This window comes from Lutimonas halocynthiae (assembly GCF_030409835.1).
GTDB lineage: Bacteria > Bacteroidota > Bacteroidia > Flavobacteriales > Flavobacteriaceae > Lutimonas > Lutimonas halocynthiae.
Genome location: NZ_JAUFQO010000012.1, coordinates 1 through 57671 on the forward strand (window position 1 = coordinate 1; position 57671 = coordinate 57671).

The 57671-nt window shown below is 33.8% G+C and carries 37 protein-coding genes (1 of these 37 running past the window's edge); 30 read left to right on the forward strand and 7 right to left on the reverse strand.

All coding sequences use genetic code 11. The features are described 5' to 3' along the window. From QWY87_RS11705 to QWY87_RS11835, 27 genes are all read left to right on the forward strand, one after another. The coding region (locus QWY87_RS11705; RefSeq protein ID WP_290291355.1) for a T9SS type A sorting domain-containing protein at positions 1–3043 on the forward strand (3043 nt) is incomplete at its 5' end. 227 nt (positions 3044–3270) lie between these two features. After that, positions 3271–6465 (forward strand): T9SS type A sorting domain-containing protein, encoded by a 3195-nt coding sequence (locus tag QWY87_RS11710; protein ID WP_290291358.1) that lies wholly within the window; start codon positions 3271–3273, stop codon positions 6463–6465. A 491-nt stretch (positions 6466–6956) separates the two neighbouring features. After that, entirely contained in the window at positions 6957–7940 is a 984-nt protein-coding gene (locus tag QWY87_RS11715) for a Gfo/Idh/MocA family protein (protein WP_290291359.1), read from the forward strand. Between the two features lie 26 nt (positions 7941–7966). After that, positions 7967–8752 carry a glucose-1-phosphate cytidylyltransferase gene (rfbF, locus tag QWY87_RS11720; RefSeq protein ID WP_290291361.1) on the forward strand — a complete coding sequence of 262 codons (786 nt, stop codon included), beginning with the start codon at positions 7967–7969 and terminating at the stop codon, positions 8750–8752. A gap of 10 nt (positions 8753–8762) precedes the next feature. Then, positions 8763–9863: a CDP-glucose 4,6-dehydratase gene (gene rfbG / locus QWY87_RS11725; protein WP_290291363.1), complete on the forward strand. Its 1101-nt coding sequence runs from the start codon at positions 8763–8765 to the stop codon at positions 9861–9863. A gap of 3 nt (positions 9864–9866) precedes the next feature. Next, positions 9867–10394: a dTDP-4-dehydrorhamnose 3,5-epimerase gene (gene rfbC, locus QWY87_RS11730; protein ID WP_290291365.1), complete on the forward strand. Its 528-nt coding sequence runs from the start codon at positions 9867–9869 to the stop codon at positions 10392–10394. 14 nt (positions 10395–10408) lie between these two features. Then, positions 10409–11698: an NAD(P)H-dependent oxidoreductase gene (locus QWY87_RS11735; protein ID WP_290291368.1), complete on the forward strand. Its 1290-nt coding sequence runs from the start codon at positions 10409–10411 to the stop codon at positions 11696–11698. Positions 11699–11731: 33 nt separating this feature from the next. After that, positions 11732–13207, forward strand: a complete 1476-nt coding sequence (locus QWY87_RS11740; protein WP_290291371.1) for an oligosaccharide flippase family protein — start codon at positions 11732–11734, stop codon at positions 13205–13207. A 6-nt stretch (positions 13208–13213) separates the two neighbouring features. Then, a complete protein-coding gene (locus tag QWY87_RS11745; protein WP_290291376.1) occupies positions 13214–14584 on the forward strand; it encodes an O-antigen ligase family protein in 1371 nt (456 codons plus the stop codon). Between the two features lie 4 nt (positions 14585–14588). Beyond that, positions 14589–15545 carry a glycosyltransferase family 2 protein gene (locus QWY87_RS11750; protein ID WP_290291378.1) on the forward strand — a complete coding sequence of 319 codons (957 nt, stop codon included), beginning with the start codon at positions 14589–14591 and terminating at the stop codon, positions 15543–15545. Positions 15546–15700: 155 nt separating this feature from the next. Next, positions 15701–16576: a glycosyltransferase family 2 protein gene (locus QWY87_RS11755; protein WP_290291379.1), complete on the forward strand. Its 876-nt coding sequence runs from the start codon at positions 15701–15703 to the stop codon at positions 16574–16576. A 10-nt stretch (positions 16577–16586) separates the two neighbouring features. Next, entirely contained in the window at positions 16587–17987 is a 1401-nt protein-coding gene (locus QWY87_RS11760) for an MBOAT family O-acyltransferase (protein ID WP_290291381.1), read from the forward strand. An 11-nt stretch (positions 17988–17998) separates the two neighbouring features. After that, positions 17999–18934, forward strand: a complete 936-nt coding sequence (locus QWY87_RS11765) for a hypothetical protein (RefSeq protein WP_290291383.1) — start codon at positions 17999–18001, stop codon at positions 18932–18934. A 143-nt stretch (positions 18935–19077) separates the two neighbouring features. Beyond that, positions 19078–19623 (forward strand): sulfotransferase, encoded by a 546-nt coding sequence (locus tag QWY87_RS11770; RefSeq protein WP_290291384.1) that lies wholly within the window; start codon positions 19078–19080, stop codon positions 19621–19623. 44 nt (positions 19624–19667) lie between these two features. Then, positions 19668–20831, forward strand: a complete 1164-nt coding sequence (locus tag QWY87_RS11775; protein WP_290291386.1) for a glycosyltransferase — start codon at positions 19668–19670, stop codon at positions 20829–20831. 11 nt (positions 20832–20842) lie between these two features. After that, positions 20843–22666 carry an asparagine synthase (glutamine-hydrolyzing) gene (gene asnB / locus QWY87_RS11780; RefSeq protein ID WP_290291389.1) on the forward strand — a complete coding sequence of 608 codons (1824 nt, stop codon included), beginning with the start codon at positions 20843–20845 and terminating at the stop codon, positions 22664–22666. Between the two features lie 32 nt (positions 22667–22698). Next, the gene (locus QWY87_RS11785) at positions 22699–24147 is read left to right on the forward strand and encodes an MBOAT family O-acyltransferase (protein WP_290291390.1); all 1449 of its coding nucleotides are present in this window, start codon (positions 22699–22701) and stop codon (positions 24145–24147) included. Between the two features lie 50 nt (positions 24148–24197). Beyond that, positions 24198–25136 carry a hypothetical protein gene (locus QWY87_RS11790; protein ID WP_290291392.1) on the forward strand — a complete coding sequence of 313 codons (939 nt, stop codon included), beginning with the start codon at positions 24198–24200 and terminating at the stop codon, positions 25134–25136. A gap of 47 nt (positions 25137–25183) precedes the next feature. Continuing rightward, on the forward strand, positions 25184–26518 hold the full coding sequence (locus QWY87_RS11795; protein WP_290291395.1) for a phenylacetate--CoA ligase family protein: 1335 nt from the start codon (positions 25184–25186) through the stop codon (positions 26516–26518). A 274-nt stretch (positions 26519–26792) separates the two neighbouring features. Continuing rightward, on the forward strand, positions 26793–29963 hold the full coding sequence (locus QWY87_RS11800; protein ID WP_290291397.1) for a DUF8693 domain-containing protein: 3171 nt from the start codon (positions 26793–26795) through the stop codon (positions 29961–29963). 63 nt (positions 29964–30026) lie between these two features. Next, complete coding sequence (locus QWY87_RS11805) at positions 30027–31103, forward strand: DUF354 domain-containing protein (protein ID WP_290291398.1); 1077 nt, start codon at positions 30027–30029, stop codon at positions 31101–31103. 36 nt (positions 31104–31139) lie between these two features. Continuing rightward, positions 31140–31895, forward strand: a complete 756-nt coding sequence (locus QWY87_RS11810) for a hypothetical protein (protein ID WP_290291400.1) — start codon at positions 31140–31142, stop codon at positions 31893–31895. Between the two features lie 305 nt (positions 31896–32200). Next, positions 32201–33703, forward strand: coding sequence for a sugar transferase (locus tag QWY87_RS11815; protein ID WP_290291401.1), 1503 nt, complete (start codon positions 32201–32203; stop codon positions 33701–33703). A gap of 240 nt (positions 33704–33943) precedes the next feature. Further along, positions 33944–36325 carry a GumC family protein gene (locus tag QWY87_RS11820; protein ID WP_290291404.1) on the forward strand — a complete coding sequence of 794 codons (2382 nt, stop codon included), beginning with the start codon at positions 33944–33946 and terminating at the stop codon, positions 36323–36325. Between the two features lie 254 nt (positions 36326–36579). Beyond that, on the forward strand, positions 36580–43647 hold the full coding sequence (locus QWY87_RS11825) for a beta strand repeat-containing protein (RefSeq protein WP_290291406.1): 7068 nt from the start codon (positions 36580–36582) through the stop codon (positions 43645–43647). A 186-nt stretch (positions 43648–43833) separates the two neighbouring features. Further along, positions 43834–44937 (forward strand): nickel-binding protein, encoded by a 1104-nt coding sequence (locus QWY87_RS11830; RefSeq protein ID WP_290291409.1) that lies wholly within the window; start codon positions 43834–43836, stop codon positions 44935–44937. A gap of 140 nt (positions 44938–45077) precedes the next feature. After that, positions 45078–45554 carry a cupin domain-containing protein gene (locus QWY87_RS11835; RefSeq protein ID WP_290291412.1) on the forward strand — a complete coding sequence of 159 codons (477 nt, stop codon included), beginning with the start codon at positions 45078–45080 and terminating at the stop codon, positions 45552–45554. Positions 45555–45561: 7 nt separating this feature from the next. On the opposite strand, the gene QWY87_RS11840 is transcribed toward QWY87_RS11835, so the two are convergent. Beyond that, positions 45562–46257, reverse strand: a complete 696-nt coding sequence (locus QWY87_RS11840) for a hypothetical protein (protein ID WP_290291414.1) — start codon at positions 46255–46257, stop codon at positions 45562–45564. Positions 46258–46390: 133 nt separating this feature from the next. Continuing rightward, entirely contained in the window at positions 46391–47086 is a 696-nt protein-coding gene (locus QWY87_RS11845) for a hypothetical protein (RefSeq protein WP_290291415.1), read from the reverse strand. A 526-nt stretch (positions 47087–47612) separates the two neighbouring features. Here QWY87_RS11845 and QWY87_RS11850 point away from each other — a divergent pair. Then, positions 47613–48116, forward strand: coding sequence for a YybH family protein (locus QWY87_RS11850; protein ID WP_290291417.1), 504 nt, complete (start codon positions 47613–47615; stop codon positions 48114–48116). Positions 48117–48191: 75 nt separating this feature from the next. Here QWY87_RS11850 and QWY87_RS11855 read toward each other — a convergent pair whose 3' ends face one another. Both QWY87_RS11855 and dnaN read right to left on the reverse strand, forming a co-directional pair. After that, complete coding sequence (locus QWY87_RS11855; protein WP_290291419.1) at positions 48192–49301, reverse strand: hypothetical protein; 1110 nt, start codon at positions 49299–49301, stop codon at positions 48192–48194. 302 nt (positions 49302–49603) lie between these two features. After that, positions 49604–50722 carry a DNA polymerase III subunit beta gene (dnaN, locus tag QWY87_RS11860; RefSeq protein WP_290291423.1) on the reverse strand — a complete coding sequence of 373 codons (1119 nt, stop codon included), beginning with the start codon at positions 50720–50722 and terminating at the stop codon, positions 49604–49606. Positions 50723–51086: 364 nt separating this feature from the next. Between dnaN and QWY87_RS11865 the strand changes: the two genes are divergently transcribed. Further along, entirely contained in the window at positions 51087–53603 is a 2517-nt protein-coding gene (locus QWY87_RS11865; RefSeq protein ID WP_290291424.1) for a PIG-L family deacetylase, read from the forward strand. Between the two features lie 120 nt (positions 53604–53723). Continuing rightward, the gene (locus QWY87_RS11870) at positions 53724–55397 is read left to right on the forward strand and encodes a sodium:solute symporter family protein (protein ID WP_290291426.1); all 1674 of its coding nucleotides are present in this window, start codon (positions 53724–53726) and stop codon (positions 55395–55397) included. Positions 55398–55451: 54 nt separating this feature from the next. Here QWY87_RS11870 and QWY87_RS11875 read toward each other — a convergent pair whose 3' ends face one another. From QWY87_RS11875 to gldG, 3 genes are all read right to left on the reverse strand, one after another. Further along, on the reverse strand, positions 55452–55943 hold the full coding sequence (locus QWY87_RS11875; RefSeq protein WP_290291428.1) for a DUF2911 domain-containing protein: 492 nt from the start codon (positions 55941–55943) through the stop codon (positions 55452–55454). Positions 55944–55952: 9 nt separating this feature from the next. Continuing rightward, entirely contained in the window at positions 55953–56795 is an 843-nt protein-coding gene (locus QWY87_RS11880; RefSeq protein ID WP_290291430.1) for a DUF2911 domain-containing protein, read from the reverse strand. 120 nt (positions 56796–56915) lie between these two features. Then, on the reverse strand, positions 56916–57671 hold the final stretch of the coding sequence (gene gldG, locus QWY87_RS11885) for a gliding motility-associated ABC transporter substrate-binding protein GldG (protein ID WP_290291431.1). The gene runs 897 nt beyond the window's last position; only the last 756 of its 1653 coding nucleotides appear in the window; the start codon falls outside the window, past its right edge — the gene reads right to left on this strand; it ends in the stop codon at positions 56916–56918.

A 57671-nucleotide genomic window follows, 5' to 3' on the forward strand; every position in this document is an offset into this window, starting at 1 on the left:
TGAGAATGTGAAGCTTACTGCTTCTGGAGCAGATGGATATTCATGGAGCACTGGTGACAGTACTTCTGAGATCACAGTTAATCCTGATAAGACCACGACTTATACGGTTTCAGTAACAGATGGTATCACAACAGATGAGGCTAAGGTAACGGTAACAGTTAATGAGGTAAATGCCGATGCAGGAAAAGATGTAACGATTACCGAGGGTGAAGAGGTTACCCTTACTGCATCCGGAGGAGATAGTTACTTGTGGACCAATGGCGAGACTACAGAAAGCATTACTGTTAGTCCTTCAGAATCAACAGTATTTGAGGTTACAGTAAGCTCAAACGGTTGTGAGGATACAGATCAGGTTAAAGTAAACGTTAAGCCAAACATACCACCAGTAGTACCAGGAATAAGTGAGAATCTAAGTATTTGTAAAGGTGAGAATGTGAAGCTTACTGCTTCTGGAGCAGATGGATATTCATGGAGCACTGGTGACAGTACTTCTGAGATCACAGTTAATCCTGATAAGACCACGACTTATACGGTTTCAGTAACAGATGGTATCACAACAGATGAGGCTAAGGTAACGGTAACCGTTAATGAAGTAATCGCTAATGCTGGAAAAGATGTAACGATTGCCGAGGGTGAAGAGGTTATCCTTACAGCATCAGGAGGAGACACTTACCTCTGGAATACGGGAGAAACGAGTTCTAGTATTACAGTGAGTCCGAAGGAGTCCAAAACATATAGCGTAACGGTTAGTTCAAATGGTTGCGAGGATACTGACCAAGTTAGCGTACGTGTAGAAACTAATGATCCTGAAATCATACCAGTAATAGCAGAATTAAGCAAAGATATTAGTATCTGTTCAGGAGAATCTGCAGTACTAACTGCAAATGGAGGGTCTACCTATTCTTGGAATACAGGAGCTAGTACATCAGAAATTACAGTAAGTCCAACAAAGACGACAATTTATACTGTTTCCGTAACAGATGGTATCACAACAGATGAGGCTGAAGTAACGGTAACGGTTAATGAGGTAAATGCCAATGCGGGTAAAGATGTGACAATCACCGAGGGTGAAGAGGTTATCCTTACAGCATCAGGAGGAGATACTTATCTATGGACTACGGGAGAAACAACATCTAGCATCACCGTGAGTCCGAAGGAATCAGAAACATATGACGTAACAGTTAGTTCAAATGGTTGCGAGGATACAGACCAAGTTAGCGTACGTGTAAAGACTAATGATCCTGAAATCATACCAGTAATAGCAGAATTAAGCAAAGATATGAGCATCTGTTCAGGAGAATCTGCAGTACTAACTGCAAATGGAGGGTCTACCTATTCTTGGAATACAGGAGCTAGTACATCAGAGATTACAGTAAGTCCAACAAAGACGACTACTTATACTGTTTCAGTAACAGATGGCATCACAACTGATGAGGCTGAAGTAACGATAACAGTAAATGAGGTAAATGCCTATGCAGGAAAAGATGTAACGATCAGAGAGGGTGAAGAGGTTATCCTTACAGCATCAGGAGGAGACACTTACCTCTGGAATACGGGAGAAACAACATCTAGCATCACTGTGAGTCCGAAGGAATCAGAAACATATGACGTAACGGTTAGTTCAAATGGTTGCGAGGATACGGACCAAGTTAGCGTACGTGTAGAGACTAATGATCCTGAAATCATACCAGTAATAGCAGAATTAAGCAAAGATATTAGTATCTGTTCAGGAGAATCTGCAGTATTAACTGCAAATGGAGGGTCTACCTATTCTTGGAATACAGGAGCTAGTACATCAGAAATTACAGTAAGTCCAACAAAGACGACTACTTATACTGTTTCAGTAACAGATGGTATCACAACAGATGAGGCTAAGGTAACAGTAACAGTTAATGAGGTAAATGCCGATGCAGGAAAAGATGTAACGATCAGAGAGGGTGAAAGCACAAAGTTAACTGCAAACGGAGGAAATTCTTACCAATGGAGTACTGGTGAGAATGCAAAAAGTATAATAGTAACGCCACATCAAACAACAGAGTATGAAGTTGAAGTTAAAAAAAACGGATGCATTTCATTTGACACTGTAAGAGTTAATGTAATACCTCTTGAGAATTCAAGCTTTACTGTTTCGGCTGGTAATGATATTAGTATTTGTCCAGGGGAAAATGTTAGTCTTTCAGCATCAGGAGGATCGATTTTTAAATGGAATACAGGAGCTTCAAGTAAGTCAATAAATGTTAGTCCTAAAACAACGACAACTTATGCTGTGGAGGTTTCAGATGGCAAGAATAAGGCTACTGCAGAGGTAACTGTAGAAATTCATAACGTTGATGCTACTATCGGAGAGAATAGAACAATTGATAGAGGTGATCCAGTCACTTTAACAGCGGGTGGAGGCGAACAATATGAATGGAGCAATGGTTCAACATCAAAATCAATAACTATAAGCCCTCTAGAGACTAAAATATATTCTGTAACAGTTTTTAAAAATGGATGTCAGGATACGGCGAACGTACAAGTTACTGTCAATAAAGAAAATGATAATTTAGATTTTACGCCACCGGTTGCTGATGCGGGATCTGATGTTACAATTTGCTTAGGAGAAAGTACGGTTTTAGAGGTAAAGGGAGCCGGTTCTTTTCTTTGGAGTACAGGTGACAAAACTACATCTGTTAAGGTGAGCCCTAAAAGAACGACTACTTATGAGGTTCAGGCTCAAAACGGAGATGTTACGGTTACGGATACAATTGTTGTATATGTTGAATCTTGCCCTGAAACGAACGATGAAGTAGCTGATTTAAAACTGGTTGTTTATCCAAATCCATCAAATGGATTAGTCACTATAGATATTAAAGGAGCTGAAAAATCACTTGAGTTGGAACTCTTCGATATGAATGGAAGGTTGATCCATAAGGAAAAAATTGACGCAAGGTATCAGCAGATAAATAAAGAAGTAGATCTTTCAAGATTACCCAAAGGAATGTATCTCCTTCGTTTATATAATATCGAGCAAAATGTTGTAAGTAAAATATTACTCGTTTAAAATCGCTTTAAATTATTTAAAATGCCATCATTTTTGATGGCATTTTTTTTTGTTTATAAATAAGCCATGTTGAGTTTTACAATATAATCTAAAATCCTTCGTTTTATTATGCACTGAACATCGAAACCCTTTGAATTTTGGTGTAAGTCTCCCTGAATTTAGCAATAAAAAATAATGCATAGAAATTATGCTATGGAATATTATTGTCATTAATGGAAAGTAACACTATGAAGATTAAACTTATTATACTCTATCTGTTTTTATATTCCTTTGGGGCTTATGCACAGGAAACTCCTCCGGTTTTATCTAATTTCCGAATTGAGAATGATCAGCGAAACAGGGTGTATTTTGATAGCGGTCAGCCAATCAAAGGATCCAACGTTGTTGGGTTTAAAATTTCTGGGAATTCATTAATTGGTATAAATATTAATTCTGGTCAAACTACAGGCCATTATTTTTCTGTCTCGAAACCTTTTACTTTTTGGGATAATAATACGATTCGTTATGAAGGAGGAAGCAATTTATCAGATGTTAATTCTAACCTTCTTAACAATTTCACTTTAAAATATATTTCAAATAACATTAATGAGCCGATAGGGAATGGGAAAATATTTTATGTTTCTGTTAATGGTCTCGATTCAAATAGTGGTTTAGAGTTATCGCAAGCTTGGAGGACTATCAGGAAAGCCGCAGAGAAGGCCAGAGAAGGAGATGTTGTCTATATTGAAGCCGGAGATTATGGAAATGAATATGTAATTATAAAAAATAGTGGAACAAATAAAAATCCAATTAAATTTATTGGATTTGAAAATACGCCAGGCGATCGCCCCATATTGAATCGGTCACAAACCACATCTTTTTCCCCTAATAAAATGCCTTATATCCACTCCATAAGTTTGGATGGAAACGGTATTAACTTATCTGGAAGAAAAAATATCATTATCAAGAATATCCAGGTTGAAGGTTATAATGATGGCATTGTTTTGAGATCAGATGCGAGTTATAATGTTCTCGACAATGTCTATGCTAAAGGTGCTAAAAGAATGGCTATTAACGGTTTTTCAAAAGGGTCTATTAGTAATACATACCGATCTGTCTATCTTGCTAACACATCTGCTGTAGGAATAAGAATCTCTGGAGAAAGGCATTTAATTGAGGATTTTTATGTTTCTTCTAATGGTGTGAAAAGTATGGATTATTATATTTCTTTATATGGTGGACATACAGGTACAGGGAACATCGTTCGAAATAGTTCAGTTGTACGGGATCCTAGAGATTCTCATACCGGACATGGTATTTCTGTTAAAGCAGAAGGTTATCCACTAGAACATACATTAATTGAAAATTGTCAAATACAAGATGTAGGACAAGGAATAGAGTTAAGACATCATCAAGTAAAATATACTATTGTCAGGAATGTTACAGCAACTGGAAATAGAAATTCAACTTCAAATTTAATTACATTTCGGGATGACACTAGTGATAATGTAGTAGAAAATTGTACTGCTAAAGGTGTTTATGAAGGTATTCGTTTTCTCATGAATAAAGGAGAAGATTTAGGAATCCAGGGAGGTGGTCACCGCAATAAAATTATCAATTCAATTTTTGATAATTGTCGATACAATATCACAGTGAATGGTTTAGGAGGGACCCCACTTGAAAGTACTTTTAATGAGTTTCTAAATTGCACATTTTATAACTCGGATTATATGTTTGCGCTGCCTATTTCATATGGGAAGACAAATAAATTCATCAATTGCATTATAGATAAGGTTAAAAAGAATGTCTATGGAAATGGTAAATTATCCGCTGAATTTAATTACTCTAATTTTTATCAAAGCTTTTCAAAACCAGCCGGGTTAAGTAATATGTCAAAAAATCCAAATTTTGAAAATTCTGAAAAAAGCAATTTTAGATTAAAGGAGAACAGTGAGTTAATCGATAAGGGTTTAAAATTGAAGGAAGTAAAAGTTGATTATGACGGGAATCATCGACCGCAGGGAAATGGCTTAGATATAGGTGCATTTGAGTACAATGACTCTTCCACTTCTTATATCGACCCTAACGCAGGACCTGATCAGTCGATTTGTAGAGGAGAACAAGTTACTTTAGTCGCAAGTGGCGGAAGCAGTTATAAATGGAGTACTGGGCAAACAACTAAACAGATTGAGGTAAGTCCTGAGTCTACAACTATTTACACAGTAGTTGTAAATAGCGGAAATGCTAGCGGTTCTGATGAGGTTACGATAAATGTAGTTGATATTCAGGCTGATGCTGGTCAGGATAGAAATATCACTAAAGGAGATGAAATTACCTTGACAGCAAGTGGCGCAAAAAATTATATATGGAGTAATGGAATGACAGGTAGTAGAATTTCTGTTAGCCCGGATGAAACAACTGTTTATACTGTTACTGCAAGCGAGGGTGATTGTCAATCTACTGATGAAATTACCGTAACGGTTAGTGATAAAGTTCAGGTTGACACACCGACTGTGGTTGCCAATGCCGGACTAGACCGTACTATTTGTAATGGCGAAACTGTAGTTTTATCTGCAAGTGGAGGTTCCTCATATTTATGGAGTACAGGAGCACGTACAAAAAGTATCGAAGTTAGCCCGAATGAATCTAATAAGTATGTTGTCACGGTATCAGAGGGTTCAGTTACTGATACTGATGAAGTTTTGGTAGAGGTAATTTCAGTTAAGGCCAATGCAGGAAATGATGTAAGTATCAATCAAGGTGAGTCTGTAAAACTTTCGGCATCTGGGGGTACTGACTATTTGTGGAGTAATGGAGCCAGAACAAGTAGTATTGTCGTGCAACCTTCAAATACTCAGATTTATTCTGTTCAAGTAAGCAATGGAAATTGTTCAGATGAAGATAAAGTTGAGGTTAAGGTTTTACAACAAATACTTAATCCAAGTTCAAGTGTTATAGATGCAGGAGAGGACCAAACGATATGCTTTGGAGAATCTCTTACACTCAATGCCCAAGGAGCTAATAATTATCAATGGAGTACTGGTGAAAGTGGTAATCAAATAGTTGTAAACCCTCTCAGAACCGAAACATATAATGTTACAACAGTATTAAATGGTGTGACTATATCAGATTCAATAACTATCACTGTCGAAAATTGCGATTCAGATTCAGCGGATGACAATTCCTTTGAAGGCGATTTGAGCATACAGTTATTCCCTAATCCAACATCTGGGATAATCAAAATTCAAACATCTACTGTTAATTCAGATACAGACATGCATCTTATTAATATGAATGGAAAAATATTATACCAGGAAACCTTAAAATCTCAACAAGGAAATTTCGGGAAACAACTTGATCTTTCGAATTATACAAAGGGGATCTATTTTCTTAGATTTTTTAGTGATCAGGAACAATTGGTTAAAAAGATTGTACTTATATAATTACACCAGAGACTTTATTAATACGTTGATTATTTTTTTGACCGATGTGTTGTTGATTCAAGAATTTGAATAGTGGTTTTTGAGTGTTAATATAGCTTGAAAAAAATTGCATTACTGATGGCAATTTACCAGATAATAAACCGTTATAGGATTAATTATCTCAAATATGAGAAATTGAATATATAGAAAACAAAATTTAGCTTAATAGATTCCCCTATGAAAATCAATTTGAAGAATATTCAAAAAGGTATTCGAAACTACATGTCAAATGACACGATATTACATTGATTCTAATCAATAATCGTATCAGTATTTTATACTGATAATTCGTCATTTTTAATTATTCGGAGGATTTATTTATGTTATTTTTGGCTCTTTCTTTTTTAAAGGAAATGAGCTATTTATTTTTGAACTTGGTCATATGAATTGTGACTGAGAACGGCGAAGCCGTAGCTGATTATTAGGATGATGAATAATAAAAATAATAAGATATGAAAAATTTTGGGCTCATTGGAGTTGGCGGATACGTAGCCGTGAGGCATTTGCGAGCAATTAAGGAAACCAATAATAATTTACTGGTCGCTTTAGATAAATTTGATAGTGTTGGGATAATGGATAGTTTTTTTCCTGATGCTTCATTTTTTGTTGAATTTGAAAGGTTTGATCGCCATGTAGAGAAGCTTAAGCGAAAGAAACATGTTGATTTGGATTATATAAGTATTTGTACTCCAAATTATTTACATGATTCACATATCAGAATGGCATTAAGAAGTGGGGCACATGCTATTTGTGAAAAACCTCTTGTTTTAAACCCTTGGAATTTAGATGCGCTGGCAGATATTGAAAATGAATATGAAAAAAAGGTAAATACAATCTTACAATTAAGATTGCATCCAAGTATCATAGCCTTAAAGGAAAAAATAGATAATGGTCCTAAGGATAAAATTTATGATGTAGATCTTACCTATTTGACCTCAAGAGGTAATTGGTATTTTACGTCATGGAAAGGTGATGTGACTAAATCTGGTGGAATTGCATCAAATATTGGTATTCATTTTTATGATATGTTATCCTGGGTATTTGGAGATGTAAAATCAAATAAGGTGCATTTGCATGCACATGATAGGGCCTCTGGATTATTGGAATTCGAAAAGGCAAGAGTCAGATGGTTCCTCTCAATTAATTATGACGTATTACCGGAAAAAATAAAAGAAAAAGGCCAGACAACTTATAGGTCTATAACTGTCAATGGTGAAGAAATAGAATTCAGTGATGGATTTTTCGATCTGCATACACTGAGTTATGAGAATATTGTAAAAGGTGAAGGATTTGGTCTTAAAGATGCGAGGCAATCAATTGAGATTGTTCATGATATTCGAACAGCTGAAGTCCAACCTTTAACAGGTGATTATCATCCGATGGCAAAACTTCCATTAAACAATCATCCGTTTAAAAACGGAAGTAGTTCCTTTTAATAAAATAACTAATTAAATAAATTTTTATGAAAACAGTAATTCTAGCGGGTGGATTCGGAACTCGATTAAGCGAAGAAACAGGTGTGCGTCCAAAACCTTTAGTCGAAATTGGTGGTATGCCAATTATCTGGCATATAATGAAAATGTATTCTCACTATGGTCACAATGATTTTATTATCTGTTGTGGGTATAAGGGCCATATGATTAAAGAATTCTTTGCAGATTATTTTTTAAGGCATTCGGATGTTACATTCGATATAAAGAATAATAAAATGAAAATCCATACTAACGCTATCGAACCATGGCAAGTTACCCTAATTGATACAGGTGAGAACAGTATGACTGGAGGTAGAATTAAACGGATTAAAGAATATGTGGGGAATGAAACTTTCTTCTTAACCTATGGAGATGGTGTAAGCGATGTGAATTTTAAGGAGTTATTAGATTTTCACAACGAAAGAAAAGCATTTGCCACTTTGACTGCAGTTCAGCAACCAGGTAGGTATGGAGCTTTTAATCTTGAGGATAAGAATGATAAAATCACTCATTTTAGAGAAAAACCAAAAGGAGATGGTCATGAAACCGCTTGGATTAACGGTGGATTTTTCGTTTTAGAACCAGAAATATTTGATTATATTGAAGGCGACGATACTACTTGGGAAAGAGAACCTATGGAAGCTTTAGCAAAAGAAAAGCAATTGAATGCTTTTAAACATGAAGGCTATTGGCAAAGTATGGACTCATTGAGAGACAGAACAGTATTAGAGCAAATTTGGAGAGAAGGTAATCCGCTTTGGAAAAAATGGTCATAAAACAAGTTATATGATAAACTTTGAATGCTACAAGGATAAAAAAGTCCTAGTTACCGGACACACTGGGTTTAAAGGAAGTTGGATGAGTCAATGGCTATTGCAGCTGAATGCTGATGTTTATGGCTATGCCCTTCAACCTTCAACGACTCCTAGTTTGTATGATCAATTGGGTTTAGAGGATAGAATGACCAACAAGATTGGAGATATTAGAGACTTGGATATGTTAAAACAATACATCGCTTCAATAGAACCTGATATCATTTTTCACCTTGCAGCCCAGCCTTTGGTTAGAGATTCTTATTTAGACCCCGTTTATACTTGGGAAACAAATGTTAATGGTACTATGAATGTCATGGAAGCTGTTAGACAACTTGGACTTGAGACTAATATTGTTGTGATAACTTCGGATAAATGTTATGAGAATAAGGAATGGATTTTTGGTTATAGAGAGAATGATGCCTTAGGAGGATATGATCCATACTCTGCCAGTAAAGGAGCTGCAGAAATAGTAGTTTCATCTTGGAGGAGATCATTTTTTAATCCTAAAGAGTTTAAAAATCATAAGGTGAAATTATCATCTGCACGAGCTGGAAATGTCATCGGAGGAGGTGATTGGGCTAAAGATAGGATAATTCCTGATTGTGTCAGAGCCCTAATGAAATCTGAAGAGATTCAAGTCAGAAACCCTCTCTCTACAAGGCCATGGCAACATGTTCTTGAATCACTGGGAGGATATTTACTTTTAGGACGCTCACTTTTGATTAGTCCAGAAAGCGAAAACGATAAGCTCTGTGGCGCTTTCAATTTTGGACCTTACGGGACATCTAATAAGCCAGTGGAAGCTCTTGTTAATGAGGTTTTGGAGCATTGGAATGGAAGTTGGAATTACAAAAAAGAAGATGCTTTTCACGAAGCTTTTCTTTTGAATTTAAACATTGATAAGGCAACACAAACCATAGGGTGGAGCCCGGTCTGGAATTTTAAAGAGACTATAGAAAATACGATTTCATGGTATAAATTGATTTCTGAAAACCCTGAATTGGCACTAGAAGTTACCAACAAACAGATTGAAAAATATTCACACACTTTTATTGAAAATTTAAATGGTTAAAACATGAAATTTACAGCTTTAGAATTAGAGGGTGCGTTCGTAATAGAAGTGGACAAAATGGAAGACCAAAGAGGTTTTTTTGGCAGGTTATGGTGTGAAAAGGAATTTAAGGATCATAACTTAAATACCAATATTGTTCAATCAAATGTGTCTTTATCCAAAAAGAAAGGAACCCTAAGAGGAATGCATTTTCAGCGAGGTTCGCATGCAGAGACAAAATTTGTACGATGTACAAGAGGGTCTGTTTATGATGTAATCGTTGACCTGAGACCTGATTCTCCTACCTATAAAAGATGGTGTGGTGTTGAATTGACAGCCGATAATTACAAAATGATCTATGTGCCCGAAAATTTCGCACATGGATTTTTAACTTTAGAAGATAATTCAGAAGTTTATTATATGGTAACTCAATTTTATAGTGCTGAGCATGAAGGGGGACTTCATTACAATGATTCGGACATCAATATAGAATGGCCAATTGAAATAAATGAAATTTCTGACAAGGATGATAAGCATCCAAAATTTATTTAAAATAAAAAAACATAATGTTAGTAGACGCATTTTTAAAGAAAAGAGAAGCAGCAAATAACCCCATTAGAGTTGGAGTTATAGGTGCTGGTGAAATGGGCAAAGGGTTAATTAATCAGATCCATAAGCATACGACTGGAATGGAAGTTTCAGTTACGTATAGCAGGAATTTGGAAAAGGCCTTGGATTGCTATAAAATCGCAGGTATCGATAATTATAGAATTGTAGAGAATATTGCAGAGCTTCAGGATGCCTTGAATATGGGGATTTCAGCAATTACCCAGGATATAGACATTTTGATAGCGTCAGATGATTTGAGTTTATTGGTTGATATGACTGGATCAATTGAATTCTCTACGCAATTGACCTACGACGCTATTAAGAACAATAGAAATATTCTTTCCTTTAATGCTGAACTGGATGCTACTATTGGGCCAATATTAAAACATATGGCGGTGGGAAAAGGAGTGAAATACTCAATAGCAGAAGGTGACCAACCAGGTTGTACAATGAACTTGTATAGGTTTGTTAAAAACATGGGGTTTGAGCCGCTTGTATGTGGTAATATCAAAGGTATGTTAGATCACTACAGAAACCCAGATACCCAAGAAGGATTTGCCAAGTCATGGGGGATGTCTCCATATATGGCAACAAATTTTGCTGATGGTACCAAAGTAGCCTTTGAGCAAGCATGTATTGCGAATGCCACAGGAATGAAAGTCGGGAAAAGAGGTATGTATGGATTCGAATCTACTGAACATGTTGATAATCTTACCCATTTATATGATGTTGATGAATTGAGAAGACTCGGAGGTGTGGTTGATTTTATTGTTGGTGCTAAACCTGGGCCAGGTGTTTTCGTTTATGCCACTACTGATGATCCACATAAGGTTAAGTATTTAGAATACGGAAAATTAGGTAAAGGACCGCTCTATAATTTTTATATCCCTTACCACCTTTTATTTTTTGAAATACCAACATCAATAGTAAGAATGATAGATCTTGATGATGATATTTGTTCCTCTAAAGCTGGACCCGTGGTTGAGGTTTTGGCTAAAGCTAAGGTAGATTTAAAGAAAGGAGATGTTCTAGATGAAATAGGCGGGTTTAAAACATTTGGAATATGTGAGAATTCTGATGTAGCAAGACAAGAGAACCTGTTACCAATGGGGCTGGCAAAAGGGGCTGTGCTAAAAAGAGATATTCCTAAAGATCAAATAATTACTTTTGACGACGTTATTTGCGAAGACGATACACTTATTATGAAATTGTGGAAAGAGCAAGATGAATACTTCAGTACTCGCTAATCACCTCTTTTTAATAAATTTTAAATTCATTTAATGGAGTTAAAAATTCTTGCTAAGAATACTGTAATTCTAGCTAGTCCAAAAGTTTTAAAGTTTGTAGTCGGGATATTGAGAGCAAAATTCGTTGCGATATATCTTGGCACTGTTGGTGCTGGTATTATTGACCAATTAGTTTATATTATCAATCAAATTAGAAATGTTTCATTAGCCAGTTTGCCTGATGGAATGGTCAAATTGATTGCTGAACAAAACGGCAAGGGATTCGATGTCGTTAATATTGCCAAAATAATAAAAACATATATTCTAATGGTTATTCCTTTAACCATAATGATGACAGTTTTGGGTTATTACTTTTCTGATGTTATAACTTTATATGTATTTGGAGATATTAAGTATAAAACCTATTTTCAAATAGGTTTTCTGGCATTCCCAGTTACAGTTTTAACTACCACTGCAAGGGCACCGTTGAAGGCTTTTAAAGAGATAAAATCTTTTGCGATAACCGAAATATTGGTTATATCAATAAATTTAATGATTTTCATTCCATTAATTTATTTTTTTAAAATCCCAGGGGCTGTGGTTTATGTTACACTATCCTATGTTACCGCTTTTTTTGTTACATATTTTCTGATGAGGAAAAATGTAATGATAAAATATAATATTTCCTTTGGGGATATAAAAAAAGCAGTTTTTGATAAGCCTATATTTAAGCAATTAATGTCATATATGGGAGTAGGGGTGTTAGGGGGTACGTTTTTTATTTTTACTGAAATAACAACTAGATCAATAGTGGTAAACGAGTTGGGGATTAATCAACTAGGTATTTACTCTCCGATAACAGCATGGGCAGGACTATTTGTAGGATTTATATTACCTTCGGTTTATACCTATTTGTATCCAAGGCTTAGTGAATCAAAGACAGATGAAGAAATTATTAGAGTGATTAATGCCGTAATAAGATTGATTACTTTTGTTGCCTTACCTTTTATTATTGTGGGAATTTCTATCAGAGATTGGATCATTCCCTTATTTTATAGTATGGAATTTATTGAAGCCACCAATTACCTTCCATTTCATTTTGGCTCATTGATGTTTTTTATTTGGAGTTCAATACTATCTCAGTTATTTTACGCTACGGGTAGATTAAAGAGTTACTTAATATTCGGCTTGACAATAAATACAATAAGTCTTTTATTAGTTTATTATTTAGTTCCAATTATTGGACTTTTTGGGTACATGGCAAAATTTACAATTATCCCGTTATTGACTTTAGTGACATATTTTTTGTTTTGGAGATATGAAATCAAATTGAGGTTAGAATCATCAAATATTCAAATAGTGGTATATACATTTTTATGTTCTATCATTTTATTACTTTTAAAAGACACCCAGATTTATCTGCAAGTAGTTGGATTTATATTAATTGGGATGCTTTATTTTTTGCTGAGAAAAAAAGAAAAGGATTTTATTATGAAAAAAGTAAGTGGAATTTTTAAAAGAAATAATTAATTATAATTGAAGACAAAAGGCAATCAACATAAATTAGTTGATCATTTATTCTGGATTTCATTTTTAGTATTTACTAATCCTGGAGGAATTTTGATGGCAATGGGTGCAGGTGACACTGATGGAGGGATAAATATTACGGATGTGTTGATGGTTGTTCTTTTAGGGTGTTATTTGTCTCTAGTGGCAAAAAACGATATTTTTAATGATGAGTCTTTTTCAACATTAATTAAATTTATCTCAATATTATTAATTTATTATTTGTTAGTTTTTGGTTTTTTCGTTCCAATCCTTAAAAGTAATTCCAATTATCTACCTATGGTGGCATTTATTAAAATGCGACACGGTATAGTCAACGTAATGTTGGTTTTTATTGTTTACGAGTTCTTCTTAAGAAGCTTCAAGTTATTTTTTAAATATTTTTTGTATTTGTCTATTGCAGTTATGATTATGTTTTTGATTACAACCATGTCTGGAATAGAAATATTACCGATAAAAACAATGGATAGGTCTTTTGTTGATACACAAAGACTTTTAATGGTCAATTATGGGTTGTTGCCACTATTAATCCCCATGGGAGCAATTGTTTTTATGTTTAAGTTCAAGATAAAGTATAAGAAACTTATTTTGATTGCATTTGTCTTAATGTTTATTGTGTGGTTATTATCATTAATAAGGCGCAATATTTTTGGCACTTTTATATATATATTACTTGCATTAATGTTGAATAACTATCTTCAACACAAAGCATTGGTCTCTATTCAAAAAATATTCAAAATTATTTTTTATGCTATTTTTCTCATAGGTATCATTCAATTGACTTTCCCAAAATATCTTGAAGCTGGGATTGTTGCAGGTGAAGAGACCATTAATGTAATTAAGTATGGAGAAACTAAAGGTGGCCGTAAGGATACAAGGCTTGGCTTTGGTAAAGATTTTATGCAAAACTTAATTAAAGAAAATTATGTTTTTGGCACAGGATTTGACAATCGCTGGAGAACAAGTGAAGGAGATAAAGCAGGTTATGAAGCTTCTGATTACCCATTATTGTCAGCGATTGCAATGTCTGGTATAATAGGACTATTGTTCTTTTTACCAATTTATATAGTATTGATTAAAACCTTGCATTATGACATAAAATATCTAAGAAAGAACAAATTAAATACAAATTCTTTAGAATCATTTTTTATTATATTATTCATACTTTATTTTATATATGATTTAATGCAGTACATGAATTGGTTTTTACCCTTGTCATTATTCAGCCATGCAGGCCATAAATCATGGTTTATTTTTATTGCAATGTACTTTGCATCGAGAAGATTATTTTATTATAAATATGAACCCCAAAACCAAAGTTTAGAAATTTCAAAAAGTTAAGTTAATGGAAGATTTAGTTGTTGTTGTTTTATTGAATTATAATCAAAATGATTATACTTTAAAATGTATCGAATCCTTGTTGAAATCAGATTATAATAATTTTAAAATATATCTAATTGACAATGGGTCAACTGTTGAAAACGAGATGGAGTTGTCAAGAAAGCTACCTAAAGATAATAGGCTGGTTTATACAGTATTGAAAGATAATATTGGTTATGGTAAAGGAACAAATTATATATTAGATAAGGCTTTGGAATGTGATCCACAATATTATTTAATCATGAACAACGATACTATTATAGACAAAGGTGCTATAAAGGAATTGGTCAGTACAAGTAAAGAGTATAATGACGAAGCATTGGTGACAGGAAAAGTTTATCATTATGACCAACCAGAGAAATTACAATTTGTTGGTTTTAGATATATCAACAAAAAAAACTTGTCTTATGTTAGAATGGGAGTGGATGAAGTTGACAATGGACAATATGAAGGAACTGTTGAACGAGATATGATTGATGATATATTTGTTTTACATTCCGCAAAAGTATATAAGAAGATAGGAGGGTACTCCCCTTATTTTTGGGTTAATGGCGTTAATATTGATCGAGCTTTACGTGCTATGGAAAATGGTTTCAAGTTAGTTTACACATCTAAAGCCATTCTTTGGCATAAGGGCAGTGTCTCTATAGGAGGCAGAGATAAAAACCCGAAAATTGGATTTTGGGATGTGCAAAGCAAACTGATGATTCGTTATATTCATTTAAGTAAATCAAGATTTCTTTCATCATATTTTAGGATTTTATTTAATGATGTCTCGCGGACATATATAAAATCGAAGTATTATAAATGGTTTAAAGGAGAAGATTTTACAGAATATGCAAATGCAAAATTCAAAGGACTGTTCTATTTCAATCGATGGGTAGTTCTCAAAAACGAAAATACAGGTTATATACCTAAATAAATTAATGAAAGGTCGGCTCAATGTGTCTTATAGATTGGAGCGTTGGCCAAAGTTATTTTTTTAATCCAGAACCTTATATTCACATCCAAAAATTAATTTCCTTAAATAAAATCACCTTGTTAAGAGCCAAGGTGATCATCTCAACTTATTTATAGATGGAAGAAAAAATCAGTGTTGTTATCCCGACTTTTAAAAGACCGGATCGATTAACTAGAGCATTAAACAGTGTTTTAAATCAGACTTATTCAAATTTTGAGATTTTGGTAATCGATGATGATAATATGGGTGAAGAATCATTAAATGTAGTAGAGAATTTTAATGATGACCGTATAATGTTTTTCAAAAATAATAGATCCAAAGGAGCCAATGGTGCGAGAAATATGGGAGTTATTCATGCCACAGGAAATTTTATCGCCTTTTTAGACGATGATGATGAGTGGCTACCAATTTATTTAGAAAGCCAGCTTAAAACATTAGAGTCGACAGATAAAATGACAGGTATGGTTTATGGAGGCTATTTGTTGGAGAAGAATAATAATTGGAAAGAGAATTTTCAGAACAAAGAAGGAGATTTATTTTCAGCTATCATTTTGGACCAAGTATATATTGGAGCGAGCTCTAATATATTTATTAAAAGAGAGGTCATTGATCATGTTGGTTTATGGGATGAAGAGCTTCTTCGGCAGCAGGATCTGGAATTTTTGATTAGGGTCTTTGATAAATACTTGACTGTATTTAATCCAAAAATTATTTTAAAAGTTTATGGTCATAACGATCCAGCCCCAATTAAAAGTTTTAATTCGCGCGAAGTTTTTTATAACAAAGTTCAGAATCAATTAGAAAAGTTATCTGAATCAGAAAAAAGAGCCTTTATTTCAATTCATTTTAGAAGACAAGCATTGTATAAGTTGCAAATGTCTGATTTTATTGGTGCAAAAGAAAATTGGTTAAAGGCTTTCCATCATAAAAAGTTTTCCTTCAAAAAAGATGCAAAACTTTGCCTGGCGCTTCTAAAGTTATTGCCTTATTAAATAATGATTTATGATATTTAATTCAATTGATTTTGCTATTTTTTTACCAATTGTTTTTATTTTATATTGGATTATATCCAGCAAAAATTTAAAACTTCAAAATACGCTCATTGTAGCATCGAGCTATTTTTTTTATGGGTGGTGGGACTGGAGATTCCTAACGCTAATATTATTTAGTACAATCGTAGATTTTATTGTTGGTAAACAAATATATAAAGAGAAAGATGAGTTTAAGAAAAAAATATTTTTGTGGATAAGTATATCCGTGAATTTAGGCTTTTTGGGATTTTTTAAATATTATAATTTTTTCCTATCCAGTTTTGGTGAATTGTTTACATTTTTTGGAATACCGATGAATGCTGAAAGATTAAATATTATCCTACCAGTTGGAATTAGTTTTTACACTTTCCAGACATTGAGTTATACGATAGATATTTATAAGGAAAAATTAAAACCAACTAATGATTTTGTTGCTTTCTCGGCCTTTGTAAGTTTTTTTCCTCAATTAGTTGCGGGCCCTATTGAAAGAGCTGTTGATCTTTTACCTCAATTTTCAAAACAAAGAACTTTTAGTTATGAGGATATGTCTAAAGGATTAAAAATGATGTTGTGGGGTTTTTTTATGAAAATTGTGGTTGCCGATAGGTTGTCGCTTTATGTAGATGAAGTATACGGAAACATTGATATCCATTCAAGTTTGTCCTTGGTCGTCGCAACACTATTCTTCTCGATTCAAATTTATTGTGATTTTGCCGGATATTCCTTGATAGCAATTGGTTTAGCCAAATTATTTGGATTTGATCTTATGGAAAATTTTCATCGCCCTTATTTAGCAACAACATTCAAAGACTTTTGGAGTAGATGGCATATATCTTTATCAACTTGGTTTAGAGACTATTTATATATTCCTTTAGGTGGAAATAGGAACGGAGTGGCTCGGACAAATTATAATCTTCTCATAACTTTTATAATTAGTGGTTTGTGGCATGGTGCCAACCTGACATTCATCATCTGGGGGTTTTTGCATGGCCTTTTTTTGGTGATCGAAAAGACCTTCAATAAAATATCTTTTCCAAATATGTTGAAAATTGTGTTGGTATTTGTTTTCACAAATTTTGCATGGATATTTTTCAGAGCAGATTCATTGAAAGATGCATTTGATGTAATTCAAAGCATTTTTAGTCAATCAGATCATTCTTTTTATTTGGGTGACAAGGGTATTTTTGGATTTAGTATTATGGCAATTATTATTTTATTGATCAATGATTTTGTAGCAGAATATTATAATAAAGTAAAATTATTCAATAACAAAAATATTGTGATTAGATACACTTCAATAGTCTTTATAGTCTTATATATTATCGCATTTGGAGTTTTTGACAATAGCCAATTTATTTATTTTCAGTTTTAAAATTGAACTTTATGTTAAAATTATTTAGAAGGATTTTAGTTCTGATAATCATAATTGCCTTATTAGACATCGGATTTGGTTTTTTGCTTGGAAGGATAATGGATATGTCACCAGATGGGCGGTATTATAAAGCCAAATATAGTTTGGAGAAATGCGAAGAAGATCTTGTAATTTTTGGAAATTCAAGGGCCGAGACAAACTATGCTCCATTTGTTTTTGAGGATTCTTTGAATCTATCATGTTGGAATACAGGTCGAGGAGGTCAAACTTTACCTTTTTGGATTGCCATGAAAAATGGATTGTTAAAGCGATATAGCCCGAAGACAGTCATAATAAATGTTGAAAGTGATTTTTTAATTCCCAATCTTGATGAAGCTTATGAAAGAGCTGGATTTTTAAGGCCTTTTTATTATAAGCATCCTGAGATTAGACCAATTATTGATAAAATATCTTTTTTTGAAAAATATTTGATGATTAGTCAGTTGTATTCATATAATTCAAGTTTTTATTATTTGCTACGTCCCTTTTTAATTAAAGGTATAGATGGAAATCGCAATGATAAAGGATGGAAAACCAAAAGCGGAAACATTGCCAATACTGAAAATTTAGAGATCGAACATATCAACAGAAACAATAAAAAAATAAATGATAATACGCTAAAAGAGTTTAATAATTTTATTAATTCACTTGTTGATCATGGATGTGAAATTTATGTTGTTATCTCTCCAATTTATGGTGAAAATATTGAATCGACTTCTAGCATGGAATATTTAGAATCTATGGATATGCTTACAGTAATTAATTTGGGAAATAAAAGTGATTTGTATAATAATCCAAATTACTTTAAAGATCCGGGCCATCTCAATGTGCAAGGAGCTATAGAATTTTCTAAAATATTGAGTCATAAAATATTGGATTTCAAGAGAGCAGATAATATTATAAGATAATATTTGTTTTGAGTATAATCTTATTAAGATGAAATCGTTAAACCAAAATGTAATTGATCCACAAATAGATCACAGATGGTTAAAATTTAAATTATTATATGAATAAAACACTTCTGAATTTATACTTGTCAATTAAGCATGGCATGATAGTAATTCAATCATATTTTAGAAAATCAAATTATTCAAGTAAGGTTTTTTGTATTGGATATAATAAAACTGGAACAACCAGTCTTGGTAAATCTTTGGAGTTATTGGGCTATAGAAACAGTTCATTTAATCGAACGATTTGGAGGAATTACTATGCCAAAGGGAATACAAGTGAAATACTAAAATATGCTTCAAAATTTGATTCGTTTGATGATTTGCCGTGGTTGAAAGAAGATATGATTCCGGTTCTAGATCAAACATTCCCTGGCAGTAAATTTATTTATCTAGAACGTGACGAGGAATCTTGGAAAAAATCCATGTATAATTGGAGGTATAAAACTTTTGAAGAGTATCCCGATTTAGAAGAGAGTTTTAATGACTATCAGCGTCATAAAAGTTTTGTAATGAATTATTTTAAAAATCGATCCAAAAATGACTTTCTGATATTGGACATAAAGGATAAAGTTGGTTTCAAGAAATTATCTGAGTTTCTAAATAAAAAAGTTATTAGAGATGATTTTCCACACTTCAATAAAACATAGAAAAGAAGGCTAGTAAATTTTTCATTCAAAAAAAATAGACAAAATTGAGTAAGAAGAAAAAATTATTGATAATATCTAGTGGATTTCCAAATGAATCAGGGGATTACCTAGCGCATACTTTTGTCAAAGGATTCGCAAATGAAGCAAAGGATTATTTTGACGAAGTCATTGTTTTGGCGCTACTACCATTGGTGCCAAAAGTGATTAAGAAAAGGATGAATGCCTATGAGAAGACTTTGCAAAGTTATTCATATGACAATATTAAAGTATTATATAGAACCTATCCATATTTACCAGTCTGGCCTGTGAATAAATTTAAAGGCAAAATTGCTCACATGTTTTTATCAAAGGAGGTTTCTAAATTGATTGATGAAGACACGGTAATCCATGCTAATTTCACATCTCCAGCTGGGGTTTTTGCCCATCATTTGACCAAAAACCGTAAAAATGGATTCGTTTTAACTGTTCATGAAGACCATAATTGGTTAGTAAATGAAATAAGGAGTTCAAATGTCGACTTAGTTAATACATGGAAAAATGCAAACGCAATTATTAGAGTTAATAAACTTGATATAGGACTTCTCAACCCTTATTGCGATAATTTAATTACGATACCTAATGGCTATGATCATCGGAAGTTTAAACAATTGGATAAAGATCAGTGTAGAGAAAAACTTGGTATAGAAAACGACAAAAAGGTTATAGTCAATATAGGGTTTTATAAAGATCAAAAAAATCAAAAATTACTTGTTGCTGCGATCAAGTCAATTCCAATAGATATTCGAAAAAATTTACTTTGTTATATCATTGGTGGAGGACCTTTACACCAGGAACTAAATGAGCAAATCCATAACTTAGGTCTAGAAGCTGTTATTAAGCTGACTGGACAAGTGAAGCAAGATGAATTGCCTTTCTATTTAAATGCTGCTGATTTATTCTGTTTATCAAGTGATTCAGAAGGTAATCCTACTGTAATGTTTGAAGCTTTAGGCGTTGGACTTCCTTATATAGGAACAAGTGTTGGAGGTGTGCCTGAAATAATTACATCAGAGGATTACGGATTAACTTGTGAACCAGGGGACAAAGAGGCTCTTAGCAACATCATCAAACAGGGTATTTTAAAGGCATGGAATAAGAATAAGATTTTGAGTTATGCTAAAGAGTATACTTGGAAGAATATTTTTTTAACAACACAAAAACATTATTGAAATTTTAATTTATGTGTGGTATAACAGGGATAGTAAATTTTAAGAACCAGAAGGTTCAAAAAAGTAAGATTGACTCGATGATGGCTCAGATGAAACATCGCGGGCCGGATGATGAGGGGATTTTTATTGAAGATAGTATTGGTTTTGGTTTTGTGAGGCTGAGCATCTTGGATTTAAGTCCAGCAGGTCATCAGCCTATGTTTAGTCATGATGATAGATATGTTATTATCTTCAATGGCGAAGTCTATAATTATATTGAAATAAGAGAAGAACTTAAACATAAATATACATTTAATTCGGGATCAGATACCGAAGTGATTTTAGCAGCTTACCAAGAATGGGGTGAGGCCTGTCTGGAAAAGTTCAATGGAATGTTTGCATTAGCTATTTATGATCGGGAAACTCAAGATATATTCGCTGCAAGAGATAGATTTGGTATAAAGCCCTTTTATTATTATTCGGATGATGATCAATTTATTTTTGCATCAGAAATTAAATCCATATTGCCATTATTGGATAAAAAGGAGCCAAATGATAAAATTATTTTTGATTACCTTTTGTTCAACAGAACCGATCATTCGGAAGAAACTTTCTTTAAAGGGATAAAAAAATTAAATCATGGATCCTTTTTGAAAATTTCTAATCAAAAAGTTACTGAAAAAAAGTGGTATGATTTATCTGAGAAGATTGTTAAAGAAAAAAACTTATCACCAGAGGAGTATAGAAAACTATTCAAGGATTCTATCAAGTTAAGATTAAGGGCCGATGTTCCGGTGGGCGTATCGCTAAGCGGAGGAATTGACTCCTCTTGTATCGTATCTTCTGTAGTTGAAGATTTTCAATTAAAAGATCTCAATACTTTCTCAGCTGTTTACGGAAAATCGGAAACTTCTGATGAGAGCGAATATATTGACGAGTATAAAGGTATTGTGAAGAATATGTTTTACACGACACCAGATGCAGAAAGTTTTTTCAATGATTTTGACAGTTTTATAGATGCCCATAATGAGCCTGTACCGGATATTGGTCCATATGCTCAATTCAAGGTGATGGAACTAGCTTCAGAGCATGTTACCGTAACATTAGATGGACAGGGGGCTGATGAACAATTGGCGGGATATCATTACTTTTTTGGAAGTTATTATCTTGAACTAATTAAAAAAATGAAATTGATAAAATTATTTCAAGAAAATGTTTACTATTTAAAAAAGCATAATTCACTCAATGCAATTAAATTTTTCTTTTATTATTTATTACCATCATCACTTCAGAACAAAGTTGGAAGCCAAAAATTTCCATCAATAAATGAATCTTTTTTTAATAGGTATAAAAGAAGCTCGGATGTGAATAAGAAATTATACAGTCCTAAAAATTTAAATCAATTACTCTTTCAGCATTTTGAATACAAACTAGAGCATTTACTCAGATGGGAAGATTTGAATTCTATGCATTTTTCAATAGAATCCAGAGTGCCATTTTTAGATCATAGACTCGTAGAAGCAACATTATCGACTCCTTCAGATCAAAAAATCCATAAGGGTGAAACCAAACATTTATTAAGAAAAGCACTGGAAGATATATTACCTCATAAAATAGCCAATAGAAAAGATAAAAAAGGGTTTTCAAACCCAAGAGAAAAATGGTTTAGAACAAAAGAATTCAGTACTTATATCTTAGAGCTAATCAACTCGGATAGTTTTAAGGAACGAGGCTATTTTAATAGTAAAATCGCAAATATTCAATATCAAAAGCACTTGGAAGGAAAAGTAGATATTTCCAAGGAAATTTGGAAATGGGTGAATCTAGAACTTTGGTTTAGAAAATTTATAGATTAAAACTTTTTTAATAATTAATAAACACTCTTTTAATGTTATTTAACTCCTTGGATTTTGCCATATTCTTGCCTATAGTATTTATACTGTACTGGTTTGTGACGAATAAGAATCTCAAGCTTCAAAATTTGCTGATCGTTGTAGCAAGTTATGTGTTTTACGGATGGTGGGACTGGCGCTTTTTATCTTTAATTCTTTTCAGCACCTTAGTGGATTACACAGTGGGCATGAAATTGAAAGATGAGAGTCGAAGTTCAAGACGAACTACCTTACTTTGGATTAGTATTTGTGTGAATTTAGGTTTCTTAGGTTTCTTTAAATATTACAATTTCTTTCTTGATAATTTTGTTACAGCATTTCGATTTTTCGGAAGCGAGTTTAATGTGAGTAGCTTGAATATTATACTTCCGGTAGGAATAAGTTTTTATACTTTTCAAACCTTGAGTTATACTATTGATGTTTATAAAAAGAAACTTGAACCTACTAAGGATTTTGTTGCTTTTGCAGCTTTTGTAAGTTTCTTTCCACAATTAGTAGCCGGCCCTATTGAAAGGGCAACCAATTTACTACCTCAGTTTTATAAAAAAAGAACCTTCGATTATAACAAAGCTGTTGATGGCTTAAAACAAATCTTATGGGGTATGTTTAAAAAGGTTGTTATTGCCGATAATGCCGCACAGATTGCTAATGAAATTTTTAATAATTCAGGAGATTATTCAGGTAGTACCCTCGCTGTTGGAGCGCTGTTCTTTGCGTTCCAAATTTATGGTGATTTTTCTGGATACTCGGATATTGCAATTGGTACATCTAGACTCTTTGGTTTTGATTTGATGAAGAACTTTGCCTTTCCATATTTTTCAAGAGACATTGCAGAGTTTTGGCGTAGATGGCATATTTCATTATCAACCTGGTTTAGGGACTATTTATATATACCCTTGGGTGGAAGTAAAGGAGGGACAAGGATGAAGGTTCGTAACACTTTTATCATTTTTATTGTCAGTGGATTTTGGCACGGAGCGAATTGGACATTTATCGTTTGGGGAGCATTGAATGCTATTTATTTTCTACCCTTACTATTGACCAAGAAGAACAGGCAAAATATTGAAGTTGTAGCCGAGGGTAAGTTGCTGCCGGGTTTGAAGGATGTTTTTAAAATACTGACCACGTTTGGATTGACACTTATTGCCTGGGTCTTTTTTAGAGCTAGAGATATTGGACATGCTTTTGATTATTTGGCAGAAATGTTCTCTACATCAATATTTACGAGTGTGAGTTTTGAAGGCCAGGAGAATCTGATGAATATGACTTATATACTGATCTTTTTTATAGTTATTGAATGGCTAGGAAGAGATCAGGAACACGCAATTGCCCGGTTGGGTCAAAATTTCAAACGACCGATCAGATGGGCAATTTATTATGGAATACTTCTATTGATGATCTATATGCGAGGTGCCCAGCAAGAGTTTATTTACTTTCAGTTTTAGTGAATTGAAACCAACCAACGAATTTAATTTAGAATTAACAAAGTATTGATTTGAGAAAATTTATAGTTAAAATAGTCATCTTTTTTATCGTATTTGGGCTTATTTTTCTTTTTGGGATTATGTTGCCTGCAACGCCAGCAGCAAAAAATAATATGTTGGCATATAAGACACAGAAAGATTCCCTTTTGGCAAATGTTGCGTCCCCGAGAATAATTTTTGTTGGTGGATCTAATCTGGTTTTTGGTTTAGATAGTGAAAGGTTTAAAGATGAATTCTCGTTGAATCCCATAAATGCCGGACTTGCCGTTAACTTTGGATTATATTTTATGATGGAAGATGTTTTGACATATATAAGACCAGGTGATTATATAGTCTTAGCTCCAGAATATCAACATTATTACGGAAAGAATGCCTTTGGAGGAAATGATCTATTAAGATTGTTGATGGATACAGATAAGGACGGTTTCAAAAATTTGTCCTCGGGTCATATTCCAAATTTAATGAAAGCTGTTCCTGTTTATTTTTTAGGGAAGTTTAATTGGAATCAATATTTCTATAATAATGATCATAACGTATATGGTAAACATATTTTTAATCAATACGGTGATTCAAATTTTCATTGGGGTCTGAAGCAAAGAACGTTTCCGTTAGTTAATCCTCTAAAAGGCCCGATTAATAATTCGGTTATAGAAGCTATAAAGACATTTGACAATCAAATTAAGGATAAAGGCGCAACATTATTTGTGACGTATCCTGGCTTTCAAGAATCTTCTTACCAACTGATTAAAAATGAGATAGAAATGGTGCAATTTGCTTTGGAAAAGGCTGACTTAGAAATTTTAGGAACACCAAAACGCTATGTCATGCCAGACTCTTTGATGTTCGATCAAATCTATCACCTTTCTAAACAGGGGGTAGACAGAAGAACTTCCTTTTTGATTGAAGATTTGCATGGATCTGATTTTTTAAATAGCAAAAGCAATAAGTAAAATAATGGATGGTATCTAAGACGTATTATTTTTAGATTATTCAAAACATGGTAGAAGCGATATATAAATATATATTTAAGAAATATCTGGCGCTTAAGTTTGTCAAGCTTAAGTTTCCAGTGAGTCCTTATAAGATTCTGGCAGAGTTACATCAAAGTCAATATTGGTCTAGAGAAAAGATGAAATCTTACCAGTTTGATAAACTGAGAAGCTTGATAAATTCAGCAAACAAAGATGTCAATTATTATAGAGACAGGGTGAAGGATTATGACTTGAAATTGTTAGATCTGGATGATTTTTCTAAATCATATCCAATCTTATCAAAAAGAGATGTCCTCGATAATTCTTATTTGTTAAGGAATAACCATGTCATCAATAAGTTTAGACATTCAACAAGTGGGTCTACGGGCCAACCTTTAACTGTTGAGATATCGGGATTGGCAGAAGCCTATAGGCTCGCCGGTAAAATGAGGTTTTACAATTGGTGGGGTGTTGATTTTCACGATAAGAGTGTATTGATATGGAAGTTAAAACAAGTTGATAATAAAGGCCTTCCTTATACCAAAAACATAAAAAGAGTATTGAAAAATAGGTTAGATCTGGATATATTTAATTTAAATGATGAGACCGTTTCTGACTTTGTGACTAAAATTGATGACTTTGGGCCAAAATATATAAGGAGCTATAAATCGGGTCTTTTTGAATTGGCCAGATTGATGGATAAACATAATTTGAGATTTAAGATTTCAAGTATCAAAGTGGCTGTTGTTACCTCTGAGGTATTAATTCAAGAAGAACGTGACTATATAAAAAATATATTAGGGTGTAAAGTGGCGAATGAGTATGGGTCAGCTGAAGGCGGGTTTTATGCCGGTGAGTGCCAACATGGTTCAATGCATATCAACGAGGAATTGAGCTTTTTATCCACAGACCAAGAAAACAATACCTGTGTCACTGAATTAAATAATTTAGGTACCCCATTGATCAATTACTTTAATGGTGATAAAATAGTGATCTCAGAAGAATTCTGTTCTTGTGGAAAGACATCAAGAATTATTAAAGAAGTCGAGGGCAGAATAAGTGATTTTATATTATGCCAGGATGGATCCAGAAAAAGTTCTTTAATCTTATCTTACATTATTCGTGAGTCAATGAATTCAAAGTATCATGGAAGTATTAAACAATTTCGAGTAGTTCAAAACAAGAATCATTTCCTCCTGGAGATGGTTCCTGGCTTGGCATATAATGAAAAGATTGAAGAAGTGATCAAGAATGAAATGCGAAGTGAAATAGGTAAAGATATTGAAATTGATGTTCATGTTACTGAAGCAATAAGTAGAGAGGCAAGTGGTAAACTCAGGTATTTTATAAGAAAAAGCTAGGTTTTAAGTGTATGGAATAGATTCGTTTTGCAGAAGAATTTTGTAGAATAGATTCGTTCAATTCATTTTTTGATTATATTTGCTGGAAAGAAAAAGAAATTAATTAAGTCAATTTTGTCAACCCCTCATGATGAATTACTTGAATCTTCTCACGAAGTAAAGTCATTTACTTCTTCATAAATTCATTTATTTTTTGGGGATTGCCAGAATTTTCAAATCGAATTATAGTTAAGAAATATCCTCTTAATCTATGAAATTTGTCAAAATGATTGTTATGATTCTATATCGACATATGAAGAAAGTATTGAATTCGTCTATCTCCGGTTCGAAAATCATAAGTCTATTCTTTTTTTTAATATCTCTGTCACTATTTGGGCAAGTAGAATTTACTAAAATACCACTTGACAATCAATTGGTTGCAAGAAATGGAGTTACAGGTATTGTTGAATTTGAAGGTACAGTTTCAAATTTAACACCTTATAATGATATCAAAATAGTTAGATATAGAGATGGGATTAATAATGGTGAATTCACTTATGAGTTGAATAATCCTGGAGGTATATCAAACTTTGCATCTAATAGCGACATTACTATTGTTGCCGAAACGAAAAATTATTCCTTTGAAATCTATGGTCTGACTGATGACCCTCCTTTTCCTAATCCGAGTATACCGGATGTATTGATTGCAACTATCTCAAACGTTGTAGCAGGAGATGTTTATATTATTCAGGGGCAGTCGAATGCAGTAGCAAATATAAGAGATGGCGTGGGACCCCAAAGCAACTTTATTCGGGTTTATGCCAGTGGGACAGAAACATTCTCGAAGTTGCAAACCCAAGACGTTTGGTCAATTGCCAACGTGAATTCAGGAAGTGAAGTATTAGGAAATACTGGGCAGTGGGGAGCTAAAATAGCTAGTTTAATTATTGATAAATACGATATTCCAGTAGCAATTTTTAATGGAGCCCGTGGAGGTAAATTTATTAACTATTTTACAAAAGACTATGACGGTATTTATGAGTCAACTCCGGCTACTAATAACTACTTTAGATTGAAATACAGGTTGGATAGAACTGGTTTAGGAAGTGCGGTAAAGGCAATATTTTGGTCTCAGGGCGAGAATGTGAGTCAAACAGTAAGTGATTATAAATTAGCTTTTGAGGACTTAAGAACTAGTTGGCTTAGTGATTTTTCTGGAGTGAAGCAATTTTACATTTTTCAAATTAGCAATGGTTGTAATGCTTATTACAATACGAACACCCTATTATTACACGTTACTAAGGAGGCACAGAGGCAGTTGGCCGAAGAGAATAATGATATCCAAATTATGAATACAGACGGTCTAGAACAGTATTTGGACGGAGGCAGCTTAGGGTTTTGCCATTTTGTATATAATAATGGTTACGAAGGTTTTGGAGAAAGAATATTTCCGCTTGTTGATTCATATTTTTATACAGACACCCCGGTTGAACCCGAATATTTATCTCCGAATATAACAGATGCCTACTTAATTGATGACGTAACTTTAGTATTGAATACAGATGCAGAAAAACTATATATTGATAATTCCACTGAAGCCATTAAGAATTTTGTCTTAGACGGAAATGGCACCATAATGGACGCCTATACTTCTGGAAATCAGATTGTTTTTACTTTGTCAGAATATCCTGGAGTCAATGCCAAAATTTCAAATATAGGAGCATTACCTGGAGTCAATGATAATCTTATTACCAATGCTACTAATGATGTTGTTGGGCCAGAAATATTGTCATTTTATGAATACTCAATTAGGAGTGATTTAATAACAATATGGAATAATAATGCTTGGTCTAATGGTTCTCCAACTGATTCAAAAAATACCATTATTGATGATGATTATAATGGAATTAATGCTGATTTAATTACAAAAGATTTGAAAGTTAATGCAGGTAGCACATTAAATTATAATACAAATTCTAATAATAGTGTTATTGTAAATGGGAATATGGTCATAAATGGGAATTTTATTGTGGGCGATATTGAATCATTGATTATTGATGACGTTAATGCTGACGTAGAAATTAGTGGTAGCTACCGGAAAATTGAAAAATCAACGGAGTTAACGAATAACTTTGACGTGACATATTGGTCGTCGTCAGTAGAAAACACTAATATCAACGATGTTTTTATAACAAAAGGAGTTAATAGTAGCCGAATATTCTATTATGATTTGTTTAAGGAAAACCCTTTATATACAGGTGATTACATTGATTACAGACATTGGCATAACGCACTAGGTTCGGATCAAATGACTCCTGGTCAAGGATTTTCTGTTGACGGCCCTGAAGATGCAACGTCAGGTACTCAACTGGAAGTTGAGTTTACTGGTAAGCCAAATTACAAGGACATTTCTATTCCAATAGGTACAGCGCCAAGTGTGTTAGATGATAATGATAGGACAAATTTAATTGGGAACCCTTACCCATCGGCCATTAGTGCAGATCAATTTATATCTGCAAATTCTTCTATTAAAAACGGAACCCTTTATTTATGGTCGCATGGTACTGAATACGGAGGCGATCAGTATGATCCTGATGATTATTTAACGTATAATTCACTCGGAGGAAATTTGAGCGACATTGAATTGCCCTATTTCATAGCTTCAGGACAAGGCTTTATGATTTTAACCGATGTGTCAAATGGAACTATTAATTTTGAAAATTCTATGCAGGTTACAAATAATAATACAGAGTTCTATAAATCTAGAAAGAAGAAGAAAGGGCCTTCTGTGAACGATGTGACAAAACGGTTATGGCTTAAACTATTAAAGAACAATGCTGCCAGAAAGGAAATTTTAATTGGATATTCAGATGGTGGCTCTGAATCAGTCGATTACGGACTCGACGGAAAATTAATCAACACCGAGGCATCACTTACTTTTTATTCTTTAATAGACAATGAGAAATATGCTATACAAGGATTAGGGAGAAGGGTAGTTGGGAAGCCTGTAAAATTAGGGTTTAGCTCCCTTGAAAGCGGGAATTTTAAGTTGGGAATAGCAAAAACTCAGGGGTTCGGACAGAATAAACGAATCTTTCTAAAGGATAGAAACACTGGTTCGATACATGATTTGAGTAAGTCAGATTACGAGTTTTTCATAAGTAAAGCAGGAGACTTTCCAGATCGTTTTAGTATTCGATTTGTTGGTGGAAACGAAAATTACGGTGATTATATCAAAAATGTTTTGAAGGTCACTAATAATTCAAATGGTTTTAAATTTAATGGACCCCACGACGTTAAAGAAATAAAGATATATGATATCTATGGAAGGGTTATTTATCATTCATTTCCAAATAATAATAGTTTTAATATTCGACTGAATAAAGTTAAAAAAGGGACCATTGTAATTATTCGATCAATAATGAAAAATGGCCATATTCATACCCATAAAATGATTAAAAAGTAGTTTATCTTTATAAACACAATTTAATTTATTGATCATTTCCTCAAATTTTCTAAATTGCATTAAATGAAAATATTAATAGATATTGGTCATCCTGGTCATGTACATTATTTTAAGAATCTTATAACAGAGCTGACAAAAGACGGGCATGAATTTTTGATTGTCGCAAGAGATAGGGATGTTATCATAAGGTTATTGGAAAAATTGAATTTACCCTATATTAATAGGGGGAAGGGAAGTAATTCAAAAATCGGAAAACTTTTATATATGTTGAAAGCTGATCTTCAGATTTTGAGGGTCGCCATGAAATTTAAACCTGATTTATTTTTAAGTTTTTCAACACCCTATGCGGCGCAAGTATCCTCTATGCTTGGAAAACCGCATATTGCGTTGACAGATACCGAGCATGAAGATGGTATTCTCTCAAAATTTACATACCCTTTTACTGAGGCTATTTTGACTCCAAAGAGTTATCTAAATGATTTGGGAGAAAAGCATATAAAATTTAACAATGTCATTGAGGGCTTGTATTTACATAAAGATTATTTCGAACCGGATCCTGATATAAAGAAGATTCTAGGATTAGAAAAAAATGAGGAGTATGTCGTCATTAGATTTGTGTCATGGAATGCGCATCATGACGTTGGACATGCAGGCTTAGACAACAAGGCTAAATCAGATTTAATCAAAGTTTTAGAACCAAGATTTAAAATATTCATTTCTTCTGAAGGAGATTTGCCAAATGAATTTGTTCCTTATAAGATAGATATTTCACCAGAAAAAATGCACGATGTACTAGCTGAAGCATCTCTTTTTATTGGAGAAAGCGCAACTATGGCATCAGAAAGTGCTCTACTAGGTACTCAGGCTGTTTATATAAATTCTCTGCCTTTAATGGGTTATTTGGCATTTGAACAGGAAGCGGGTCTATTAAGACATTTTGAATCTTCAAATGGGGTAGTAAGCTATGTTGCTCAGATTGCAGAAAATAATAATGTCAAGGATGAAGCAAAGGAAAAATCAAGAATGATGCAGCAGGATTTTATTAGCCCTACAAAATTCCTTAATTGGTTTATATCTAGTTACCCATCAAGTATGGAAACCTTGATTAATGATCCAAATTACGAATCAAGGTTTAGATAATCATCTAGAATACTGCTACATAAACAAATTAAATAAATGGATTTTACTGTAAAAAAATACACGGAGTTATTAGATACTCTTATTGAACAAAATTACTCATTTCAGACATTTGATGCCTATCTGAAAAAAGCCAATGATAAGGTGGTTATGCTTCGTCATGATGTTGATGATTTGCCAGGCCATTCTTTAAGATTTGCAAAGATTCAGCATGAAAGAGGCGTTAAGGGCGTGTATTATTTCAGAGCTGTTCCGCAAAGTTGGGATGTAGCTATTATAAAAGAAATTGCCTCTTTAGGACATGAAGTAGGATATCATTATGAGACCATGGATACAGCTGGTGGTAATATAGACATGGCATGGGATCAATTCAAGCAACATTTGGAGGACTTAAGGAAATTGGTTCCTGTAAGCACCATTTGTATGCATGGGAGCCCAAGATCAAAGTTTGATAATAAAGAAATATGGAAGAAATATGATTATAAGACATTGAACCTCATCGGTGAACCTTATTATGATATCGATTTTGATAAAGTTTTATATTTTACCGATACGGGACGAAGATGGGACGGATTCAAAGTAAGTGTTAGGGATAAAGTAAAATCTAATTATGATTATACTTTTCACGCGACTGATGATATTATTTCTGCTCTAAAAAAATCTACATTACCAAATCAGTTTATGTTTAATTTTCACCCACAACGCTGGCATGATAATAATATTCAGTGGACGAAAGAACTCATTATTCAAAACGCTAAGAATGTCGTTAAAAGAGTTTTCTTTGTTTCAAAATAGATAGGTAATGTATCAAGCTTTTATCTTGAGAGAAATCAGGCTTATTTACGCCATGAAATAAGGACTAGTCATTAATAAAATGAATAAAATATTTTCTTTTTTAAGGAAAATGTGTATATTTACCGCTTAGAAAAAGAATTTAAATAATATCTTCAATTTTATCAACCCCTCATGATGAAAATTGGTTACTTATCAATAGTACGAATTACCAAAATTATTTTAGGGGTTATTATATTGAAATTAGAACAGGGAAATATTGTTCTTAAGGAAGAGTATTTTCATGTTAATCCCCTAAAACAATTGCTATGATAACAAAATTACAAAAGCCTACTTTTTTTGATGATCTTAAAGGGCCAAGTTACCGCAGTAACTTTCTGAGTCCCATTAATAGATCGAATGGATTCCCTCAAACAAAAAAGATTTTCACAAAAGATGAGAAAGTCCGAATTGTTATTGATGGGCAGAGTAATGTTATTCCAATTGAAAAATTGTGCCAGAAAGAAGGTATTTCGATTGGGACATTTAATAAATGGACAAAAGAATTTTTATCGGCATCAGCTTTAAATGCAAAAGAAGGAGTTGAAACTGATAAAAGAGCCGCTGATGAGAAGTTTCGTGTTGTAATAGAAGGAAAATCCGGAACAACAAGTATAGCTGAAATATGCAGGCGCGAAAATATAACACAAGAGATATTTTTAAGTTGGTGTGAAGATTTCTTATTGGTAAGAAATAGGAATTCAATCATCCATAAATTAAATAACCCGCTTTATCAGAAAAACAGAGAGCTCATCTCTAATTTTTCAAGCCTTGCGGTGGTTAAATATTGTGAAAACTATGTAAATATTAGTTCTGCCAAATCTTTGGTTGTTTTGAAGTCAAATAGTCGTCGTCTTGAGGATGTTCAAGACCTGAACAATGTGGTGAGTCTGCAAAAAATAAATGATGTAAGATTTGTCAACAAATATTTGGAAAAAGTTAACGGAAAACTTGAGAACGGTGGAATCATGGTTGGTTGTTTTGAGACTTTTACTGCAAGAAGACAGAGAATGTCTATTAATAAAATTCCGGTATTGGGAAGTATTTATTTTGCAGCAGAGTTTTTGATTAAACGAATTCTTCCAAAAGTGTCCTTCACAAAGAAGTATTATTTTGACATTACTAAAGGTAATGATAGGCTGCTTTCAAAAGCAGAGGGTTTAGGTCGTTTGGTAAGTTGCGGATTTAGTATTATGGATTATAAAACCATTGACGGAATCTTATATTTTGTAGTCAAAAAAGTAAGAGAGCCGTATTTTGATGAAAGTCCAAGTTACGGCCCAGTATATAAAATGCCACGATTAGGTAAGAATGGAAAAATGATTGGAGTGTACAAGTTCCGAACAATGCACCCTTATAGCGAGTATTTACAAGATTATATTGTTAACGCTTATGGTTATGCAGAAACAGGAAAGCCTGCCAATGATTTTAGAATCCCTAAATGGGGTAAATTTATGAGAAGATTGTGGCTTGATGAAATACCACAGTTATTTAATGTATTGAAAGGAGAATTAAAACTTGTTGGAGTGAGACCGGTTTCGGAAAGGTATTTTCAGGATATCCCTAAGGAAATGCAGAAATTGCGATTGACTCAGGTTCCGGGTTGTGTTCCTCCTTATGTTGCTTTAAATAGAGAAGGTAACGTTATGAGTGTTCTTCAATCTGAAAAAGAATATCTGGAAGAAAAGATAAGAAATCCTTATACTACTGATATGAGGTATTTTTTAAATGCGATATTTAACATTGTATTTAAGCATAAACGGAGTGCTTAATGAATTAAGTTTATAAAAAAAGGAACCCCAAACGGGTTCCTTTTTTTTTGAATTAAGCACAGTTTTTGATCGGTTAATGGTGTCATAAAATTATGCTTTTTCAGATTGCTTAGCTGCATTTTGAAAAAGTACTTGAATTAAAAAAGATCAATAAATTGCATAAATAGTAGTGGATGTCACAATTTTATTATTTTTACGCGTTATTTACACATACAATTAGGGGTAAATTAAATTATATATATGGCTATCGGACATTTTTCAGACAAAAGTTTTGATAATACGAAAAACTTTAAACAGGTTATTGAGAAGTATGCGACTCACTATAGGTGGTTTATCGCAAGCGTTTTATTTTTTGGAATTGTGACGTTTATTACTGTCCAAACCATGACTCCAAAATACTTTATAGGTGCATCTATTCTAATCAAGGAAATTGAGCAAGGTAAATCCATTTCAGATTTGTCTTCTTTTGAAGACCTTGGCCTCTTTGGAAGTGAAGACAGATCTTTGGAAAATGAAATCCAGATATTAAAATCACGAAATTTAATGCACAATGTAGTAAAGGAGCTTAAATTGAACGTTCTCTATTATATAGAAGACTCACCATATGATAAGGAGCAATATCCTAACTTTCCGTTACTTCTCACTATTCACTCAAGTAATTTTCCTATTGATGACATAAAAACTGAATTTAGAATTAAGATAATCTCAGCTACAGAATTTGAATTTGTTGATTTTGATGACAATTCTTTAACTGAAAAAACCTTTAAGGAAAAATTTCAAGCAAATTTAGGTAATGATGATTTTTCGAATGAAAGTAGAATAAGCATCAATCTTAACCCTGATTATGACAATGAGCTGATTGGAGAAACCGTCTTAGTAAAAATGTTTCCTGTCGATAGAGCAATCGATTACTTTATGACAACAATAGGCATTAAACCAATTAATGAAAAGCTATCTCGGGTTTTAAATATCTCTTTGGAGGAATCTATAAAGGAAAAAGGTATTGCCATAATCAATAATTTAATTGAGCAATACAATGCGGATGGGATGAATGATAAGAATTTAGTAGCTCAGGCTACAACCGATTTCTTGGATTTGAGATTGGAGTTGATTTCTAACGAATTGATAACAATAGAAGGCACAGCAGAACAGTTTAAGTCTAAAAATCAAATGCTTGATTCTGAAAAAGGAGCTAATTATTATCTTGAGTCATCTTCTTTGAATGAAAGAGATTTAGTAGCAGCTAATACACAGATGCAACTCATTAGTTATATGCTTGAAGAGCTAGATAAAAGAGGGAGAAGTGAATTGTTGCCTGGTAATATTGGTTTGTCTGATGTGGGCATTATCAATTTAATCTCTGAGTATAATGAACTTGTATTGCAACGAAATAGAGTTATGAAAAGTTCTAGTGTTCGCAATCCCATAATTGTTGGAATAGATTCTCAACTTGAGGTTTTAAAGAAAAATTTGAGTAGTAGTTTGAGTTCCTTGAAATCATCTTCTGAAATTCAGATTAGAGCCCTAAATACACAAGGAGGCAAAATAAGTTCAAGAATTGCATCTGTTCCAAGAACTGAAAGAGAATTTAAGGATATAGTACGCCAACAGGAAACTAAAAATGCATTGTATCTTTTTTTATTACAAAAAAGAGAAGAGTCAATTCTATCAAATGCTGTCAATGTTGAAAAAGCCAAGGTTATAGATAGGGCATACAGTAATGGACTTCCTGTATATCCTAAGAAAGGAATCTTATATGTGGCTTCGATTTTATTTGGGTTTTTATTGCCAGTTGGAATAATTTATATAAAGAATCTTCTCGATACAAAAGTGCATGATGAAAATGACATCTCAAGATTGGGAATTCCATATTTGGGAGATGTGCCGCAAACATCTGTAAAGAGTGATCACTTTATTAAGGATATTGATAATTCGAGTGTAGCTGAGGCATTCCGCTATATTCGAACAAATATTAACTTTATGCTTGACAATAAGGAAGCATGTAAGACAGTATTTGTAACTTCAACTCAGAGTGAAGAGGGAAAAACTTTTACTGCTATTAATTTAGCTTCTTCGTTAGCTATTTCCGGAAAGAAAACTTTACTGATAGGCATGGATTTGAGAGCTCCAAAGATTAATAAATATTTGGATCTTGAAGATTTATTAGGTGTCACAAATTATATAAAAAATGAGAATTTGTCATTGAAGGAAATCACTGAAAAATATACATCTATTCATCAATTGCATTTGATAAATTCTGGAGATATTCCGCCAAATCCTGTAGAATTGCTGATGAGTAAGAGAGTTGATCAAATGTTTGAAGAGGCAAAGAAAGTATATGATTATATTATTGTAGATACTGCTCCGGTTGGAATGGTTACGGATACGATGCAAATTAGCAAGTATGCGGATTTAACTATATATGTTGTGAAATCAAATTTCTTAGATAAAAGGATGCTTCATATTCCAGAGAAATTATTCAAAGAGAAAAAGCTCATGAATATGGCTATGTTGATTAATGGGACTGATCATAGCAGAGGTGCCTATGGCTATGGCTATGGATACGGTAAAAATAAAAAGAAAAATATATTACAAAAATATGCTGTTAAATTGGGTTTTTAAAAAAGTGTGAATCAAAGAATTTAAAAGGAAGAAAATAGCTGCATTTATCTTCCTTTTTTTTGTTCTTAATCTAAAAAAATCAACATCTCAAAGATTTTTCGTATTTTGCCGATTCGATTCATGCTATGATAGTCGAAACCCAAGGAAATATGTTATATAAGGTGTTAATAAATTCATTTAAATTCATTTAAATGGTCATTAATTTATTTATATTTGTGTAATATTTCAAAATTATTAAATTTTAATTCTGTATGATGAAAAAGTTACTCTTAATTTTAATTATTGTCCTCTCCTCTTCCTTTGCCTTTGGTCAGGAAATTACCCTGTCTACAACTTCAGCAAGTGCTACATGGTCTCCAAGAAGTATTGCTAATTCAGGGACAGATCTTGTTTGGGAAGCTAGCAATGCGCTGATTGGAACCTTAACCCAAACCGCGAATGTGCCTACCTTTGATTTTAGTTCAAATGATGGAAGTCCAATTGCTATATCAGTTACAAGTGCAGATAATTTTGCAGGATTAACGAGATTTCAAGTATATACTTTAGAGGTTACCGCTATTGACTTGACGGATGCCACGCAACTTGAAAATATTCATATAAGTAATAATCAAATTTCCGCTTTAGATATAAGCACCTTAGGAAACTTAGAGTTGTTAATAGCGAGTACTAATAATTTGTCTAGTCTTGATATTTCGAACAACAGTAATCTAACAAGATTGGAATTGGCTAGTAATTTGTTAACCTCTACGATTCTTGATGCGCTTCTTGTACAAGTGGATGTTTTTAATGAAACTGATGGGATTCTTACACTATCTGGAAATCAAGGTTTAACGCAAGCTGTTGCAACAAATTACAATAGTTTAATCGGTAAAGGCTGGACGATTGATGTTCCAGTTCCAGGCCCACCAGTTACTGCGACTATTACGTTGACTACTACTAGTTCTAGCGATGTTTGGGCTCCGAGAAGTATTACAAATACCGGTAATGCATTTACATGGGAAGCTACAAATGCTTTGATTGGTACTCAAACCCAAATTGCGAATGTTCCTACTTTTGATTTTAGCGCAAATGATGGCAGTCCAATCAGTGTTACAATTACAAGTAATGATGGTTTTACAGGATTAACAAGATTTCAAGCATATACTTTAAATATAACTGACTTAGATCTTTCTGAAGCTATCGAATTACAGAATATTCATATTGGTAACAATCAATTAACAAGTATTGATATAAGTTCACTGCCTGATTTAGATTTATTTAGAGCTGGGACAAATGGAATTACATCTTTGGATATACAAAATAACCCTCTTTTAACCAGAGTTGAGATGGAGGCAAATTTATTGCCATCCGCAGAGTTAAATGGATTAATAAATCAATTAGATGCTTTTGGACAAACAGGAGGAATATTAACCGTTTCTGGAAATCAAGGGATTACAGAAGATGCACAACCAGGCTATGATAATTTGATTACAGATGGATGGTCAATTGATGTGCCAGCTCCAGGACCACCTGTTATTGCAACAATGACAATAACCACAACTTCTACTAGTGCTTCATGGGGTCCAAGAAGTATAACCAATACAGGTAATGCATTTACTTGGGAGGCAACAAATGCCTTGATTGGAACTCAAACTCAGGTGGCTAATTCTCCGAGTTTTGATTTCAGTGCTAATGATGGAACTCCAATTAATATTACTATAACAAGTAACGATGGTTTTGTAGGCCTTACAAGGTTTCAAATGTATACATTGGATATTACTGAGATTGATGCCACTGCAGCTGTTGCTTTGGATAATTTTCATGTTCAAGCCAATAATATTTCAAATATTGACATCAGTACATTGTCAGATTTAACTTTTTTCCGTGCTTCAGGAAATAATATTGCAAGCCTTGATATTTCAAATAATTCTAATTTAAACAGATTAGAAGTCGACAATAATGTGTTGACTTCAACAGAATTAGATGCAATAGTAAATCAATTGGATGCATTTGGTGAAACTGACGGTATTTTGAACCTTGCAGGAAATCAAGGGATAACAGAATCAGCACAACCTGGATATGATAATTTGATTGCAGATGGTTGGACAATTGACGTTGATGCACCAGGACCGCCTGTTATTGCAACGATTTCAATTACAACAACATCTACGAGTAGCGCATGGTTTCCAAGAAGTGTTACAAACACGGGTAATGCTTTTGTATGGGAAGCTACTAATGCTGTGATTGGTACACTTACACAAACAGCTAATGTGCCAACTTTTGATTTTAGTGGTAATGATGGAACACCAATCTCTATTACTGTAACAAGTAATGATGGTTTTTCAGGGTTGACAAGATTCCAGGTTTATACATTGGATATAACTGCAATTGATGCGTCAGCTGCTACGCAGTTAGATAACTTCCATATACAGTCAAATAATATATCTGCTATTGACATCAGTACACTGACCAATGTAACTTTCTTCAGAGCTTCTGACAATAATGTATCTAGTTTGGATATTTCCAATAATACCTTGCTGAACAGATTGGAGATAACAAATAATAATTTGAGTTCAACTGAGCTTGATGCTATTGTGAATCAATTGGACGCATTTGGTGAAACAGATGGTATTTTAAATATAGCCGGTAATCAAGGTATCACAGAGTCTGCCCAACCTGGATATGACAATTTAATTACTGATGGCTGGACTATTGATGTCGATGCTCCAGGCCCTCCAGTTATTGCAACAATGTCGATTACAACAACTTCAACTAGTAATGCATGGTCACCAAGAAGTGTAACAAATACGGGTAATGCCTTTGTATGGGAAGCAACAAATGCTTTGATCGGTACATTGACACAGACATCAAATAGTCCTACATTTGACTTTAGTGCCAATGATGGAAGTCCTATTAGCATTACTGTAACAAGTAATGATGGGTTCTCAGGTTTAACTAGATTTCAAGTCTATACATTAGATATAACGGCTATTGATGCAACTGCAGCGACAGAATTAGGAAATTTTCATGTTCAAAGTAATAATATATCAGCAATAGATATTAGCACAATGTCAAACCTCACTTTTTTCAGAGGTCTTGACAATAACATAGCTACTTTGGATATTTCTAATAATTCTTTGCTCACAAGAGTTGAAGTAGAAAATAACAATTTGACTTCTTCAGAACTTGATGCGATTGTGAATCAATTGGATACTTTTGATTTAAATGATGGGATACTAAATATTTCTGGAAATGAAGGAATTACTGAATCAGCGCAACCAGCTTATGATAATTTGATTAATAAGGGATGGGCAATTGATGTCGACGCACCTGGACCTCCAGTTATTGCCACTATGTCTATTACAACAACTTCAACAAGTAATGCCTGGTCACCAAGAAGTGTTACAAATACAGGTAATGCACTAGTATGGGAGGCAACAAACGCCTTGATAGGAACTTTGACACAAACAGCTAATGTTCCAACTTTTGATTTTAGTGCTAATAACGGAAGCCCTATAAGTATTACTGTAACATCAAATGATGGGTTAACCGGATTGACAAGGTTTCAGATCTATACTTTAGATATTACTGCAGCAGATTTGACCCAAGCAACAAATTTAGAGAATCTGCATATTGGGAACAACCAAATTTCTAATATTGACTTAACACCATTGAATAATTTGAATTTCTTTAGAGCAGGGACTAATAATTTAACTGCTTTAGACATATCTGGCAATAGTTTATTGACTCGTCTTGAATTATTGGATAACGCCATGACTACTGCTGAATTAGATGCAATTGTAAATCAACTTGATACTTTTGGACTATTGGATGGAATTCTTGATATAGGCGGGAATGAAGATTTATCCTTTGCGGCTCAGCCTGCTTTTGATAATTTAATTTTGAACGGCTGGACAATTGATGTAGATGCTCCAGTAGCTCCTGTATTGACAACGATGTCAATTACTACAATCTCAACAAGTAATGCTTGGTCACCAAGAAGTGTCTCAAATACGGGGAATACATTGGTATGGGAAGCAACAAATGCTTTGATAGGTACTTTGACTCAAACGGCTAATGTGCCAACATTTGATTTTAGTGCTAATAATGGAACTCCAATAAGTATCACTGTAACAAGTGACGATGGATTTGGAGGATTGACCAGATTTCAGGTTTACACCCTTGATATTACTAACATTGATGTAAGTGAAGCTACTTCATTATCAAATTTCCATATTCAGAGTAATGCTATTTCTGATGTGGACATTAGTGCCTTGAATAATCTTACTTTTTTCAGAGCCAATGACAATAACCTTACAGCCTTGGATGTGTCGAATAATAGCGTTCTGACAAGACTTGAATTAACTGGTAATAATTTAACTACTGATGAACTTGATGCAATTGTGAACCAATTAGATGTGTTTGGAGAGTTAGATGGTATACTTGATATCGCTGGAAATGAGTCTTTATCATTTGCTGCTCAACCTTCCTTCGATAATTTGGAAACAAAAGGTTGGACTATAGATGTAGATGCTCCGACAGCTCCAGTTTTCAATACCATTACTATGTCTACAGTTTCTAATAGCAATGCATGGTCGCCTAGATCGGTTACAAATTCAGGTAATGTTTTAGTTTGGGAAGCATCAAATGCTTTAATTGGAACCTTGACTGAAACTTCAAATGTTCCAACATTTGATTTTAGTGCTAATAATGGAAGTCCCATTAGCATCACCGTAACCAGTGATGATGGATTTGGAGGGCTTACAAGATTTCAAGTTTACTCTCTGGAAATAACGGATATTGATGCGACTGAGGCCGTGGCATTAAGTAATTTCCATATTCAGAATAATGATATTGCAACTATTGACATCAGTACATTGTCAGATTTGAGCTTTTTTAGAGCGAATCTGAATAATTTAACGGTGTTGGATATTTCAAATAATAGTGCTTTAAACAGATTAGAGTTAACAGACAATTCCCTAACTTCAAATACACTTGATGCCATCGTCAATCAGTTAGATGTTTTCGGTGAATTCGATGGAATATTGACTATTGAAAATAATCTGGGGCTGACATTAGCTGCCCAACCTTCTTATGATAATCTGATTGCAAAAGGATGGTCAATTGATGTAGGTGTTCCAACGGATAATGAAATTATGATCAGTCAATACTACCACGGTTTTGGTGGAAACGACCAATGGCTAGAAGTCACGAATATTTCGGGTGAAGCAATAGCGGCCGGAAGGTTTTATCTCGCTTTATTTGAAGATGATATTGCTAGATCAGGAATCATAGAAACAGCCTCTCCTTCTCAGAATACAGTTATCCCAGCTATGGCAGCTGGTCAGACTTTATTGTTTAGAAATGTTGCTGCCGTATCACCTTCTGCAGGGAATATTGGTGGTGCTACGCAAATAAATTCTCCGGTATGTACTTTTACAGGTGATGATGTCATTTTAATATCGACTACCAATAACAGTTCTTCTTATAATAACAGGGTTGAAATTATTGGTGATGTCTCTGCAAGTCCGGGAACGGCTCCTGATGGTTGGGGTGCAACTTCTTCTTTTATAAAAGGTGGTTGTTCATCGGAATTACCTCATCTGGATTTTGATGAGTCTGATTGGAGTTTTATATTACTGTCTGATGTTGATGCAGCTATTGCTAATACGAATTTAGCTTTAGGTACACAGGTAGTTGGGCCTACAATTTATAACGGTACTACTTGGTCTAATTTACAACCTGATCAATCTAGAACGGCAACTATTGCCAGTTCATTTACTGGGGCTCCTTCGAATTTTATTTCTTGTAATTTGACAATTAATAATGGAGTAAACGTTGTTTTTGACTCTAATGGAGCGACAAGCTTTAGTATAGTGATCTATGGTGATTTTGTCAATAGTGGAAGTTTAACTATTGGTGATACCGAGTCGCTTGTAGTTTATAACCCCAATGCAAATATTGGAGTAATAACTAAAATTGAAAAATCTACACCTCTTGATAACATCATGGATGTGACTTATTGGTCATCCCCGGTCATAGGATCTCAAATTAACACAATTTTTGCAGGTGTAGATCCAACCAGATTATTTGATTACCGAGCTGGTGATGTGAATCCGGATTATGGAGCTGCTTCTAATTATAAGTATTGGTGGTTGTCTTCAGGGAGTATGGATATCGCGAAAGGGTATACGGCACCTGGTGCATCGACTGGTGTTCAAACTTTGACATTTACAGGTGTTCCTCATAATGGTCCTTTTACAAAGAATGTTTTCTTTAGTGGAACAATCGATACAGGGACGGCAAATGAAAACTTTAATTTACTTGGAAACCCTTACCCAGCAGCTATTGATATGCAGAGAATCTTAATAGATAATACGACAGTGAATGAAATAGCTTTATGGACGCATGGAACAGAAGTTGATCCAGATACTGGCGAATACTTTGATGGTGATTATATATTTTATTCTGCTGCAGGATCAACAGATGGCGTAACAAAGAATATTGCCTCATCTCAAGGTTTTATGATTAGAACTGTTGCTTTTGGTGGTATCAATTTCGAAGACAGTTATAAATTGATAGGAGATAATGATCAGTTTTATAAATCAAATAATTCTAAGAAGAAGGAGTCTGTTGCAAAAGCTGATGAGGAAGATAAGGTATGGTTACGCATGGTTCATGGAACTGAAAAGAATGATATCTTGATTGCTTTTGTTGAAGGTGCTACGGACGGATACGATATGTATTATGATGCCTTAGGTAATTTATATGATTCTAATATTAGTCTTTTAGAAAAGAATGCAAAATTTTATTCTAAGATTAATAGTGACAAATATGTAATTCAAGGTTTAAGCGAATTCGGAGCTTCTAAGAATATTGATCTTGGATTTGATACTAAAAAAAGTGGTTGGTTCAAAATCAGTATTAATAAAAAACAGGGAGCACTTAGCGAAGCGGATATTTATTTAGTTGATACGTATTTGAACATTAAACATGATTTGAATAAATCAACTTACGAATTTGAAGCTGATAAGTCTGGAGAATATTCTGACAGGTTTAGATTAGAGTTTGTAAATAAAAATTATGATTTAGGACCTGAAGAAATTATTGACGCCAATAGATTTACAATTACTAATGAATTTGATATCATGAGTGTGGTATCAGGAAAAACTGTGAATGAAATTAAAGTATATGATCTTTTAGGTAGAATGATTATTCAAGAAGTTCCTAAAAAATCTTCATTCCAATTAAATACTAGTAATGTAAGAATTGGAACAGTTATGTTGATCGAGGCGAGATTAGAAGATGGAAGTATGATCAATACAAAATCAATTAAGTATTAGAATAATTTTGCCAAAATAAACTAACCTTATTAAAACCGCCTATTTAGGCGGTTTTTTTATACCTATTTGTGAATACTTGCCTTCAAATGACTAAGTAAAGAATCCTCTATTAGAGGCAATACTTAAACATTATGTAATTTTTTTACTAACTTAGTTGGAATAATCTTACAATCAAACCTTTAGACTATGCCTATTTATATGGACAGACACGACCTCGATGAGAATATAGACGCTGAGCACGTGGCTAGAATTCATCAGGAGGATTTAAAATTTGAACATGAATTTGGCTGCAAGGGGCTTACATATTGGTATGATGGTCCAAGAAAGACTGCATTTTGCTTAATTAATGCTCCAAATAAGGAAGCTTTAACCGCTATGCACAACAAAGCCCATGGTGCAATTCCAAATAGTATCATTGAGGTGAATCCAGGGCTTGTAGAATCATTTTTGGGTCGTATAGTAGATCCATCTCATGAGGATGGTATGAATGAGTTACCGATTATAGACGATCCTGCGTTCAGAATTATTATGATGATTAAAGTGAGTCATAGTAAACTAACGGGTTTGAACGATAAAACTCAAAAAGAATTATTGTTTGATTTTCACGGCCTTGTGATAGATCAGATATCTCATTTTAAAGGCCGTTTGGTAAAAGATACAACAGATTCTAGTTTAATTTCATTTAGGTCAGTTTCAGACGCCGTAGAATGTGCCTCTCTTGTATATTCTGAATATAAATCTTTAGATTATTCACCTGAGAATCATTCTCTTCATATTGGAATAAGTTCAGGTCTTCCTGTTACCGGAGGGAAGGGGTTTTTTGAAGAAACAATAGTTGATGCCGAAAGGTTATGTAATGTTGTTTCAGGAGGTGTTGTAATGTCATCAGATGTGTTTGAAATGAGTAACAATACTTTTTTAAATGATAAAATGAAACAAAATTTCTTCAGGTCTTTAAAGCCTTCTGATGAAAAATTTCTCTCGGGTTTGATTGATTTTATGGAAAAATCTTGGAATAAAACCAATCTTAAGGTTGATCATTTCAGCGATGCATTGGGCTTAAGTAAATCGCAATTATATAGAAAAGTAAATTTTCTAACAGGTAAGTCATTAAATATTTTTTTGAAGTCTTACAGACTTAAGAAAGCGATAAGCATGATAGAGACCCATAAAGGTAATATTTCTGAAATAGCATTTGATTCGGGCTTTAATAGTGCGGCCTATTTTTCTAAATGCTTCGTGGACACATACGGTATACTTCCCTCTGAATACGCTAAGACAAGAATTTGAATGAATTGGAAAGATTTAATTATGACCCATAATTAGGTTTTATTGAATCAATTGTAGAATTGTTTTTATGGTATATATAATAGCTTTATCATTAGTTGGAATAAAGAATTCCAAATGTTGTTAACCCTTTAATATGTATTATGAAAAAAAGCGTCTTTTATCCAAATCGTACAATATTAGTTATTGTTTTAGTAATTTTTACAATGAACTTCTCTTATGCTCAAATGAGCGCAGCAGAATCAGAAGAAAGTTCCGTACTCAAATCTTTCAAAGATAAGTCTTTAGTTTGGGGAGATTGCCCGCCATTTATGCCTGAAGGCTGCAATATTGCTGTTCTTCATGGAGATCCTAGTAAAACTGATTCAGATGTATTATTCAAAGTAAATGGTCATTCCAGTATTCCGAACCATTGGCATAATTCACATGAAAGGATGGTCTTATTAACCGGTAAAATGGAAGTTACTTATAAGGGTGAGGATAGCAAATTAATGAAGGTTGGTGATTTTGCATATGGTCCGGCGAAAAAACCGCATTCAGCTAAATGCTTGAGCAAAGAACCTTGTATTTTGTACATTGGTTTTGGAGAACCTGTTGATGCGTTTGAAATTGAAGATTAAAGACAACCTAAGGAGTAATATATTCTAATTTTAGCCTGCCAAGAAGCTCAATCATTTTGTCTTTGTTTTCGATTTCGCAGACGATATAATCGAAATGGTAATTATATATGAGTATGACTAAGCCTCTTTTTTTAAGCAAATCATTGTTTCGGTGGAGGTAATCGTAGGCATACTCATCGGTTCTAGCTTGATAAAACTTTAGTTTTTCGAGAATCAATAACTCATTAATAGCCTTCTGAGCAACTTTGGCCTTTTCACTATATGCCATTAATCTCTCATAAGTGAGTATTTGTGTAATGGCCCAATGCATATAAATGAACTCGTCCTCAGTAACGGTCCATTTTGCTAAATACGGATTTGGTTCGAAATTTGGGTCTTCAAATTTTATCTTAACTCCCCAGTTTTTAATGGTTTTTAGGGAATAATCTTTATATACAAAATCAAATTTTTGAGGGTTTGACACTGCAAGCCACAATTTGTTTGCCAGGTCACTCTTTTCATTTTCTGAAAATGATTCTATTGTCAGTAGATCAACAAGCTGAACAAACAGGTCTCTGTCAATGTCAAACTCTTTTGTCTTGGGTAAAATCTTAGTGTAATTCCTTAATTTACTCTTGAAATGAATCTCAGTATAATCTTTTTGCTGGGCGAAGACACAGACACCATAAAATAGGGTAATAAATAAAAATATGGCTTTTCTCACTTTGTCTCGAATTAACACATTGAATCTGATTCCTTTTAAAACGATAAGTACATCCGATTATTGGGTAAATTTAAAAAAAAAAATCTGCTTTAAATTAATAAAGCAGATTAATGAGGGGAACTTTAGAAAGAAATTAGGGTTGAACTAATTCCCATCTAAACTTTTCGAATAAATCCGTAAGTTGTTCTTTGCTGTTTATGTCGCAAACAATGATGTTATAATATCCTTTAGTTACTAATGCAACCAGGCCTTCTTTTTGTAATTCTACGTTCACACTTTCAATATATGAATAAGCCCAGTCATCGTCTTGTGGGGCTGAAAATTTAAAATCCTTAGTAATTAATAACTCATTAAAGGAAGAGGCTACGCTGTCAGCATCATCTCCATAGGTCATCAATTGAAAATATTCTAGGATTTTATTCAGAGCAAGTTGAAAATACGGATATTCGTCATCGCTTACTGTCCAATCGGTAAGATAGGGATTCGGTTCTAGTACAATTTCGCCGTTAGCATTCTCTGATCCCCAGTTTTTATTAGAGGAAACAGCAAAATCCTTAAAGACATAATCGAAGACTTTTGGTTTGGCCATGGCCAACCAAGTCTTGTAAACGATTTCATCTTGTTCTGCTTTAGTATAGATGTCTTTACCAAGTAGTTTGACGATTTCAGTTAAGAGCTGTTTTTCAATACCAAGTTCTGAAGTTCTTGGTTCAGCTTCTTTATATTTATAGATATAGCTCCTAAACTCAACATTCGAATAATCCATTTGTCCGAATGATGCAAAGGAGAAACCTATCAATATGTAAATTGAGAGTAGTTTTCTTTTCATATAAGCAATTTCGTTCAACTTCCTTTTTATGACAAACATAAAACACTAATATTTAGATTATTACCTTAATACTAGTTGATCAGTTTTACTAAAAAAATCATTGAACTTTAGGGGATTCAACTATTTTCTTAAGGCGAATATACTAATAACAGTCGAATTGGCAAAATATTGCCATGAGTTAATGCCATTAAAATTAGATTGTTAGCTTTTCAAATACCTTATTTAATAGATATAGCCGGCTTATTGAGTAGGGTATTATCTTCATCTTCTTACAGACCGTCATGAAGATGACGGTTTATTTATGAGCTCTTTTTTTGTGCAACTTCTGACATTTCAGTAACTATTTCCTTTTTTCGAACTCGTTTCTCTTGACCAATATTGATAAGGACTAAAGTTAAATCAATCTTTTTGACATTTGTTTTAAGGTAATGAGCATTGTTTAAATATGTATTAGCCAAATAAATTGCTATTTTTATATTACTTTTGAAATGATTGAGATATTTTAATTTATTAATTAAGGATGATTATGAAAAACATGTTTATAAAAGGAGTGGTATTAAGTTTTCTGTTAGTATTGGTAGCTTCTTGTAATACTAATCAAGAGAAATCAACAGAAAAAGAGGTCGATTTAGAACAAATAAAAAAAGAAATTCAAGCCAGGGAAAATGAGTTTGCCGAAATATATAATAGTGGAGAGTTGAAAAAAATTGGCTATTATGCGGATGATGCTATTACTTTTTATCAAAATATGGCTCCGATAACCAATAAAGAGGAACGATTAGAATTTTTGAAACCTGATTTGAATTCAAATTCTAATAAGATCTCATTCAAAACAAATGAGGTTTTTGCAACCAAATATGGAGCTCAGGTGGTAGAAATTGGTGCTTATACCGTAGTTGATTCTACGAATGCGGTTATAAGTACAGGAAATTATATGAGTCTGTTTGAAAAAAGAGATGGCAAATATGTATGCCTTAGAGATATGAGTGCTTCTGATATGCCTTTTGATGATTATCAGGATGAGGAATAGGTATAAAAAATCTATAAAAAAAAAGGCTGTTCATTTTGAACAGCCTTTTTTTTTAGGTTTAAGTGCAATTAAAGCTTAGCGTCTTCTACCGCCTCCGCCACCTCCGCGTGATCGACTAGCGCTCGAAGATCTTGATGGTGATGAAGATCTTGATGCAGAAGATCTATTTGACGTACTCGGTGATGAGGATCTTGCTGATTGTGACGCAGAAGATCTATTTGACGTACTCGGTGATGAGGCCCTATTAGAAGATGAGGCTCCACTTTTTGTACGTCCAGATGATGTTGATGGTTTTGTTGACGACCTGTTAGAAGCGTTAGCTCCTGATCCACGACCAGCTTGTGAAGTTGATGGGCGTGAACCACCTTTCCCAGCAGTATTAAAGTTGCCTTTATTGACATTGTTATTTACTTTATTAGAGGTATTTCTTTTGTTATTATTGTAATTGTTGATAGTGTTACGATTATTGACATTAATGTTGACAGATGTATGCCCACGACCACCATGATAATGCCCATGATGATGCCAATGATTATGCCTGTAAATTCCAATTCCAATTACGGCAACGGGTCTCCACCAGTAAGGATTGTATCCATAATAATAAGGTGTGGAATAAGGTACATATGTAGTCGAATAGACATATTGAACTACCGGTGTTGATTCAACAACTATTACCTCAGTTGTTGCTGCTACATTAACAGTAACAGGGTCATCACCTACATAGGCAGGGTTCGCTGTAACTGAATCTGTTGGCTGCGAAACGGGTTCAACTATATAATCTTTACCATATAAAGTCTCATCACCTTTGATGAACATTGTTACCTTACCTGCTGAATCTTTTGACACCGAGATAATGGCAATATCCTGAGTTTCTTTTTCACTTATATCATCTTGAAGTACAAACAAAAAATTATCTCCATCTTTTTCGGTTACAACTTTAATGAAATCAGCGTTACCATCTTCATTCAGATCTAAATTGACAATTCCTGCTTTTTCCTCATTCAACGACTTTTCAAAATCTTCAATAGTCTTTGACTTTTGGAAAAGGTCTAACACGGCGTAAAGATCTAAGTCATCTCCAGGCAAGCCCAATAAGGGTTCGTCACTCTCGCCTGTTTGTGAAAAAGAAGGCAAGCTAATTAAACTCAACATTAGTATTAAAATTGGCAAATATCTGGTTTTCATAATATTATTTTTTGATTTTTCCCGATCCAAATCGGAATGTGAACTTTTGATTTTTAATGCATTGTTAGTTTAGCTATAATTTACTGACATCCACCAAAAAAAAGATCAAAATGATTTTTCAACTGTAACAAAGATATGAGATTAAAAAAATATACCGTTATGTTTCAGTTAAATTTCGTTTCGTGATAAATCTACCGCTCCGCTTTCTATAAGCTAAGAGATAAATAAAGATAAAAAAACCATGAGGCTTAAGTCATGGTTTTATAATTATAGCAGAAAAACAGCTATGAAATATATTTGATTTAATTGCTCAACATTACTGGCATAACAAGCATGGTAATTTCCTCTCCTTCTTCTAATCCGTCAATAGGGGTAAGAATACCAGCTCTATTTGGCAAAGACATTTCTAAAAGAATATCATTTGAATTTAAATGATTCAACATTTCAAGTAAAAAACGAGAATTAAAACCAATTTGCATATCGTCACCTTCGTAACTACAAAGCAATCTTTCGTCTGCTTTATTTGAAAAATCCAGGTCTTCAGCTGAAATTTTTAATTCAGTACCTGCCATTTTAAGTCTAATCTGATGGGTTGTTTTACTAGAGAAGATAGATACCCTGCGCACTGAATTATAAAAAGAATTCCTGTCAAGGGTTAATTTGTTCGGGTTTTCTTTAGGTATTACCGCTTCATAATTAGGATACTTTCCATCAATTAACCTGCATATAAGTGTACTATTACCGAAGCTAAATTTAGCATTGGTATCGTTATATTCAATAATAACATCCTCATCATTTCCTGAAAGAATGTTTTTCAAAAGAGTTAATGGTTTTTTAGGCATGATAAACTCTGCCACTTCATTTGCACTCACATCTTTTCTAATATACTTTACCAGTTTATGTGCATCTGTTGCCACAAAGATCAAGCTTTCAGGGCTCAATTGAAAGAACACCCCGCTCATTACAGGTCTCAAATCATCGTTGCCAGAGGCAAAAATTGTTTTTGAAATGGCACTTGCTAAAATACTTGCTTTTAAGGTAGTGCTGCTTGGTGCCTCAAGTTCAACAGCCTTTGGAAATTCTTCTCCATCAGCATAAGCTAATGCATATTTCCCACTGTCTGAACTGATTTCAATAGTATTATTGTCTTCAACTTTAAATGTAAGTGGTTGTTCCGCAAAAGTCTTCAGAATATCTAAAAGTAAGCGAGCGGGAACAGCGATAGCTCCATGAGCATCAGCTTCAACATCGATCGAGGTACTCATAGTTGTCTCCAAATCTGAAGCTGAGATCCTCAACTGGTTATCAGTTAACTCGAATAGAAAATTGTCAAGTATTGGTAAGGTGTTGTTGGTATTGATTACGCCACCTAATATTTGTAACTGTTTCAATAATTGAGAACTGGAAACTATAAACTTCATCCTTTTTATTTTATAATATGTTTGTATTACTGTTGTAATCTATTCTTTATGATTAAATGATCCTTCAAGATCGTGAAAAATCAATAAAACGCGTTTCACGCTCATGGCCGAAAACAACAGGCTTACAAATATATTATTTTAATGTTGAAAACTGAAAATTTATTTAGCTTGTTAATGAACATTCTGAAAATGTTAAGTTTTTCTTAATACGCATGAAACCACACTATATTTCTTTAGATTTGTTCCGATATGCTTTCGAATAAAGATTAATTGAACATCTTACATTTTAAAGCATAAGACCTGTAACTGCTGAAGTTTTTTCAAATGCTTAATGTTTCAGAGAATTAAAAATAAAAACACACTTATGACCAAATTGTTATTGTCATTTTCCCTATGCCTTTTCATGCTGTTACCCATTCATTCTCAGGCTCCTGAGAAGCCAAATTCGGCAGAGATTCATGAGGCAATTAAGAAGTTGAATTTTTTAGGTTCGGTTTTATACTTGGCAGCGCATCCAGATGATGAGAATACACGAATGATTTCGTATTTTTCGAATGAAGTCCATGCGAGAACAGCTTATTTATCAATTACCAGAGGAGATGGAGGACAGAACCTGATTGGTCCTGAAATTAGAGAATTATTGGGTGTCATTCGAACAAATGAATTGCTGAAAGCCCGTGAAACCGACGGAGGGGAACAATTTTTTACACGCGCTAATGATTTTGGTTATTCCAAGCATCCAGATGAGACTTTGGAAATATGGAATGAAGAAATGGTGATGAACGATGTGGTTACTGTGATTAGAAAATTCAGGCCAGACATTATTATTAACCGTTTTAATGCTGAATCAGCAGGCAAGACGCACGGGCATCATACATCATCTGCAATGTTAAGTACTGAGGCATTTGATCTTGCTGCGGATGCTTCATATAAAACGGAATCATACCAACCCTGGACAACACAGCGATTGTTTTTTAACACCCATTGGTGGTTTTACGGCAGTCGTGAAAATTTTGAAAAGGTAGATAAATCTGGAATGTTATGGTTTGATACCGGAGTGTATTATCCTTCTTTAGGATTGTCTAATTCAGAAATAGCTTCTTTAAGTCGAAGTATGCATAAATCGCAAGGTTTTGGAAGTACTGGTTCTAGAGGAACTGATAAAGAATATGTGCAATTGCTTAAGGGTAAAATGCCAGAAGATAAAAACAATGTTTTTGAAGGGGTTGATACAAGTTGGCTTAGGGTAGAAGGAGGAGAAGCTATAAAGATGATCATGGATAAAGTTCAAAAAGATTTTGATTTTAGCGATCCATCCAAAAGCATTCCAGATTTACTAAAGGCTTTATCATTGATTGAAGATTTGGAAGATACCCATTGGAGGGAAATCAAATTAAAGCAAATAAAGAAAATTTTGACAGCTTGTTCTGGCCTATACTTAGAAGCGGTTGCAACAAATTCTTATGTCACCAAAGGCGAAGAGATTTCAGTTAAAATAGAAGCGATAAACAGGAGTGAACAAAAAATGAAGCTTTTGACTGTTGAGCAACTTCCTTTACATAGCAGTACTGATTTAAATAAAGAATTGCAAAATAATATTTCTATCAAGGAGGAATTGAATATGCATGTGGATGATAAGGCTATTTTAACATCTCCTTATTGGTTAAAAGAAAAAGGTAGTCTTGGTATGTACAGCGTGCAAGATCATTCGCTTATCGGCAACCCAATTTCTGTTCCAGCTTATAAAATACTGTTTCGGATAGATTTTGAAGGAACTACAGTAGATTTTGAACGAGATATAATTTATAAATTTAATGATCCGGTTAAAGGGGAGGTGTATCAACCTTTTGAGATTGTTCCGGCTGCCGTAAGTCATATAGCTTCAAAAGTGGTGATCTTTAATGATGACCAGCCGAAGGAGATTCCAGTTAAAATTAAAGGATTGAGAGACAATGTTACAGGTGAAGTTGTATTAAACGTCCCGAAGGGATGGAAAGTTTCACCTCAAAACTTTGATTTTCAATTGAAAAATAGAGGAGAGGAATTAGATGTGATATTTACCGTGGTTCCCACTGAGGAACAAAGTGAAGGATATATAAAACCTTCAGTCAAAATCGACGGTAATGATTATGACAAATCAATGGTAGAGATTAATTATGACCATATACCAAAACAATCTGTTTTGTTACCTTCCGAATCAAAGGTTGTTCGTCTAAATCTTGATAAAAAGGGAGAATCTATTGCTTATATTAAAGGAGCAGGTGATGAGGTGCCTAAATATTTAAAACAAATTGGTTATGAAGTGACTGAAATCGCTCCAGAAAATATTTCTGTTAACAACCTGCTTGCATATGACGCTGTAATTCTTGGAATTAGGGCCTATAATACAGTGCCTGAATTGAAAATGAAGCAAGCGGCGATTTTAGAATATGTCAAACAAGGAGGTAATGTTATCGTTCAATACAATACGAGCCATAGTTTGGTAGTAGAAGATAACCTGGCACCCTATGAATTAGAATTGTCCAGGGATAGAATTACTGATGAAAATGCCAAAGTGACTTTTGTGAATGAAGCACATGAAGTGCTCAACTACCCAAATAAAATAACTTCAGAAGATTTTGACGGCTGGGTTCAAGAAAGAGGATTGTATTTCCCAGATAAATGGGGAAAAGAATTTTCACCGGTTATTTCCTTTAAGGAAAATGGGGATAAACCTATGGAAGGTAGCCTTCTTGTTGCTAAATATGGAAAAGGGCATTATATTTATACAGGACTATCGTTTTTTAGAGAATTACCAGCTGGTGTCCCTGGAGCCTATAAATTATTGACCAATATGATCTCAATTGGCAAGAATGATTTTGAAACCCAACTAAAAGAATAGATTATGAAGGAATCTGATGAAGTATCCGGTAAATGGACAAAAATGTATACCTACATGCTGATCGCTAATGCATTGTACATTGTTATTTTTTATTTAATTACACAATATTATTCTTAATCCATGGCAATTTTAGATTGGTCAGTTTTATTGATTACCCTATTGTTCATAGTGGTCTATGGATCATGGAAGACCAAGGGTAGTAAAAATGTAAAGGATTTTATCAAAGGAGGAAATGAGGCAAAATGGTGGACAATTGGCCTTTCTGTAATGGCGACTCAGGCTAGTGCAATCACTTTTTTATCTACTCCCGGTCAGGCATTTCATAGTGGAATGGGATTTGTTCAGTTCTATTTTGGACTTCCTTTGGCCATGATCATTATTTGCGTGGTATTTATACCCATATATCACCGACTTAAAGTTTATACGGCATATGAATACCTTGAAAGCAGGTTTGACTTAAAAACAAGGTCATTAGCTGCTATTTTATTTCTCATACAAAGGGGTCTGGCAGCAGGGATAACTATTTTTGCTCCTGCGATTATTTTGTCTGCTGTCTTAGGATGGGATTTACTTACTTTAAATATTATCATTGGTGTTCTTGTTATCATATACACAGTTAGTGGTGGTACCAAAGCTGTAAGTGTGACACAGAAACAGCAGATGGCGATTATTTTTATTGGAATGTTCGCAGCTTTCTTTATTATTATAAGTTATCTACCAGAAGACATTTCCTTTTCAAAAGCGATTCAAATAGCCGGGGCAAGCGGAAAAATGGAAGTACTTGACTTTTCTTTTGACCTGAATAACAGGTATACCATTTGGACCGGATTCCTTGGAGGGACATTTTTAATGCTGTCCTATTTTGGTACAGATCAATCTCAGGTGCAGCGTTATTTATCCGGAAAGTCTATCAGAGAAAGTCAGTTGGGATTATTATTTAATGGATTTTTGAAAGTGCCTATGCAATTCTTTATATTGTTGGTAGGTGTTATGGTTTTCGTTTTTTATCAGTTTAACGCGTCACCCCTGAACTTTAACCCTGCAGCAACTGATGCGGTTAAAAGTTCGGTACTGGCAGAAGAGTATCATTCTCTGGAAGAAAAGCATCGCCATATTTCTGAACAGAAGAAAGAACTTCAATTTAGTTTTGCAGATAACCCAGATGATCAAAGTATTAAAGAACAAATAAAAGTACTTAACCAAGAAGAAATTGACAACAGGGAAGCGGCTAAAGAGATCATTCTTAAAGCAGACCCAGCGCAAGAGGTTAATGATAAGGATTATGTCTTTATTCATTTTATTCTCAATAACCTGCCGAGAGGGCTTATAGGTTTGTTGCTGGCCGTAATTCTTTCTGCAGCCATGTCATCTACTGCTTCAGAATTAAACGCATTGGCGGCTACAACTACTATGGATCTCTATAGAAGAAATGATAAACATGAAAGGACCGATATGTACTATGTTAAGGTAACAAAGTGGTTCACACTGGCGTGGGGTATATTGGCAATATTGGTAGCAAGTGTGGCAAATTTGTTCGATAACCTTATTCAATTGGTCAATATTATTGGATCAATCTTTTACGGGAATATTCTTGGAATATTTTTGATAGCCTTCTTTATAAAAATGGTGAGAGGGAATGCCGTATTTATGGCTGGTATCATTACACAGGTATTAATTATTTGGGTCTTTCAAATGGATATACTTCCTTATTTGTGGTTGAATTTATTGGGCTGTGCACTTGTAGTCATATTGTCTGTAATGATCCAACTGTTTTCAAAACGGAAAACGGTATAATCACATAAAAAAAGCCTCAATGAAATTGAGGCTTTTTTAATAATTCAGTTTTTACTATTCAACATCAATATGTAAACGGGCTTTGTCCCAGGCAAAAACGATACCTGTTTTATCTACCGCGTACATAAGTTGTTCTTGAACGCTACTGTCAAATTCTGGTTTCACCATCACTCTTGCAGCATCATCTGATTCAGCATAAGAATATGCACCCCAGCCGTCATTCTTTTTGTTAAAAATGGCAACCCATTCACCTGATTCTTTAGGAATTATAAAAAATCCATATTTTCCTGCAGCTATGGTCTTGCCTCCGATTTTAACATCTTTGTCAAATGAAATCGTTGTATTTTCATTTGCTCCAGCACGCCATACCTGATCATACTTTTCAAGATCTCCCCATACGGTTCTGCCTTTTACACTAGGTGCTCCATAATCAATCATAACTTTCGTTCCGTTGATGTCTCCTTTTGTTTGAAGTCTTGGGCTTTTTTGAGCGCAACTTATTGAAACGACAAAAAAGAAGGCCAAAAGTAAATTTATTTTTTTCATAATCTTGATCTATTTAGTCCACTCTGCAATGGATTCTTTATTCATTTTTGTATAATCAGCATTTCCTGCTTTTTCAGAAGCCGCTAATGAAACTTTGGCAGTTTCAACTGCACCTTTCTTATCACCAAGATCAGCTTGGATCAATGATTTTTGACGAGACATCCAAAAAGCATCCGGATTCATCTCTACAGCCTTTGTAACCCATTCTAATGCTTTGTTAAGATCTTTTCCAGAACTTCTGTAATAAGAGGCTGCGCTAAAATATTCATTAGCTGAAGGCCCTGCCATCGCTTTTTCAATACTTGCAACTGCCATATCATCCGTTGGAGTTTCAATTTTTGTCGAAACGAGCGTATTATCCCACATGATATACATATTTCCTGAAACGCCATCGGAAAGATCTCCAAAAGCAATCGAGAAATTTTCAGCTGGATGATCCATTGTATTCACTTTCGCAGTCACTCTTAAAGCAACTTTCGTGTCATCTAATTCTGCCGGAGCTCCTCCAGCCTGATATTCTGTATAGAAAATGATTTCCCAACTCTCTTTATTTGGAATGGTTAAAATGGCATAAGTACCTTTTTTTAATTCTTTTCCGTCAATTTTTAAATCTGAATCAGTTGTAAATTGAGTTCTCATGTTCGCACCAGTTCTCCATACTTTACCAAAAGGAACTAGATCTCCGAAAATGGTTCTTCCGCGCTTGGCAGGTCTTGAATAATCAACAGATACTTCTGAAAGACCAATGGTTTGGTGAACTTTAGCCGATGGGCTAGGTTGGGGTGTTTGGATTTGCGCTTGCATCGTGAAAGCGCCAATTAATAATAATAGCGTAATTAGTTTAGATTGCATAGATTTTAGTTTTTGTTAATAAAGCTTAAAATTACATGAAATATGGGGTATCCATGCGAATTCCTAAATGTTTTAACAAAATTTTATGAAGGCTCACATTAGAGCAAGTGCGTTATAATCTTAGCTATAGCGTCTTTTTCTGAGCAGATTAAAAAGCCATCCAAACCCAAATAAAAGAACAAGAGGAAAAACAAGATTGATCAATTGCCAATAGGACCTTTCTTCAAAAGCTTTTTCTTTATCTAAAAATTGTATTTGAAGGGATTTTGATCTAAGGTCGAGCAGGCCTTTATCATCAATTAAATAATGAATACTATTTAATAGAAAATCGATATTACCAAAATTTTGATTGGTCCACTTGTCTTTATCCAAAGGAAGCGGTTCTCCTCTTAAAGTTTCATTTATCGCGATATCACCATCTCCGATGATGATCATTTTATTTTGTTCTCCTTCTTGTTTATAAGCATCGAGCTTAAAGGGTAAAATTCGATTCTTATAAGCTGAATTAAAAGAACCTTCCAGTAATACGCCAAAATTAGTGTTGGCATCTTTAAAGTCGTTTTTGTCTGGTTCAACAGCAATTTCGTTCAAGGCAATGTTAGTTGGTGTTCCAATAATTTTTGACAAAGGAGAGGATTGCAAGAGAACCGTTTTCTGTATTTGATTGTCTAGCATATCCAGGCTGCTCGGAAATTTCATCAGAACAGGGTCGATATTTTTTGTAATAGCATGCGTGTTGTCTGCAAAGATCAAAGGGAAATAATGCCACAAAAAATCTTGGTATTGTACTTGATTTCCTGTATTTCCGGCAGCCAATCTGATGGAGCTGCTATATAAATCCTTCGTAACGTTATAATTAATTCTGACTCCATAACT

Bases quoted from the DNA above. Each gene is read 5' to 3' on its own strand.
- QWY87_RS11710 (WP_290291358.1), top strand. From the start codon at position 3,271: ATGAAGATTAAACTTATTATACTCTATCTGTTTTTATATTCCTTTGGG.
- QWY87_RS11715 (WP_290291359.1), top strand. From the start codon at position 6,957: ATGAAAAATTTTGGGCTCATTGGAGTTGGCGGATACGTAGCCGTGAGG.
- rfbF (WP_290291361.1), top strand. From the start codon at position 7,967: ATGAAAACAGTAATTCTAGCGGGTGGATTCGGAACTCGATTAAGCGAA.
- rfbG (WP_290291363.1), top strand. From the start codon at position 8,763: ATGATAAACTTTGAATGCTACAAGGATAAAAAAGTCCTAGTTACCGGA.
- rfbC (WP_290291365.1), top strand. From the start codon at position 9,867: ATGAAATTTACAGCTTTAGAATTAGAGGGTGCGTTCGTAATAGAAGTG.
- QWY87_RS11735 (WP_290291368.1), top strand. From the start codon at position 10,409: ATGTTAGTAGACGCATTTTTAAAGAAAAGAGAAGCAGCAAATAACCCC.
- QWY87_RS11740 (WP_290291371.1), top strand. From the start codon at position 11,732: ATGGAGTTAAAAATTCTTGCTAAGAATACTGTAATTCTAGCTAGTCCA.
- QWY87_RS11750 (WP_290291378.1), top strand. From the start codon at position 14,589: ATGGAAGATTTAGTTGTTGTTGTTTTATTGAATTATAATCAAAATGAT.
- QWY87_RS11755 (WP_290291379.1), top strand. From the start codon at position 15,701: ATGGAAGAAAAAATCAGTGTTGTTATCCCGACTTTTAAAAGACCGGAT.
- QWY87_RS11760 (WP_290291381.1), top strand. From the start codon at position 16,587: ATGATATTTAATTCAATTGATTTTGCTATTTTTTTACCAATTGTTTTT.
- QWY87_RS11765 (WP_290291383.1), top strand. From the start codon at position 17,999: ATGTTAAAATTATTTAGAAGGATTTTAGTTCTGATAATCATAATTGCC.
- QWY87_RS11770 (WP_290291384.1), top strand. From the start codon at position 19,078: ATGATAGTAATTCAATCATATTTTAGAAAATCAAATTATTCAAGTAAG.
- asnB (WP_290291389.1), top strand. From the start codon at position 20,843: ATGTGTGGTATAACAGGGATAGTAAATTTTAAGAACCAGAAGGTTCAA.
- QWY87_RS11785 (WP_290291390.1), top strand. From the start codon at position 22,699: ATGTTATTTAACTCCTTGGATTTTGCCATATTCTTGCCTATAGTATTT.
- QWY87_RS11795 (WP_290291395.1), top strand. From the start codon at position 25,184: ATGGTAGAAGCGATATATAAATATATATTTAAGAAATATCTGGCGCTT.
- QWY87_RS11800 (WP_290291397.1), top strand. From the start codon at position 26,793: ATGATTCTATATCGACATATGAAGAAAGTATTGAATTCGTCTATCTCC.
- QWY87_RS11805 (WP_290291398.1), top strand. From the start codon at position 30,027: ATGAAAATATTAATAGATATTGGTCATCCTGGTCATGTACATTATTTT.
- QWY87_RS11810 (WP_290291400.1), top strand. From the start codon at position 31,140: ATGGATTTTACTGTAAAAAAATACACGGAGTTATTAGATACTCTTATT.
- QWY87_RS11815 (WP_290291401.1), top strand. From the start codon at position 32,201: ATGATAACAAAATTACAAAAGCCTACTTTTTTTGATGATCTTAAAGGG.
- QWY87_RS11820 (WP_290291404.1), top strand. From the start codon at position 33,944: ATGGCTATCGGACATTTTTCAGACAAAAGTTTTGATAATACGAAAAAC.
- QWY87_RS11825 (WP_290291406.1), top strand. From the start codon at position 36,580: ATGAAAAAGTTACTCTTAATTTTAATTATTGTCCTCTCCTCTTCCTTT.
- QWY87_RS11830 (WP_290291409.1), top strand. From the start codon at position 43,834: ATGCCTATTTATATGGACAGACACGACCTCGATGAGAATATAGACGCT.
- QWY87_RS11835 (WP_290291412.1), top strand. From the start codon at position 45,078: ATGAAAAAAAGCGTCTTTTATCCAAATCGTACAATATTAGTTATTGTT.
- QWY87_RS11845 (WP_290291415.1), bottom strand. From the start codon at position 47,086: ATGAAAAGAAAACTACTCTCAATTTACATATTGATAGGTTTCTCCTTT.
- QWY87_RS11850 (WP_290291417.1), top strand. From the start codon at position 47,613: ATGAAAAACATGTTTATAAAAGGAGTGGTATTAAGTTTTCTGTTAGTA.
- QWY87_RS11855 (WP_290291419.1), bottom strand. From the start codon at position 49,301: ATGAAAACCAGATATTTGCCAATTTTAATACTAATGTTGAGTTTAATT.
- dnaN (WP_290291423.1), bottom strand. From the start codon at position 50,722: ATGAAGTTTATAGTTTCCAGTTCTCAATTATTGAAACAGTTACAAATA.
- QWY87_RS11865 (WP_290291424.1), top strand. From the start codon at position 51,087: ATGACCAAATTGTTATTGTCATTTTCCCTATGCCTTTTCATGCTGTTA.
- QWY87_RS11870 (WP_290291426.1), top strand. From the start codon at position 53,724: ATGGCAATTTTAGATTGGTCAGTTTTATTGATTACCCTATTGTTCATA.
- QWY87_RS11875 (WP_290291428.1), bottom strand. From the start codon at position 55,943: ATGAAAAAAATAAATTTACTTTTGGCCTTCTTTTTTGTCGTTTCAATA.
- QWY87_RS11880 (WP_290291430.1), bottom strand. From the start codon at position 56,795: ATGCAATCTAAACTAATTACGCTATTATTATTAATTGGCGCTTTCACG.